We start from the raw sequence: 57,671 nt of genomic DNA, 5'->3' as shown, positions 1-57,671 counted from the left end.
CAGCGCCGAGGTCGCATTGGGGCTGGCGAAGTCCACCGTGCCCTCCACGTCCAGGCGCAGCAGCCCGTCGCCCACCCGCGGCGCACCCCCGTACCCGGTGAACTCCTGGTCGACGTCGGGCCACCGGCCCGAGGCGGCCATGGCCAGCAGATCCTCCGCGCACTGCTGATACACCAGCTCCAGCCGGGAGGGGGCACGCAGGGCGATGACCGAGTAGTGCAGCGTCATGACGCCCAGGGTCCGGCCGCCGCGCGTCAGGGGCATCGCCCGCACCCGCAGCCTCGCCGGAGCCGGACGGCCCTCGTCGGAGGAGTGGGTCTCCACCTGATAGCGCCAGGCCCGCTCCACCATGGGCCGCAGGTCCGCACGGATCCTGTCCCCCACGACGTCACGATGCACCACGGTCTGCGTCGTCGACGGACGCGCCTGGGCCAGGGCGCGGAAGGACCGCCCTTCGGGGGACACGAAGCCGTCATCGGTGTGCGGGAACCACAGCACCAGGTCCGAGAACGCGAGGTCGGCCACCATCTGCCAGTCGGCGACCAGCGCCCGCAGCCACTCCAGATCCGAGGCGTGCAGATGGGGATGGTCGGCGAGCGGCCCGTCGTCGATCGCCATGGGTCGGTCTAGACCCCGATCAGACCGCGCAGGTGCCGCATCAGCACCGTCAGCGAGGCGATGTTGTCGGTGGTGAGCTCATCGACCTCGGCCGCCAGCCGCTCCGTGCGGGTGATCTTGTCGGCGTTGGCCTCCCGCCACTGCGCCAGCCGGTCCTCCGCGGCACCGGACTCGGTGGAGACCAGGACCGACTCCGAGATCTCCCGGAGGGCGTGGTAGAGCTCGTCGCGCAGCGCCCCTCGGGCCAACGCCTGCCACTTGTCCTTCCTGGGCAGCATGGTGATCCGCTGCAGCATGGCGTCGGCGCTGAACTCCCGGTAGATCGCATAGTAGACGTCCGCGACGTCCTCGGAGTCCATCTCCAGGCTGCGCGCCAGATCGGCCACGTCCAGCAGGGTGAACGCCTCGAACATCTCCGACACCCAGGCGGCCAGGTCGTCGGGCATCCCGTCGGCGACGGCCTTCGACCGGGCGATCTCCACCCGCTCCTGGTCCGTGCCGACCAGGCGGTCGCTCAGCGTGCGGTACAGCGGTCGGACGTGCTGGGCCAGCTCTTCGACGTCCTCGGCGATGCTCTCCGCCGACATGCCGTGGTTGAGCACCCAACGCACGGCCCGGTCCAGCAGTCGGCGCATGTCCAGGTAGACCAGCGCCCACTTCTCCCGGGGGAAGCTCACCGGCAGCTCACGCATCCGCTGATCGAAGCGTTCCAGTCCGAAGATCTCCCTGACGATGAGGAACGCCCGGACGACCTGCGCCTCGGAGGCGAAGGTCTCCTCCATGGCGCGGAAGACGAACGTCGCCCCACCCATGTTGATGACGTCGTTCGCCGCGGCGTTGGCGATGATCTCCCGCTGCAGGGGGTGCCGTCCCAGCTCCTCGGCGAAGCGTTCCGAGAGCTGATCCGGGAAGTACGCCTCCAGGGTGCCGTGGAACCACGGGTCGTCGGGCAGGTCGGAGGACACCAGCTGTTGCTTCAGCTGGATCTTCGCGTAGGCGACGAGCACTGCGAGCTCGGGCGCGGTCAGCGGCTGTTCGGCCTCCCGGCGAGCCTCGAGGTCCGTATCGTCGGGGAGCACCTCGAGCCGGCGGTCGAGACCGGCGACCTCCTCGAGCCACACCATCAGGCGCTGGAACGACGGCGACCAGTCCCCCATCCGGTGCCTGTCGGTCAGCAGCAGCACGTTCTGGTCCCGGTTGTTCCGCAGGACCAGCTCGGCGACGTCGTCGGTCATGTCCCTGAGCAGCTGCGCCCGGTCGTCGGCGTCGAAGTGACCGGAGGCGATGAGCTGGTCGACCAGGATCTTGATGTTGACCTCATGGTCGGAGCAGTCGACGCCGGCGGAGTTGTCGATGGCGTCGGTGTTCAGCAGGGTTCCGGCCTGGGCGGCCTCGATGCGTCCGGCCTGGGTCATGCCGAGGTTTCCGCCCTCGCCGATCACCCGTGCCCGCACGTCGCGTCCGTCGACGCGCACGGCGTTGTTCGCTCGGTCGCCGACCGACTCATGGGTCTCGTCGGATCCCTTGACGTAGGTGCCGATCCCGCCGTTGTAGAGCAGGTCCGACGGAGCGCGGAGCATCGCATTGATGAGCTCCGGAGGAGTCATCGAGGAGACGGACCCGTCGATGTCGAACCGCTCCCGCATCTGAGGGGTCACCCTGACGGTCTTGTCCGAGCGGGAGAACACACCGCCGCCCTCGGAGATGAGCGAGGTGTCGTAGGCGTCCCAGCCGGACTGGTCAGCGGCGAACAGGCGGCTCCGCTCCTCGAAGGACGCGGCCGCGTCGGGATTCGGGTCGACGAAGATGTGCTGGTGGTTGAATGCGCCGACCAGCAGCGTGTGCTCGGAGCGCAGCATGCCGTTGCCGAAGACGTCTCCGGCCATGTCCCCGACGGCCACCGCGGTGAACTCCTCCGACTGGCAGTCGATCCCGAGCTCGGAGAAGTGCGACTTCACCGACTCCCAGGCTCCCCGTGCGGTGATGCCCATGGCCTTGTGGTCATAGCCCACCGAACCGCCTGAGGCGAAGGCGTCGCCCAGCCAGTGGCCGTACTCCAGGGAGAGCTCGTTGGCCGTGTCGGAGAAGGTGGCCGTGCCCTTGTCGGCGGCGACCACGAGGTACGGGTCGTCACCGTCGTGACGGATGACGTCGTCCGGAGGCGTCACGACCATCTCACCGTCACGCTCCTGCTGGTTGTCGGTGATGTCCAGCAGTGCGCGGATGAAGACCTTGTACGCCTCCCGGCCGGCCTCGAACCACGCCCCGCGGTCCGCGGCGGGGTCCGGCAGCTGCTTGGCGAAGAATCCGCCCTTCGCCCCGGAGGGCACGATGACGGAGTTCTTCACCATCTGGGCCTTCACCAGCCCCAGGACCTCGGTGCGGAAGTCCTCCGGACGGTCCGACCACCGGAGGCCGCCGCGGGCGACCTTGGCGAAGCGCAGGTGCACGCCCTCGACCTGCGGGGAGTACACGTAGATCTCATGGGCCGGGCGCGGCAGCGGTGCCGCGTCGATCGTGGGCGGTGTGAGCTTCAGCGCGAGCCACGGACGCCGGTGGTAGGCGTTGGTGCGCTGGGTGGAGTCGATGAGGTTCAGGTACAGGCTCAGCACACGGTCGGCGTCCAGGGTGCGCACCGACTCCATCGCCGACTCGACCGCATCCCGCGCCTCGGTCATCCGCCGGTCCCGGTCCTCCTCGTCGATGGGCTCGCCGTCGGGCTTGGGGTCGAAGCGGGCCTCGAAGTATTCCACGAGTGCGGACGCCACCGGTGCGTTCTGACGCAGCGCCTCCGCGATGAAGTCGTAGGAGTGGGTGATCCCGAGCTGTCGCATATACCCGGCGTAGGCGCGCAGCACGGTCACCTTCCGGCTATTCAGCCCCAGATGCAGGACCAGCGAGGAGAAGATGTCGGACTCGGCCCGGCCGGCGAGCACCGCGCCGTAGGCCTCCCCCAGCAGCGGGATCGTGGACTCGGCGTCGACCCCCTCCGGGTACCGCAGCCCCAGGTCGTAGAGGTGGAGGGAGCCCTCGGAGCCGCCGAGGGTGAGGGTGTAGGAGCGCTCGTCGAGGATCGACAGTCCGAACGCGTCGAGGACCGGCAGCGTGTCGGTCAGCGTCTTCGGCTCGGTGAGGTAGAGCTTCAGCCGCATGTCCGCGCCGTCGTCGGCGCCCGGTGAGCAGAACCGCATCCGCGGTCCGGCCTGCGGTTCGCCGAGGAGGGACTCGAACTCGGCGATGTCGTCCATCGCCTCGTCCAGCTCGTAGATGACCCGGTAGTCGGCCGGGAAGGCCTCCTGCCAGCGTGCGGCCACCTGCGGCGCCCGGCTCTCCTCGTAGCGGGCCTCGATCTGTCCGGCCACCGCGTCGGGCCAGGAGCGGATGGTGTCGGCCAGCCGACGCTCCAGCTCCTCATGGGTGATCTCGGGCTCGCCGGCACCCTCCTTCAGGCGCATCCGGAAGAAGACCCTGGCCAGGACCGACTCGGTGAGGCGGACGGTGAACTCGATGGACTCGGCGTCGATGTGACGCATCAGAGTGTCCTCGACCCGACGACGGACCGCGGTGTTGTACCTGTCCCTGGGCATGTAGAGCAGGGCGGTCATGAAGCGGCCGTAGGGGTCTCGGCGCAGGATCAGGCGGATGCGGCGGCGCTCCTGCAGCTGCAGCACCTGCCACGCGGCGGCCTCGATCTCGTCGATGCCCATCTGCAGCAGCTCGTCGCGCGGGTAGGTTTCCAGGATCTGCATCAGGTCCGAGCCCGAGTGGGAGTCCTGGGTGAATCCGGACCGGCGGAGCAGCTCGTGGGCGCGGGAGCGCAGCAGGGGGATGGTGGTGATCGACTGGGTGTAGGCCTGCTCGTTGAACAGGCCGACGAAGCGCCGCTCACCGCGGACCGAGCCGTCGGAGGAGTATGTCTTCACCGCCACATAGTCCATGTAGGTGCGCCGCCGCACCGTGGAGTGGGCATCGGCCTTGGTGATGGCCATCGGGCGGCGGTCGTCGTCGAGGGAGTCGGACCCGAGGTGGTCGCCGGGCAGGTCGTGCAGCCGCGTCAGGTGGTCGTCGCGGCCGGGGGCGAGGATCCCCAGCCCCCCGGCCGTCACCGGGCTGAGCTGACTCGTGGGGTCGCCCGGGACGTCGAACTGATACTCGCGGAAGCCCAGGAAGAGGAAGTGCTCGTCCGACATCCACTCCAGCAGATCGGCGGCCTCCGGACCCTCCACCAGGTCCTCGGTCTCGCGGAGGTTGCCGGCGGTGCCTCGGGCGCGGGACCGCATGCGGTCCTGGTCCCGATGGCTGACCGCCACATCGGCGAGGACGGCGTGGAGGCCCTCGACGAGGCTCCCGGCCTGCTCATCGTCGATGGGATGGTCGAGCTCGACGGCGATCCATGACTCCACGACCGTGCGGTGTTCGTCCTCGAGCAGCTCGGCGAGGTCCGGCATCGTCTGCGTGTCGCCCGAGGCCAGTCCCCGCTGGTCGGCGGCGACCCGGCGCACCGAGAGCAGGCGGCGCTCCTCCTCGGCGCTGCGGCCGATGAGGAAGATCGGGTGGACGACCATCGACATCGCATGGCCCTGTCGGGAGACCTCGCCGGACACGGAGTCGACCAGGTGGGGCATGTCCTCGGTGACCACCATGGCGATGCTGCGGCCGTCGACCTCGGCGACGCGCACAGCGGGCTGCTCGCCGGTGCGGTCGGAGGAGAGCTGCAGGTGGGCTTCGACGCGGGCGAGGCGCTCGTCGTCGTCGACGGTGCTGAGGTCCTCCGCCGCGATGTGCGAGAAGTAGGCCCGTGCCACCTCCCCCAGGTCCGAGTCTCCGCGGGTCCAGAGGGTCAGCTCTGATGACATGTCCATCCTCTTCTCGGGTGCACGTCCCGTCGCCTCGGGCGGACCACGTCGTCCGCCGCTCGATGACCTCAGCCTAACTGCTCGTCGTGCCGCTTCCCACTGTCCCGCGACGGTCGGCCCGTCCGGACCTGCGCCGACCCCCGGCCCGCGTGCCGGGCAGAGCTCCGGAGAGGGTTTCGGACAGGGTCCCGGGGAGGATTTCGGACAGGCGTCCCCAGAGTCCCTGCGGCCGCGGCGAGGGCAGCCCGGCCAGCTCGGCGATGCCGTCCCGCAGGGTCGAGTGGGGTGCGGCCTCGCTCAGGGCCCGTCCGTGGCGCAGGGCCCCGTCGCATGCTTCGCGGTCCCACGGCAGCAGCCGATCGATCGGACGGTCGGGACCGAAGCGTCGCCACGCCTGGTGCAGATGCTGCTCGGGGTCCCGCCCGACGACCTCCCGGCGGACCTGGTTGACGACGACCTGCGGGCGCGGTGCCTCCGGGACGCTGAGGCCGTAGTCCTCGAGCGCACGCACCAGACGTGTGAATCCGACCGGGTCGGCGGCTCCGACGGCGAGCACCCGGTCGGAGCACCGCAGGGCGGTGAGTCCGGCGGCGTGGCGCTGGGGCGCCTGGGTGTCGAAGGTGAGCTCCTCGTCCTGCTCCAGCGGTGAGGCGATGTCCACGACGGCGACGTCGTACTCCTGCCGCGCCGTCTGCAGCACCTCACGCAGTCCGTGTTCACGGAGCTCGCGCCAGCGCTCCGCCCGGGGGATGCCGGTGAGCAGGTGGAACCGTCCGCCGGCGACGTCGACGGCCGTCGCACAGCGCCTCAGCCGCCGGGGTGTGAGCCGGCCGAGCTCAGCCTGTCGGCACGCCTGTGCGAGTCCTGCGGACTCCTCGAGCAGACCCAGGTGCGCCGCGGCGGAGGAGGCGACGGTGTCGGCGTCGATGAGCAGGACGCGAGAGCCCTCTGCGGCGAGTTCGGCGGCGATGTTGACGGCCAGGGTCGTGCGTCCGGGACTTCCGTGGGCTCCCCAGACGGTCAGGACGCCCCGTGGTCGGGCATCCTGCGACCCACCCGGTTCCACGGCCTCATCGTCGGACGCCGGCTCATCGCCAGGCCCGTGTTCGTCGGCGGACCTGTGTTCTTCGTCGGACATGATCTCGTCGTCGGGCCCGCTGACGTCGTCCGGCGCGTCGGACGCGGCGTCGGTCCCGCCGTCGGCGGCGGTGTCCTCCTCATCGCGGGACGCCGCCTCCGCAGCGGCCTCGGCCTCCGTCTCTACGACGCGGCCATCGACGCGGACCTCGGCTCCGAGGTCGACGCCGGACTCGGCGGACTCCGCAGGGGGCTCGGGCAGCTCGAGGTCGCCGCGCAGCGCCGCGAGCAGAGTATCGGTGTCGACCTCGTCGGGCAGGGCGCAGACCCCGAGACGGAGGAGTCGGCCCCGTTCGCCGGCCACGTCCGAGACCACGACGATGGTCACCTCGGCCCGGCGCAGCTCCTCCACCAGAGACCCGGTCAGGTCCTCGGTGGAGCCGATCAGCAGGGCGGCGTCGGCCCAACCGGCGCGGGCCACGGCCACCACTTCGGCCAGGTCGGCGCAGCGGCGCTCCACGGTGACCGCACCCTGGCGCCCTTCGACGGCGGCGATGTGATCGGTGCGCAGACGCCCTGCGGTCACGACGGCGCAGCGGCTCACAGCTGGGTCTCCGGGTCGACGCCGGCCGGGACCACGGCGATCTGAGCCTCCCCGCGGGCTTCGAGGACCGTGGCCATGTCCTCGGGGTCGATGAGCACCTCCACGCTGGTGCGGCTCTGCGAGCCGAAGGCGGAGCTGTCCTCCGAGACCGAGGCGACCTTCGCCGCGTCGACCAGCTGCTCGGCGCGGGCGGGCGAGTCGGAGGTCGAGGTCGAGGGGTAGGTGGCCCAGACGTCGACGGCGCGGCCCGACTCCACCGCCGTCGCGAGCGTGTGGTCGACCTCGAGGATCACGGCCTGGCGGCCCTGCGGATCGGAGTCGTCGACCACGCGCTGGGGAAGCAGCTCCCCCTCCTCGACGGCGGCGACGATCTGCGTCCCCTCGTCCAGGTCGTCCTCGGTGGTCAGATAGCGGTCTTCGGCGCCGTCGAGGCGCACCTGCTCCACCCGCAGGTCGTCCGCGGTCACCGGTGAGCCGACGTCGAGGTCTTCGGCCGCCGCGTAGACCGACGTCGTCCGGTCCTGGGAGGCGACCAGGGCGACGACGCCGGCGACGGAGACCAGCACGATCATGATTCCGGCGAGCAGCCGCGGATCCCGCCACCCGGGACGACGCAGCCGTTCGGCGACGGCCGGCTCCTCATCGTGTCCGGCCTCGCCCCCGCCTGGACGGCGGCCCGTGTGCTTCCCGCTGTGCAGATCGCCGGTGTCCCGGTACGCCGACATTGCTGACCCCCCGGTGGTGTTCGTCGTCCCTCCCGACGGACCAGCCGTGGCGATCCGCCGGAGTCTCTCAGTTCAGTGCTGTCAGTTCAGTGCTGTCAGTTCAGTGCTCTCGTCTCGGTGCGCCAGGGTAGCCGAGACGCACCGAACGATGCGAAACGTCCTCCACAGCCCTGTGTATCCTCATCCGGCATCGAACGCGCTGTGGGACAATCACTGGTAGGCACCCACCACCTGACGCCACTCACGACGATGAGCAGGAGACCTCACGATGCGCCGCTTCCTCACGCTGTCCGACGTCGCCGAGAGCCTCAACATCTCGATGTCGGCGATCCGGGGACTCGTCCGCAGCGGCGAGCTGGAGGCCATCCAGGTGGGCGGACGCGGCCAGTGGCGCGTGGAGGAGGCCAAGCTCGACGAGTACATCGAGGCGCGCTACGCCGAGCAGGCGGCCGCCCGCGGCGAGGCCGATCGCTCCGAGGTCGGTGCCCCCGCGGCACGCGCAGCGCCTGCCGCACCGGCCGACCCGCACGACTGACGTCTGCCCCACATCTGACCTGCGTCCCGAGGCGGGGAGCTCAGATCCGAGCCGCCACATCGGCCCGGACCAGCCCCAGCGCGGAGAATGGGATCGCGCGGACCGCCTGCATGCTGCGGGACCTCGGCACCTCGCCCCCGTGGGTCGGGAGCACCTCGAGATGATCGCGTCCGACTCCGGCGCTCAGACCCTGCGCCAGCTGTGAGCCGTCCGCGCCCTGCACGGTGATCACTGCGCGGTCGCGGGAGAGCGCACGGAGCACGGTCCCGATGCCCAGGCCCCGACGGGCCCGGCTCGGCTCGGTGGACGCCCGTCGACCCAGGCCGTCCACGACGGCGATGGACGAGGCGGGCAGGACGATGCCCGCGCCGGCCTCCGTCCCGGCGACCCAGTCCTCGCCCACCAGCTGGGGCGCCATCGCCACGTGTCCGCCCGACAGCAGACGGAAGCCGAGCGTCACGTCCCGATGACCGCGGAGCCGGTCGATCAGGCGCACGGTGGACTGTTCGACCCTGACCGCCTCAGCGATCTCGCGGTCCAGCTCCGCCGAGGCCTCAGCCTCCCACTGCGCCTGGAGGTCGGCGAACAGCGCATCCCATCGCACGGCTGACTCCCCCTGCCCGATCGTGGCCGGCGTCCTCTCGGTCGGCCACAGCCTATCCAAACCCATGGTCATTGTGTACTATGCGAAGTGCTCTAAGATCATCAAACACCATCAAACAGCATGAAATGCTTGCAACGGGACCGGATAGGGAGGACCACGATGCGCAGGAGCACCCCCACCACCTCCGGAGCGCATCCGGGGCGCGGCACGAGGGAGGACTCCGGATCCCGGACGGACGCGGTGCTCACCGCGGCGACCGTCCTGGCCGGCCCGGTGCTCGTGCTCTGCGGACTCAGCCTCCTCGAATCGGGCCCCTGGGTCGGACGCGGCCTCACCGGGCTCAGCGCCGGGGATCTGCTCGGCACGTCGGTCGGCGGTCCCCGTGCGGCCGAGCTGCTGATCGGCCTCTCGGCCGCCCTCGTGGGGGCGGCCCTGAGCCTCGGCTCGGCCGTCGCCGGCGCCGCCTCCCTGGTCATGGTCCTGGTGCTGCGCCTCGGCCGTTCGGTCCCGGCCGGCGTGGAGGCGCTGTCACCGGCCTATATGCGCCGCGGCATCGCCCTCACCCTCGGTCTGCAGATGGCCGTGGGCGGCATCGCCGCTCCGAGTGCGCTTGCCGCCCCCGCGCAGCAGGCGCCTCTCACCCCCGTCGTGGCCGAAGAGTCGGAGGAGCCCGGGGCGACCGACCAGGACCAGGCTCCCGACACCGACCAGCACGATGCGTCCGACACCGACCAGCACATCTCCGATCAGCAGGAGGACCCTGTGGCTCCGCTCTTCATCCCCCAGTCGCCCGAACCGGCGGAGGACCGCCATCAGCAGGCCGAGACCAGACCCTCCCCCGACGGCGACTCGACCGTCACCGTCCGCCCGGGCGACACGCTCTGGGACATCGCCGCCGCCGGACTCGGCCCCGGGGCCTGCGACTGGGAGATCGCCGAGGAGTGGCCGCGCTGGCACGAGGCCAACGTCCATCTCATCGGCGAGGACCCCGCCCTGCTGAACCCCGGCACGGTGCTCGAGCGACCGGCGCCCCAGCACGGCTGACCCCCGACCCTCCCGACGACACGACCGCACAGCACACGACCGCACCGCACACGACCGCACCGCACACGACCGGCCCAGAGAGGACGCCCCGATGACAGCCCTGACCGTGGAGACCTCCGACGTGACCACTCGCACCTCTGACACGACCACCGCCCCCGCCGGTCGTCGTCCCGCCCGCGCCGCGGCATGGGAGCCGCTCGTCCGATGGGACGCCCGACTCACCGTGGAGGACGGTCCGGCATGGAACGCCGCGACCCCGCGGGAGCCGAGCGTCTTCGGTCTGCGTCGCGAGAAGGAGGTCCCTGCGCTGCTGCGGCGGCTCTGCCCCGAGTCCGAACTCGCCCCCGCCTCAGGCGAGGAGGACGGCGCGCCGCAGGGGCCGCCCGCCGACGGACGCCGACCCACCGCCCTGGCCTCCGACCGGGAGGAGCGCCGTCAGATCACCGCGATCTCCACGATCGTCTGCCAGGCCACCCTGGAGACCTTGGCCGGCGTGCGTCCGGCCTCCCAGCTGCAGCGCTGGCTCGAGCCGTCGGTCTGGGAGAAGGTCGCCGAACGGGCCGAGCTCGTCCGCCACGTGCGCGCACCGCTGCGGCGGTCGGCGCGGACGGCGGCGTCGTCGAGCTCCTCCCGAGGGGCCGAGGCCCTGCCGACGCCGCCGTCGCGCGCGGTCCGGAGGATCCGGTGCGACCGGGTGGGGACCGCCAGCTGGGAGGTCTCCGTCGTGCTCGACGACGGAGTGCGCACCCGGGCCTGCGCCATGCGGCTGCAGGCGCACGGCGGACGGTGGCGGGTCTGCGCCCTCGAGCTCGGCTGAGGCTCGAGCCGGCGGGACTCAGCCGACGCGGGTGTCGGTGGTGGTGCCGCCCGACTCCGAGGGCGCGGTGAACTGCAGCCGGGTCTTCTTCTCCCCGTCCTTGAGCCCGGGCACCTGGATCTGGGCCCCTGCGAGGGCGGCACGGCCGTCCCTCACGCCGGGCAGCGCCGGAGCCTGTGCGGCCGGAGCCGCGCGACGGATCTCGGCGCTGAAGAGGTAGCGCACGGAGTCCTCGCGGACGGCGTCGGCCATCGCCTGGAACATCATGAAGCCCTCGCGCTGGTACTCGACCAGCGGGTCGCGCTGGGCCATGGAGCGCAGGCCGATGCCGGACTTCAGGTAGTCCATCTCGTAGAGGTGCTCCTGCCACTTCTCGTCGATCACCGACAGCAGCACCCGACGCTCGAGCTGGCGCATCGCCTCGGAGCCCAGCTCCTCCTCCTTCTTCTCATAGGCGATGCGCGCATCGGAGATGACTTCCCGCTTGAGCATGGACGCGCTGAGCTGGTCGATGCCGCCGGCCTCCTCGACCACGTCCTCGACGGTGAGGCTGATCGGGTAGAGGTCCGCCAACTCCTCCCACAGGCTGTCGAGCTCCCAGTCCTCCGAGGAGTTCGCCCGGGTGCGCTCGTCGATGATGAGCGTGATCGCGTCCTCGACGAAGTGCTGGACCTTCTCGTGGACGTCGTCGCCCTCCAGGATCCGGCGGCGGTCGGAGTAGATCGCCTCGCGCTGACGGTTCATCACATCGTCGTACTTCAGCACGTTCTTGCGGGTCTCGGTGTTCTGGCCCTCACGCTGCTGCTGGGCGTTGGCGATGGCCGAGGAGACGAAACGGTGCTCCACGGGGATCTCATCGTCCATGGCCTTCGAGTTCATGATGCGGGTCGCCGCGGCCTGGTTGAACAGGCGCATGAGGTCGTCGGTCAGCGAGATGTAGAAGCGCGACTCCCCCGGGTCCCCCTGACGGCCGGAGCGGCCGCGCAGCTGGTTGTCGATGCGGCGGGACTGGTGCCGCTCGGTGCCCAGGACGTAGAGGCCGCCGACCTTCCGGACCTCTTCGCCCTCCTCCTTGGTGCGGCTCTTGGCCGCGGCGAAGACCTCGTCCCACTTCTCCTCGTAGGCCTCGGTGTCCTCCTCGGGGTCCAGCCCGAGCTTCTTCATCTCGGCGACCGCGTTGAACTCCGCGTTCCCGCCGAGCATGATGTCGGTCCCGCGTCCGGCCATATTGGTGGCCACGGTGACCGAGCCCTTGCGCCCGGCCTGGGCGACGATGGCGGCCTCGTGCTCATGGTTCTTCGCGTTGAGCACCTCGTGCCGCACCCCGGCCTTGGCCAGCTGGCGTGAGAGGTACTCGGACTTCTCCACCGACTCGGTGCCCACCAGCACCGGCTGGCCCTCCTTGTGCCGGGCCGCGATGTCCTTGACGACGGCGTCGAACTTCACGACCTCGTTGCGGTAGACCAGGTCGTTGTGGTCGGCCCGCTGCCGCGGTCGGTTCGGCGGGATCGGCACGACGCCGAGCTTGTAGGTGGACATGAACTCGGCCGCCTCGGTCTCGGCGGTGCCGGTCATCCCGGAGATCTTCTCGTAGCCGCGGAAGTAGTTCTGCAGCGTGACGGTCGCCCGGGTCTGGTTCTCCGCCTTGATGCGGACGCCCTCCTTGGCCTCGATGGCCTGGTGGAGCCCCTCGTTGTAGCGGCGTCCCTTGAGCATGCGCCCGGTGTGCTCGTCGACGATGTGCACCTCGTCCTTGATGACCACATAGTCCGAGTCGCGCTTGTAGAGCTCCTTGGCCTTGATCGCGTTGTTCAGGTACTGGATGAGGGTCGTGTTCTCGGTCTCGTAGAGGTTCTCGATCCCGAGGTAGTCCTCGACCTTGTCGATCCCGGCCTCCAGCACCCCGACGGTGCGCTTCTTCTCGTCGACCTCGTAGTCCTCGTCGCGGCGCAGCTTCGACACCAGGGTGGCGAAGTCTCCGTACCAGCGGGAGATGTCGCCGGAGGCGGCTCCCGAGATGATCAGGGGCGTGCGGGCCTCATCGATGAGGATGGAGTCGATCTCGTCGATGATCGCGAAGTGGTGCTCACGCTGTACCAGGTCGTCGAGGCTCTGGGCCATGTTGTCGCGGAGGAAGTCGAAGCCGAACTCGTTGTTGGTGCCGTAGGTGATGTCGGCGGCGTAGGCCTCCCGGCGCCCGTCGGGGCGCAGACCGTTGGTGATGGTGCCGACCTCAAGACCCAGGAACCGGTACACCCGTCCCATGAGTTCGGCCTGGTAGGAGGCGAGGTAGTCGTTGACCGTCACGACGTGGACGCCCCGTCCGGTGAGGGCGTTGAGGTAGGCCGGCGCGGTGGCGACCAGCGTCTTGCCCTCACCGGTGCCCATCTCCGCGATGTTGCCCAGGTGCAGGGCCGCCCCGCCCATGATCTGCACGTCGAAGTGGCGCAGCCCGAGGGTGCGGTCGGCGGCCTCGCGCACCGCGGCGAAGGACTCCGGGATCAGCGCGTCCAGCGACTCGCCGTCGGCGATGCGGTCCTTGTACCGCTGGGTCTCCTCCTTGAGCTCCGCGTCCGAGAGCCCGCGGAACTCCTCCTCGAGCACGTTGACCTGGTCCGCGTAGCCGCGGAGGGACTTCAGGATCTTCTTGTCCCCGGTCTTGAGGATGCGTTCGAGCAGATTCGCCACAGTCGGTTCTCCATCAGGTCGTCAGGACGTCGGGCGCTGGCGCCCCTCTCATCGAGGGCATGACGGAGCGACCCGGACGGTCCGGTCCAGAGATCCATACTACGCTCCGGCCCTGAGGGCGTCGAAGCGCGACGGTGCCCGTCCGAGGCCGCTGTGCGGCGGTCCTCGGACGGGCACCGGAGGCGCGGTCGTGCGGCCGCGGGAGCCGGTCAGGCGGCGCCGTTCTCCGCCCGGTAGGTCCGCTCCTCGGTGGTCGGCCCGTCCTCTGCGGCCTTGCCGGCGTCCAGGGAGATGACTCCGTAGGTCCACCCGCGGCGCCGGTAGACCGCCGAGGCCAGCTGGGTCTCGGCATCGATGTAGAGGAAGAAGTCGTGTCCGATGAGCTCCATCGCGTCGACGGCGGCGTCGACGGTCATCGGCTCGGCGGGGAACACCTTGCGCCGGATGCGGATGGGGGCGTCGTCGTCGTGCTCCTCTCCCGGCGGGACGTCGTGGGCGCGCTCGGCGTCGAGGACCTGTTCGTAGAGGGGACGGTCCGTGGCCACAGGCGGCAGACCGGCCAGCGCGGTGGCCACGTCCGGAGCTGCGCCTCCCTGGTGGGCGCGGGACTTCTTCTTGTCGCGGGCGCGGCGCAGACGCTCGGTCAGCTTGTTCAGCGACACCTCGAAGGCCTGGAACTTGTCCTCGGCCTGTGCCTCGGAGCGGACGACCTTCCCCCGGCCGATGACGGTGAGCTCGACGGTGAGCGAGGTGTCGGCGCGACGGTGGGAGTTCTCACTGGAGACCTTGACCTCGAGACGCTGCCCCTTGTCGGCGAGCTGGTCGATCTTGTCGACCTTCTCCTCGACGTGTTCCTTGAAGTCTGAGGGGATCTGGATGTTGCGTCCGGTGTAGCTGACCTGAAGGGTCATGGTGTCCTCCTCGGTTCTGACGTCGGCACAGCGGAGAGGACCGTCTCACGTCCCGTCACCGCTGTGATGGGACTCATCAGGTAAGTGCCCATACCCCACCATATGTCGAATCCCGGACCCCGTCATCCGTGCCCCGTCGCCCCGATCCGCGGGGTCCGTCGGACCCGTGCGGCCCCGTCTGCGGCGGGGTGGGACGTCCCGCACCTCAGAAGGCCCGCGCCTGTTCGGAGACCGGTCTCGGAGCCGCGGCGAGCACCGCCGCGCCGAGGACGTGGGCACCGGCGGAGTCTGCGGCCGAATACAGCGCCGCCAGGGTCGCACCGGTGGTGAGGACGTCGTCGACGAGCAGCACCTGACGGCCGGGAAGCTCCCGACGACCGCGGGCCGTCGGACGCAGCGACCCTCGGCCCGCCCGGCGTCGGGCGCGGAGGTCGCGGGTCTTCTGCGCGCCGCCGGAGGCTCGGCCGATCAGACCCGGCGCGGTGCGCCGACCGTCCGCCGCGAGGATCGCGTCGACCGGCTCGATGCTGCGGCGCAGCCTGCTGCGCAGCCGGGTCGGAGGTCGAAGCAGCAGCACCTCCGAGACCGACGCCGGAGCCGAACGGGCCAGCGCCGCGTCGACGGCTCGGCCCATGCCCGGGGCGAACAGCCGGCCCAGGCCGACCTGCTCCCGGTCCTTGTACCCGACGACGAGCCGGCTCAGCAGACCCGCATAGCGCCCGGCGGCGGTCACAGGCAGCACCTCGAGGCGCTCGTCCCCTCCCCCGTGCCCTCCTCCGTGCCCTCCTCCGTGCCCTCCTCCGTGCCCTCCTCCGTGCCCTCCTCCGTGACCTCCACTGTCCGCTTGGCCGCCGCGGGGCACGATCGGCAGGGCCAGCGCCGCGTCCTCCGCACCGAAGGGACGTCGCAGCGCACGGCGCAGCTCGGCGGCGCAGTCCTGACAGAGGACCACGTCCTCGGCCAGACACCCGGCGCACCAGACCGGGGAGACCAGGCCGGCGAGCGCGTCGCCGGCGATGCGGACCGCGCGACCGGCCTCCGAGGTCCAGAGACGGTCGGCCGCCGCGGAGAGCCGGTCGGTCGCTCGGTCGGGGGTCATGTCTCCATCCTGGATGCCGCACGGCTGGGGCATGCGGTGGATCCGGGGCGGCTGTGGACGACGGCCGCGCTCAGCGGTCCGGCCCGACGGTTGGGGAGGAGCCTCAGCCCGGGTAGGAGTAGTCGCGCATCTCGACGTCGTTCTCGGTGCTCCAGAGCTGACCGGGCAGCACCTGCACCGGCACCTCGACGGTCTCGGCGAACAGCTGCCGCTGCCCGCCGCCGACCGAGGTGCCTTCGCCCACGGAGACGTTCTGCAGGCCCAGCAGCACCGGGCCGACCGCCTGGGTCGTGCCCGAGAAGCTGACCCGTTCGATATTGCGCGAGTCGTCGTCTGAGGGCGCCCAGACCACCAGCTCGTCCGAGGCGATCCACCGGGCCTCCTCCAGGTCCACCGTCACCGGCAGCCGGATGGGCGAGCCCAGGCCGTAGGGCACTCCCGAGGAGTCACGGATGACCCCGGCCACGTACAGGGAGTGCTCGTCGCCCTCCTCCAGCACGATCGCGGCGCGCGCGCCGTCCTGGGAGATCCGCAGCGAACTGACCCCGACACCGTCGAGCCAGTCCACCGAGAGTTCGACCGCGGCGGCCTCGGTCTCGTCGTCGTGGGGCAGGGCGTGGACGGAGGCCGCGTCGTCTCCGTCGGAGGCCGTCCACGTCCATCCGAAGTTGTCCATCGACGGCCGGGTCAGCGACTCTCCCGCGAGCGCCTCCTGCGGTTCGCCCTCGGAGCGGACGTGGAAGAGCCGCTCCCCCTCCCCGTCGAGGAAGGCGAAGACGTCGTCCTCGGCCTCGGAGACCGCCGGCTGCTGGGGCTCCAGGTCCTCCAGGTCGGGCAGGTTGGGGATCGACAGCTCGTGGTAGCCGTCCAGGCGCCCGAGCTGGCCGTCCAGCACCCCGACCTGCGGGGCGGTGACCACGGGCTCGTCGATGACTTCGAGGGGATCGAGGTCGTCGTCCACCTCGAGTCCGCGCTGACCGGCCGAGACCTCCACGGAGGACACGTCGTTGAGCTGGGTCAGGGCCAGGTCCAGCTGGTGCTCCATCAGCCGGCGCTGTTCGTCGGAGGTGTCCTGCAGCGTGTCGGACTCCAGGTCCACCTCAGCCCGGCCGTCGTCGATCGGCACCGAGGCGTGCTCCAGGGCCGCGCCCTCGGGGAACGCCGAGGAGACCGCGGGATCCAGGTACGGGGCCGGGCCGTCCAGCAGGGCGGCGACCACCCGCGACGCCGTGCCTGCCCGACTGGCGAACCACCGCTGGTCCGGCACCGCGTACCGGTACTGCGGGTCGTAGAAGTACAGGGTGTGGGAGGCGTAGATCCTGTTGAAGTTGACTGAGTCGATCATGGTGAAGTCCGGTGCCTGTGAGATGCGGACCTCGTCGCCCCGCTCCTCGACCTCGATGTCGAAGGACTCGCTGCGGCCCTCCGGCAGCGGGGTCATGATGCCGTCGGCGTCGACCACCGCCTCGACCTCCATCTGCACGGTGTAGGAGTCCTCACCGTCGGGGAAGAACACCGGATCCGCGGAGTACACCCAGGTCCGCTGGGCGGGGCGCCAGGAGTCCGCCAGCTCCGGGGTCAGGTACTCCCGGGCCACGGAGAATTCGTCCTGCGGACCGACGCCGGCCTGGATGAAACCTTCGATGATGCTGTCGGCGTCGGCCCCCTCCCCCGGGGACTGCGGCTGGATCTGCGGCTCGGCGTCGTCGCCGGTGTCGGGTTCGGTGGTGCCGACCGGCCCGTCGGTGGGGATGACCGGGGCGCAGGCCGAGAGCACCAGTGCGGCGGCGGCGAGCAGCGCCGGCAGCAGCCGACGCATCGGTGCGGCGGTGGGGTCGGTGCTCAGGCGGGCGCTCATGAGTCGCCCCCGTGCTGGTGGAGGGACTGCTCGCTGACCCTGTCATGGTCGACCTCGCCGCTGATGACCTCGGCGACGATCTGCTCCGCCGGGCTCCTGTCCAGAGGGTCGTAGGTCGGCGGCAGCGCCAACGGCGATGCCCTGTAGGGGGCGTCCTGCCGCCGCGGCAGCACCAGTCGGAAGCAGGACCCTCGGCCCTTCTCCCCCCAGGCGTCGAGGGCTCCCTGGTGCAGCCGGGTGTCCTCGGTGGCGATGGCCAGTCCCAGGCCCGAGCCGCCGGTGGTGCGGGCGCGGGCCGGATCCGCACGCCAGAAGCGGTCGAAGACGTGGGCCATCTCGGAGGGGCTCATGCCGATGCCGTGGTCCCGCACCGCGAATCCGACCGCCGTGGGCGAGGAGCCGATGACCAGGTCGACCGGTCGGCCCTCCGAATGCTCGACGGCGTTGTTGACCAGGTTCCGCAGGATGCGGTCGACGCGCCGGGCGTCCGCCTCGGCGCGGAAGTCCTCGCCCTGCACCACCAGCGACAGCGGGGCCCCGGCGTTCTGCGCCAGGGGCTGTGCGGTGGTCAGCACCTGTTCGGCGACCTGCCGCAGGTCCACCTCGGCCAGCGCCAGTTCGGCCGCGCCGGCGTCGAAGCGGGACATCTCCAGCAGGTCCGCCAGCAGCGCCTGGAACCGTTCGACCTGGTGGTACAGCAGTTCGGCGGAGCGCTGGTTGATGGGGTCGAACTCCTCCCTCGACTCGTGGAGCACCTCGGCCGCCATCCGGACGGTGGTCAGCGGCGTGCGCAGCTCGTGGGAGACGTCGGAGACGAAGCGCTGCTGCATCTTCGACAGGTTCGCCAGCTGGGTGATCTGGTCCTGCAGGTTGGAGGCCATCCGGTTGAAGGAGACCCCCAGGCGGGCGATCTCGTCCTCCCCGCGGACGGCCAGGCGCTGATCGAGCTGGCCGGCGGCGATGCGCTCCGAGACCTCGGCGGCCTGGGAGATCGGGGCCACCACTGAGCGGGTGACCCAGGCGGCGATGGTCATGTTCATCACCAGCAGGGCCGCACCGGCGAGGAAGAGGATCCGCAGGACGAACGCGAGGGACTCCTGGACGGACTCGAAGTCGTAGACGAAGTAGAGCGCCCAGGCGTGGCCCGGCGGGATGGTCACCTGCGTGCCGAAGGCCACCCCGGGGACCGTGGCGCCGTCGCGCTCCAGGGCCACCGACTGCCAGTACTGACCGCTGCCCGAGGCCACGGCCTCGGCGAGCTCGTCGGAGATGATGTCGGCGTCGACGCCCTGCGAGGACCGGGGTGAGACGTAGACGGACTGCGACTCGTCCAGCGGCTCCAGGATGTAGTAGCGGCGGGCCTCGGTGCCGGAGCCCTCGAGCATGGCGTCCGAACCCGCCAGCAGCTCCTCGGTCTGCGTCCGGTCGGCGGTGGAGGCGTTGGCGAAGAAGTTCCGCAGGTCGTCGAGGCCGTTGGTCGCCTCGGTCTCCACCTGGTCGAACCGCTCCTGGAACAGGCCGCTGGTCACCTGGTGGGTCAGGAACACGGCCACGAGCAGAGTGCCCACCATGGTCAGCAGACCGGTGAACGCCACCGCGCGGAACAGCAGGGAACGGCTCCACAGACGGGGAAGACGTCCGACGACGCGCAGTCCCGCCCGCAGCCGATCCCGCGGGGACGCCGGCGTCGGCGTCGCGGCACCCTCGGTTCCGCGGTCGGCCCGTGCCCCGCCGACGGGCTCGTCCGGAGAGGCGGCGCCCTCGGCGGGGTCGGTGGTGGGATCGGCGGTGGAATCGGCGGTGTCGACGGCCTCGGCATGGTCGGTGGCCCCGGCCGCGTCGTCGTCGGGGTGCTCCCCCGGGCTCCGGCCCACCGCAGCGCGGTCGGCCGTCGCCATGCCGGCCCGCTGCGCGCCGGAGGGGACCTCCGACGGGGACGAGGCGGAGACGACGGGGATGGATCCCGTCGTCTGGGCGACCTGTCGGTGGCCGGCGGCGGGCCTGCGGTCGTCCGCGCTCTCCTCGTCCTCACGTGCGGCGATGGGTCAGCCCTGCCCGCCCGCCTTGTACCCCACTCCGCGCACGGTCTGCACGAGCTCGGGGTGCTCGGGGTCGCGCTCGATCTTCGACCGCAGCCTCTGCACGTGCACGTTGACCAGACGGGTGTCGGCCTGGTGGCGGTATCCCCAGACCTCCTCCAGCAGCATCTCCCGGTTCCAGACCTGCCAGGGCTTCTTCGCCAGGGCGGTGAGCAGGTCGAACTCCAGCGGGGTCAGTGAGATCTTCGTGTCTCCGCGGCGGACCTCATGGCCGGCCACGTCGATGGTCAGATCACCGATGGTCAGCTGCTCGGCCTCCTGACGGTGGCTGCCCTCGGATGGCCGCAGCCGGGCCCGCACCCGGGCGACGAGCTCGGCAGGCTTGAAGGGCTTGGGCACGTAGTCGTCCGCGCCGGCCTCGAGCCCCCGGACCACGTCGGCGGTGTCCGACTTCGCGGTCAGCATCACGATGGGGGTGTCGGCCTCCTCACGGATCTCCCGACACACCTCGATGCCGTCCTTGCCCGGGAGCATCAGGTCCAGCAGCACCACGTCCGGCTTGGTCGAGCGGAAGGCCTCCAGTGCGCCGTGTCCGGTGGCGCAGAAGGTGGGCTCGAATCCGTCGTTGCGAAGCACGATGCCGATCATCTCGGACAGCGCCTCGTCGTCGTCGACGACCAGAATGCTGGCTCTCATCTGCTCTCCCTCTCCCCCGTCGACGGTCGGCGGCCCGCGGCCCGGACCGGGGTGACGGGCGGCGGCTCCGTGGCCCAGGATATCCGACGAGGCCGTGTCCCCCGTGTGTGATGCTTCCCCCTCGGCGCGCGCAGGTGACAGACTGTGAGCCGGGGAGCGCCGGCCGGACGGACCGGCGAGGGCGACGCCGCAGAGGCGTCGCAGAGGATCATCAGCAGGAGGGGTCGAGTGAGCAGCGCATCGTGGCAGCAGCAGGGACCTGGGGGGACGGCCGGCGAGCCGGCCCGGCCCGGAGCGGTCTTTCCGCTGAGACGCATGACCCTGGGCGAGGTCTTCGGCGCCGGGTTCGCGATGCTGCGCCACTCACCGCGTACGGTCATCGGCGTCCCGCTCGCCGCCTCCGCCGTCGGCACGGTCCTGACCAGCCTGATCCTGCTGTACCCGCCGAGCCGGGACTTCCTCAGCGCGGCGTACAGCCCGACCACCGACCCGGACCTCATGCTCAACACCGCCGTCGACGGTACGGCGGTCGTCCTGTTCCTCGCCGCCAGCATCATCCAGTACCTGCTGGTCTACCTCGCGTTCGCCACGCTCGCCGTGCCGGTGTTCCGCGCCGTCTACGGCTACCGCACGAGCTTCGGCCAGGCGGTGGGCCTCTCGACCGGACGGTTCCCCGCCCTGGCACTGCAGATGCTGGTGCTCGTCGTCGCCGCGGTCGTGGTGATGCTCCTGGCCCTGCTGGTCGCCGGTGTGCTGACCGTCGTGACCCTCGGCATCGGACTGATCGTCGTCATCCCCGGGCTGATCCTGCTGTCCGCCTGGCTCACCTCCGGTGTGATGTTCGGCCCCTACGCCGTCGTGGTGGAGGGGCGCTCGGCCCTGGCCGCCGTCGGGCGATCCTGGAGCCTGAACCGCGGACGGTGGTGGCGCCACATCGGCACCCTGCTGCTGCTGATGCTGATGGGCATCGCAGCCAGCGTGGCCCTCATGATCCCCAGCATGCTCATCACCGGCCTCAGCATGGATCCCACCGGTGAGCCGGGGGCCGCGCCGACCGCCGGACTGATCGTGCAGTCCGTGATCGGCATGGTCGTCAACGTCCTGCTCACGGCCGTGTTCGGAGCCTGCGTCGCCGTGATGATGCTCAATGCGCGGTTCGAGCAGGAGGGGCTCGACGTGGCCCTGCTCAGCGCGGCCGAGGGCGCCCACGACGACGGTCGTGTCATCCCCGCATCGGCCGAGCACCTGCCGACCGCACACCACGGCGGGCCGCGGCATCCCGGCGGCGGGTACGGTCCGCCTCCGGGCTACGGGCCGCCCCCGGGGTACGGGCCCCCTCCCGGCCAGGGGCAGTACCCCTACGGCCAGAACCCGTACCAGCAGAACCCGTACCAGCAGAACCCGTACCAGCAGAACCCGTACCAGCAGAACCCGTACCAGCAGAACCCGTACCAGCAGAACCCGTACCAGCAGAACCCGTACCAGCAGAACCCGTACGGCCAGGGTCCCTACGGCCAGGGTCCCTACGGCCAGGGTCCCTACGGGCAGGGTCCCTACGGGCAGAACCCTCCTCAGGGGGGCTACGGCGCACCTCAGTGGGGGCGGCGGCCCGACGACGGCTCCGAGGGCCCCGGCGGGCCCGCCCGACCGCACTGACGCCCCGCAGATGTCCGTCCCCGCCAGCGCCACGCCGCTCAGCGCCGCGCCCAGCACCGTCGGAGCCGCGGCGTCCCCGTCGCCCGACCGCGATGAGGCGCGCCGGCTGCTCGAGGAGGAGCTCGAGGACGGCAGGTACCACCGTGAGGGCATCGGCGTCACGATCCGCGATTTCGTGGAGTCGCTCATGGACCGACTCGGAGACGGCATCCACTCCACCACCGGCATCCAGGTCTCCTGGGGCCCGGTGGTCCTTCTGCTGCTCATCGTCGCGGCGGTGACGGTGACGCTGCTGATCGTGCGGCCGCGCCTGCAGCGCGGTCGCGCCGAGGCGCCCCTCGACGCCGAGCCGGGCATCAGCGCCGATCAGCTGCGGGCGCGCGCCGCGGCGCACCTCGAGACCGGGGCCGTGGACGAGGCCTACCGCGACCTGTTCCGCGCGCTGGTGCGGGCGGCCGAGGAGCGTGAGCTGCTGCCCGAGCTGCCCGGCCGCACCGCCACCGAGGCCGCCGCCGAGCTCGGCGGCGCCTTCTCCGAGGACCAGAGCCGCATCCGGCGGGCCGCGGACCTGTTCAACCTCTCCCGCTATGGGGGACGGCACCTGCGCCGCGACGACGTCGAGGACCTCCGGGAACTGGATCGCGCCCTGGGGGCCGCCGAGCCGACGACCGGGGCCGCCGGATGGAGCGCACCGCAGGTGGTGGCGCCCCGATGAGCTCCCCGACCGCGACCGCGACGGCCGCACCTGCCGCGCTGCGCCGCTGGCTCTCCCGTCGGCGCTTCTGGCTGGTCCTCGGCCTCGCGGCCATCCTCGCCGGCGTCGTGTACGTCGTGCTGCAGGACGACGCCCCGGAGCGCTATGCCACCGACTCCCCCCGGCTCGACGGCTACGGGGCGATGGTCGAGGTGTTGGAGGACCGCGGCACCGACGTGGTGACCGTGCGCTCCGGCGTCGCGGCGCTGCAGGCCCTGGAGGACGACCCGGACGCCATGCTCGTGGTCCACGAGGGCAACCGCCCGGCGAACCCCGAAACCCTGGACGACCTGGTCTCCGAGGACCGTCCGACGGTGTGGATCTCACCGAACAGCGCTCTGGGGCTGCCCGAGCTGGACGGTGTGTCGCGGTACGCCGTCGGTGCGGACCTCGCGGTGGGTGCTCCCCTGTCCGCCGGGTCCCGGTGCGCGCACCCCGCCGCCGAGGCTGCGGAGTCGGTCCCGCCGCCGGTGGAGCTGTTCAGCCTGGAGGGCTCGTCGGCGGAGGCGCTGTGCTTCGAGACCGAGGACGCCTCGGAGGCCTACGCGATGATCGAGACCGACCACGGCATCGTCCTGGGCACCCCTGCGGCCTTCACGAACCGAGAGATCGTCGAGGAGGGCGGCGCGGCGCTGGCCCTGCACCTCTTCGGCGCGGAGGACCGGGTCGTCTGGTACTCCCCGGCCCAGTGGGACGTGGGCCCGACCGGGGACCAGGGCGTGGAGGACCCCACGGACCTGCTTCCGGAGTGGTTCGGACTCCTCGCGGTCTGGCTGCTGGTCTGCACCGGCCTGTTCATCGTCGTGGCCGGACGACGGCACGGTCCGGTGGTCTCGGAATCCCTGCCCGTGCTGGTCCCGGCCTCGGAGTCCGCCGAAGGGCGCGGAAGGATGTATCAGCAGTCCGACGCGATCGTGCCCTCAGCGCGGACCCTGCGCGCCGCGGCCCTGGTCCGCAGCGCCCGCCTGCTGCGTCTGGGCGCCGCCGACGAGCAGGTGGTCGTCGAGGCCGCCGCGCGGCAGACCGGCCGTCCCGCCCAGCAGGTGCGGCGGCTGCTCGACGTCGACGGGCTGCGGTCGAACCGCGACCTGGTCGCCTTCGCCCGGCGGATCGCCGACTTCGAGGACGAGCTGCGCGTCCGTGCAGGTCTGACCAGGCGGTCGGAGCAGATCCTGGGCGAGGACGCGTCCACAGACCACGGGGCCCCGCCCCGAGACCGACGATCCGGCACGAGCCCGGAGGACGGAGCATCACGTGACTGAGAATCCCCCCGCACCGCAGCCGGACCGAGGACCGGAGCAGACGCCCGGACAGGGTCCTTCGCCGTCGGCCCCCGGAGCCGGCGGTGACCTGCGTGAGCGGTTCCATCAGGTGCGCCGGGAGGTGGCCAAGGCGGTGGTCGGTCAGGACGGAGCGGTCACCGGCGTGCTCATCGGCCTGCTGGTGCGCGGCCACGTCCTCCTCGAAGGTGTGCCCGGGGTGGCGAAGACCCTGCTGGTCCGCTCGATCTCGGCCTCGCTGTCCCTGGACACGGCCCGCGTGCAGTTCACCCCGGACCTCATGCCCGGAGACGTCACCGGCTCCCTGGTCTACGACTCCACCACCGGGGACTTCACCTTCCGCGAGGGGCCGGTGTTCACCCACCTGATGCTCGCCGATGAGATCAACCGCACCCCGCCGAAGACCCAGGCGTCGCTGTTGGAGGCCATGGAGGAGCGGCAGGTGTCGGTCGACGGCATCGGACGCCCCCTCCCCGACCCCTTCCTCGTCGCCGCGACCCAGAACCCGGTGGAGTACGAGGGCACCTATCCGCTGCCGGAGGCCCAGCTGGACCGTTTCCTGCTGAAGGTGAGCCTGGATCTGCCCCAGCGCGGCGAGGAGATCGAAGTGATCCGCCGCCACTCCGCAGGATTCAACCCCTCCGACCTCGCCGACGCCGGGGTCCGCGCGGTGGCCGGCGCCGAGGAGGTCCTCGCCGCCCGACGCGCGGTGTGGCAGGTGACCGTCTCGCCGGAGGTCATCGCCTACATCGTCGACGTCGCCCGGGCCACCCGGCAGTCGCCGAGCTTCCAGCTCGGCGTCTCGCCCCGCGGGGCGACCGCCCTGATGAACTCGGCCAAGGCCTGGGCCTGGCTATCCGGCCGCGACTTCGTCACCCCCGACGACGTCAAGGCGCTGGCCCTCCCCTGTCTGCGGCACCGCGTCTCCCTGCGCCCGGAGGCCTCCATGGACGGCGTGGCCGCCGACGACGTGCTGCAGGGGATCCTCGCCACGGTGCCGGTGCCGCGCTGATGGTCCTCACCCGCCGTCTGCTGATCGTCGCCCTGGGGCTCAGCATCGTGGTCGTCGCCCTGCCGGCGCAGGCCACCGTGTGGCTGTGCCTGGCGGCGGTGGTGCTGCTGGCCGCCGCGGACATGCTGCTGGCCGGCTCACCGCGGACGGTGCGCGTCGAGCGGGTCCCCACCGATGCGGTGCGCCTGGATCAGCGCACGACCGCGGAGACCGTGCTGCACCACACGGGGCGACGTCGGCTGACAGGTTCGGCGAAGGACGGCTGGCAGCCCTCGGCCGGAGCCGTCCGACAAATCGCAGAAGTCCGACTGGCGCCCGGCGGCAGCCACACGCTGCGCACGGTGCTGGTCCCGCGGCGTCGCGGCGACCTGCGCTCCGAGACGGTGGCGGTGCGTTCCCTCGGGCCGCTGGGAATGGCCGGACGACAGGTCACCCACCGGGTGCCGCACCTGCAGCGGGTGCTGCCCCCGTTCCGCGCCCGTCGGCATCTGCCCTCGAAGCGGCATCGGCTGCGGGAGCTCGACGGCCAGACCGCGGTGCAGATCCGCGGGGCCGGCACCGAGTTCGACTCGCTGCGCGACTACGTCCGCGGCGACGACGTCCGGTCCATCGACTGGCGCGCCACCGCCCGACGCCAGCACCTGGTCGTACGGACCTGGCGGCCGGAGCGCGACCGCCGTGTGGTGCTGTGCCTCGACTCCTCCCGCACCTCGGCGGCCCGGATCGAGGACGAGCCGCGGCTGGACACGGGGATGGAGGCCGCCCTGCTGCTCGGAGTGCTCGCCGCAGGGGCCGGAGACCGCGTCGACCTGCTGGGCTTCGACCGCCGTCTGGTGGCCCGTGCCAGGTCCACCACGGGCACCGACTTCCTGCACTCGATGGTCACGGCCATGGCACCGATCACCCCTGAGCTGGTCGAGGCCGACTTCTCCCGACTGCCGGGGTACGTGGAGTCGGTGACCTCCCAGCGGTCACTGGTCGTCATCCTCACCTCCCTGGACTCGGCGTCGTTCGAGGAGGGGCTGCTGCCGACGCTGCCGACGCTGACCCGCCGACACCTGGTCCTCATCGCCTCGGTCCGGGATCCGGAGCTCGATCGGCGCACCCTCGCCCGGGAGACCGTGGGCGAGGTGTATCGCGCCGCGGCGGCGGAGCGCTCCCTGATCGAACGTCGGGCGCTGCGGGCCCAGCTGACCTCCCTGGGCGTCGAGGTCGTGGAGGCCCCGCCCCACGAGCTGCCGCCGGAGCTCGCCGACGCCTACATCCGTCTCAAGGCCGCCGGACGGCTCTGATCCCGCACGGGGAAGGACCCCGGACTGAGCCCGCGGGCCGGACCGGAGCCGTTGAAGCATCCGTACTCGTTCCGTATCGTTGAGCAGTCATCCCGGCCGATCTCGGCCGTCGTCCCGCATCCCGTCCGAGGAGGAGACCGGTGAAGGTTCTGGCCGCCATGTCCGGAGGAGTGGACTCCGCGGTGGCCGCCGCGCGCGCCGTGGAGGCCGGCCACGACGTCGTCGGGGTCCACCTGGCGCTGTCACGGATGCCCGGAACCCTGCGCACCGGGTCCCGGGGCTGCTGCACCATCGAGGACTCCTCCGATGCGTGGCGGGCCTGCGAGACCCTGGGCATCCCCTTCTACGTGTGGGACTTCTCCTCCCGGTTCAAGGAGGACGTGGTCGACGACTTCATCGCCGAGTACGCCGCCGGCCGGACGCCGAACCCGTGCATGCGCTGCAACGAGAAGATCAAGTTCGAGGCCCTGCTGGAGAAGGCGATCGCCCTGGGGTTCGACGCGGTGTGCACCGGCCACTACGCCGAGCTGGTCCACGACGACGACGGCGTGCCCGAGCTGCACCGCGCCGCCGACTGGGCCAAGGACCAGTCCTATGTGCTGGGCGTGCTCACCGAGGACCAGCTGCGCCACTCCATGTTCCCGCTGGGCCGCACCCCCTCCAAGGAGGCGGTGCGCGCGGAGGCCGCCGAGCGCGGACTCTCCGTGGCGAAGAAGCCCGATTCGCACGACATCTGCTTCATCCCCGACGGGGACACCCGCGGCTGGCTGGCCGAGCAGATCGATATGACCTCCGGACCCATCGTGGATCCCGAGGGCCGGAGGATCGGCGAGCACGAAGGCTCCCAGGCGTACACGGTCGGGCAGCGGCGCGGGCTGAAGCTCGGGCACCCGGCGCCGGACGGGAAGCCGAGGTTCGTCCTGGAGATCCGGCCGAAGGACAACACCGTCGTCGCCGGACCCCGTGAGCTGCTCGAGATCGACCGGATCACCGGAATCCGCCTCTCCTGGGCCGGGGCCCCGGTGGCCGAGGCCGACTCGGGAGGGACCTTCGACATCGAGCTGCAGATCCGTGCCCACGCCGACCCGGTGCCGGCACGGGCACGGGTGCCGCAGGAGGGGGCGGCCGAGTCAGAAGGCCCCGAGGATCGAAGGGCCGAACTCGTCGTCGAGCTTCTCGAACCGCTGCGCGGGGTCGCCCCCGGTCAGACTGCGGTGATGTACCAGGGCACCCGGGTGCTCGGACAGGCGACGATCGACACCGCGCGCTCGCGCGACTACACCCCAGCCGGATCAGTAGACTGACGGCCATGTGCCCCTCCGACGCCCCCGGGACCCCTGCGGCCGGGCCTTCCGCCGCCGCACTCGTCGGCACCGAGGTCATGGAGGAGCTCACCGCGATGCGTGCCAGCATCGACAACATCGATGCGACTCTGGTGTATCTGCTGGCCGAGCGCTTCAAGGCGACCCAGCGCGTCGGCCACCTCAAGGCGGCCCACCGCCTCCCCCCGGGCGACCCGCAGCGCGAGCGCCGTCAGATCGAGCGGCTGAAGCGCCTGGCCGCCGACGCCCACCTGGATCCGGAGTTCGCCGAGAAGTTCCTCAACTTCATCATCGACGAGGTCATCCGCCACCATCAGGCGATCTCCGCCACCAGCGGCGAGGCACAGGACCCCGCGACCGACGACCGCGACCGCTGATGGCGATCGTCTCCTTCGCCCCGGGCGTGATGCCCGGGACCGACCCCTCCGAGTCCGCCCGCGCGCTCGAGGCCGAGCTTCCCGCCCCGCACTCTCCCGCCCTGCCGGAGCTTCCCGCCCGTGGTCATGCGGCGGGCCTGATGGGGCGTGCGGCGGCGATGCTGCCCGAGATGCCCACCGATCTGACCTCCTACGGCTGGCGTCTGGCCTCCGGGCCGGGCTCAGACGCGCGTCGAGCGAGCACGCTGCTGCGCGCCGACGTCGACGCCCTGGCCGACGTCCGCGGCGAGCGCCTCGAATCCGGCGCGGCCGAGGCCTCCCCGCCGCTGACCGTCTTCGTGCTGGGCCCGGTGAGCCTGTGCGCCGCGCTGGCCCTGCCCGACGGAGAGAAGACGCTCATCGACCACGGCGCCCGGCGTGATGTGACCGAGTCGCTCGCCGACGGCGTCTCCGAGCTGCTGGCCCGGCTGCGGAGGACGGCGTCGCCGTCCCAGCTGCGCCTGGTGCTCCTGGAGCCGGACCACCACCGGGTGCGCACCGGCGGCGTCCCCACGGTCAGCGGCTACCGGAGCATCAGGGCGCTGCCCAGGGATGATGCCCGGGCGATGCTGGGCACGGTGCTCGCCGCCGTACGTGCCGAGGGGGCCGCCGCCGACGAGGTGCTCATCGATCTCGGCCGGGCGCCGGAGGATGAGGCGGTGCAGGATCTCCTCGCCCGGTCCGAGGCCCGCGCCGACGGCTTCGTGCTGCCGACGACGACGATGCGTCCCCCGGATTGGGAGCGGGCGGCCGAGCTGACCGAGGCCGGAGCACGCTGCGCCTTCTCCGTGCTCGGCGCCGAGGACCTCGGCGCCCAGCTCCTCCCGGAGGTGAGCACGCTGGCCGAACGGGTCGCCGGTCCCTGGCAGGCGATGGGCATGCCCCTGAGCAGCCTGGACGATCTCACCCTCACCGCCGTCGGGGCGGAGGTCGTCGGCCGCGGCGGGCCGGTGAGAGGTGGTCTGACGAGGGACGGTCTGGCCCGGCTGAGCCTCGTCTCTGCGCTGCGCACGGTGACTCGGGTCAGGGACGCCGCGGAAGCCCTGGAGGATCGGCGGCGGCAGGCCTCCTGACGACCCTCAGCGGCTGCGGGAGGCGGCCATCCCGGCGGTGCGGGCACGGGCGACGACGTCGGGCAGCGCCGCGATGAGCGCGTCGACGTCGTCCTCGGTGGTCGTGTGTCCCACTGTGAAGCGCTGAGCGCCGCGGGCCTGCTCCTCCGTCAGGCCCATCGCCAGCAGCACCCGTGAGGGGCGCGGCACCCCGGCCGAGCAGGCGGAGCCTGTGGCGGTGGCGAAGCCGGCCATGTCCAGCATGAAGAGCAGCGAGTCCCCCTCGGCGCCGTCGACGGTGATGTGCAGGTTCTGCGGCAGTCGCCGCTCCGGGGCGGTGCGCGGGTCGGGGCCGCGCAGGGTGACTCCGGGGATCCCGACCGCGGCCTCGAGCAGTCGGTCCCGCAGTGCGCCCAGCCGACGGGCCTCGTCCTCCCGTGCGGCGACGACCTCCTCGGCCACGGCGGCGAACGCGCAGATCCCGGCGACGTCGAGGGTGCCGGAGCGGATGTCGCGCTCCTGGCCGCCGCCGTGGAGGACCGGGGTCAGGGCCACGTCTCTGCGGACGAGCAGCGCGCCGACGCCGACCGGGCCGCCCAGCTTATGGGCGGTGATCGCCATGGTGGCCGCCCCGCAGGCGGCGAAGTCCACAGCGGTGGAGGTCATGCCCTGGACGGCGTCGGTGTGGACGGGCACGGACCATCGGGCGCAGAGGCGCACGAACTCGGCCACCGGCTGCAGCGCTCCGACCTCGCTGTTGGCCCACATGAGGGTGGCCAGGGCCACCGACTCCGGATCCTCGGAGAGCAGATCGACCATCAGAGCCTCCGCCGCGTCGAGGTCGAGCCGACCCTCCCCGTCCACGGGCAGCAGCCGGACCTCGGCGCCCTGGTGGGTCTCGAGCCATTCGGCGGTCTCGAACACCGCGGAGTGCTCGATCCCCGGCAGCAGGATGGTGCGACGCCGATCGTCCTGGCCGCGGCGTGTCCAGTAGAGACCTTTGACGGCCTGGTTGTCGGCCTCGGTGCCGCCGGAGGTGAAGATCACCTCGGAGGGGTGCGCGCCGACGGCGGCGGCCAGCTGCGCCCGGGAGGCGTCGACGGCGGCGCGGGCCCTGCGTCCGGCGGCGTGCAGGGCTGAGGGGTTCGACAGCGCCATCGCCTCGGTGAGCACCCGCACGGCCGTCGGACGTGCGGGGGAGGTCGCGGCATGGTCGAAGTAGCGCGGCTGCTCGTCCGCTCCGCCGCCGGTCGGACTCGGCATGGTCTCCATCACCGACGATCCTACCGGCGTCCGCGAGGCGCCCGAGGTGCTCGGGCCGCCCTCGCGAAGCGATATCCTGGACGGTCGATGGACACACAGCCTCCCGGATCCTCCGGCCGTGCCGACGACGGCCCCGAGGCCGACCTCTACAGCGTGCTCGGCGTGCCGGCCGAAGCGGACCTCCAGCAGATCCGCCGCGCCTACCGCCGCCGCGTCCGGGACTCCCATCCCGACCGGGGCGGTTCCGCCGCCCAGTTCCAGAGGGTGCGTCATGCCTTCGAGGTCCTCGGCGACGACGAGTCCCGCAGCGCCTACGACCGGTCGCTGCGACGACGTTCGGCCGGCGGCGGCGGGGACGACGATGAGGACGACCGCACCGGCTGGGGCGGCTACGGCCGCGGCACCTTCACCGCCGGCACCCGCGGCTCCTCGGCGGGCGCCGAGCGCACCGGCGGCCACCGGCCAAGCGGCGCCGCCCATCTGCCTCCGGTGTACGTGCCGGACCTCTCCGAGCCGGAGCCGCTGTCGCTGACCCTGACCAGCCAGCGCGTCCACGGAGACCTCTCCCCCGCCGGGCTGGGCGGCCTGTTCTCGGGCGGGCCGTCCCGTCGGGCGCAGCGGTCGGTGGAGATGGTCGACCGGCTGGTCCTGAGCGAGCTGCCCGCCGCCCGCCTGTTCCACGACGTCTCGCTGGCCGCACCGGAGGTCGACCGACGGGGTCGGCCCCGGGTCTCACGGTCGGCTCCGCGTGCGGAGCTCGTCCTGGTGTGCGGCGATGCGATCGTGGTCGCCGCCGTCGTCGAGGTCCCCGCCGCGACGGCCTCATGGGACGGCCGCACCCTGCGGGCCGCCGGGCGGGCGATGACAGTTCCCGACGTCGTCGACCAGGCCAGGACCCTGCGGGCGACGCTGACCCGTCGACTCGCCGAGGCCGGCCGGGAGGTGGCGCTGTCGATCCATGGTCAGGTCTTCCTGGTCTCCCCCGACGGCAGTCCGATGAGCCCTGTGGTGGAGACCCTCGGGTCCGGGACGGCCACCCCTCAGGCGACCGCGCGTGCGGCGAAGTCCGTGGTCGCCGCGCTGGCGGCCTCGGAGCGGGCCAACCACATCGATCGGCATCTGCTGGCCGCCCTGCGTGATCAGCTGGTCCGGCCCGACGACGCCTGAGCACACCCGACGACGCCTGAGGCAGTAGACTCCCCGCGTGCCTGCTCCCCTGCGCGTCCTCGTCGACCAGCCCGAGATCCCCGGCAACACGGGGAACCTGATCCGTCTCGCGGCCGTCACCGGGATGGAGCTGCACCTGGCCGAGCCTGTGGGATTCGACTTCGACGACGCCAAGCTGCGCCGCGCCGGGCTCGACTACCATGACCTCGCCGTCCTCACGGTGCACCCGAGCCTGGACGAGGCCTACCGGGTGCTGCGGCCGCAGAGGGTCCTCGCCTACACCGGCGGCGGCGAGTCCGCGTACACCGACGTCGAGCACCGCGAGGGCGACGTGCTGCTCTTCGGACGGGAGTCGATCGGCCTGGACGAGCACGTCCTGGAGGATCCGCGCGTCGCCGCGCGGGTGCGCATCCCGATGCTGCCCTCCCGCCGGTCGCTGAACCTGGCCAACGCCGTCTCCGTGGTGGTCTACGATGCGTGGCGCCGTCAGGGGTTCCCCGGAGCGGTCTGAGACCCGGATCCGTGGCGCCACACGGAGCGTCCCTGCCGGTCGGAGGGGCTCCGCTTCACTAAGCTGGGGCCTATGACCGACGCTTCCCCGCGCCCTGACGACGATGCCGCACGCCCCGAGGACCTCGACGGGGGCAGTCCGACGACCGACGGCACCGAGCAGGCGGGCGACGGCGCGGCCGGCACGACCGACGAAGCCCCGGTCGGCACGCAGGATGAGACACCGGACGAGGCACCGGACGAGGCCCCGGACCAGGCGCCCGACGGCCCGGCTCCGCAGCCTGCCACCGAGTCGGCCACCGAGTCGGCCACCGAGTCGGCCGAAGACTCCCAGCCCACGCTGGCACGCCTGCTGACCCGCACCGCGCGCGGCGACCAGGCCGCCTTCGCCCAGTTCTACGAGGCCACCGCCGACGTCGTCTACGGGCTGGCGCTGCTGATGCACGAGGACGTCGACGGCGCGCAGACGGCCATGGTCGCCGTCTACCACCACCTGTGGGACCAGGCCGACGAGCGGGCCCGCGACCTGCGGCTGCAGTCGGCCGCGGCGGAGTCCCTGGCCGACCACGTGGCCGCCCAGGAGGAGGGGCCCGATTCCGACGAGCCGGCCTACCGCCCCGAGGAGCACGAGCTCGTCCTGGAGTGGCTGATCCCGCTGGCCCACCGGATCATGGTCGAGCGGTTCCGCGAGGGTGCGGTCCGGCCCATCGAACTCACCGTCGTGGACTCCGGCGGCGTCGCCGGTCTGCCCGAAGAGGTGCTCGAGGACTTCGCCCCGCTCTCGGATTCGCAGATCCAGGTGCTGGCGCTGTGCTACCTCAGCGGCATGAACCACCACGAGGCGGCCGCCCAGGTGAACTCGGCGCTGCCCGCGGTGAAGTCCCGGCTGCGCGATGCCATGACCCGCCTGCACACCGTCCGTTCGGGGCGGGTCGATGTGGACGACCCCATCCTGCGTGCCGCAGTGACCCGTCGGGACCTGGAGCGGGGCGCCGGAGTGAACCGCAACTTCTCCGACCGCATCGACACCGACCTGCGGCGTGAGCTGCTCGTGGAGCTCTCCGAGGTCTACGCGATGGACGCCGTCGACGACCGCGAGCGCTCCCTGCTCGACGAGGAGGCCCTCAACGCCTCCGAATCCGTGGCCCAGCGCTGGGACACCCGTGTGCTGGCGGCCCGCCGCACCCTGGCCGAGATCTTCACCTCGCACCCGGTGGACCCGCCGCGACACCTGCTCGAGGAGATGATGCTCGACCTCTCCGACCAGGAGGTCGGGATGACGATGGTCGAGGAGGTCTCCACCCACACCGAGGAGGGGCCGAAGCGGCAGCCGGTGGTCAAGCGGTGGATGGTGGTCACAGGGCTGATCGTGGTGGTCGTGCTCGCCGCGGTGATGATCTGGCGGCTCACCATCGGCCAGGACGTCCAGGAGCGGGTGGACGAGGCCGATGACGTGGCCTCCTCGGACGAGGTCGAGATGGCCGAGGGCGGCACCGCGCAGCTGGTGGTCTCCGAGGAGGAGGACCTCGGCTACGCCGAGTTCGACGAGGTGGCGCCGGTCGACGGCATGACGTACCAGGTCTGGCTGCTCCCCGACGGAGAGGGCCAGCCGAGCTCCCTGGGCAGCTTCTCCGCCGAGGAGCTGAGCGAGGAGACTGTGGAGCTGCGCGGCATCGGGACCTACGACAGGCTCTCGGTGACGGCCGAGGAGATCGCCGGGGCGGAGCGTCCCACGGGCGAGGTGGTCGTCGAGATCCCGCTGAGCACGGAGGCCTCCTCCGGACCCACCTACGGCGGTCCGACCGGCGGCTGAGGTTCGCCGGGCTCAGAACCCGGCGAACGTCCCCTGCCCGTTGACGGTGACCAGGTGGAACGCTTCGGCGGGAGCGTCGTCGGGGACGTGCGGAGACCGCTGTGCCCCGCGGCGGTCCGCGTCGGCGGCCGAGGCGCGCATCTGCTCCAGGACGAAGCGCTCCATCTGCCCCGGATCGGGGTGCTGGCTGAGGTGCCGCCGCAGGGCGTCGACCTTCGTGCTCTCGTACCCGGCCACCGAGACCCAGGTGTTGTGCCGCTCCTGCGGGGCCGTCATCAGCAGCAGGTGCGGGACCCGGTAGGCCTCGAGTCCCTCCTCCGAGAGCAGCTCGGGGTAGGCGAAGGGGTTCTCGACCGCCGGATAGCACGCCCGGACCACAGCCTCTCCGCAGGCGAGGTGATCGGGATGCGCCTTCTGCAGCCGCTCCCAGGCCCGTTCGGGGTGGGTGGAGACGACCACATCGGGGCGGCACCGGCGCATCAGTCGGACGATGCTGCGGATCAGGTCATGGGTGGGTTCGACGAACCCGTCCCGCTCGTCCAGCAGGACCACCTCGGGGATGCCGAGCAGCTCGGCGGCCTCCCGCTGCTCGGCGGCGCGCCGGGCCGGGACCCCCTCCCTGTCCTCGTCGGGAGAGAAGCCCCCGGCGTCGCCGGCGGTGAGCAGGCACAGGGTGATCTCCGCACCCCGTTCGGCCAGGGCCGCCATGGTGGCGGCCGCACCGAAGTCGAGGTCGTCGGGGTGGGCGGCGAAGGCCAGCACTCGGCGGACGCCGAGCCCGGAGAGGAGCTCATCTGGGGTGAGGTGTCGCAGCGTGTCCATCGCTGAACCACACTAGCCCCCTCTGCACCGCCGGTCGCCCGGCGTGCCGATCCGTCACATGCCGGTGAGCGTGACCTCGGCGGTCTGCTCCTCGTCGTCGCGCAGGTAGGTCAGGGTGACCTCGGACCCGGCCGGGTGCTCCCGCACCAGGGCGGTGAGCGACACCGTGTCGTGCACCGGGCGGTCGTCGACGGCGGTGATGACGTCGCCCTCCTCGATGCCGGCATCGGCGGCCGGTGAGCCGTCCGCGACATCAGCCACGTGCGCTCCGGCGGTCAGCTCCTCGGCCGACTGCGCCTGGCCGGCCTCGACGGTCACACCGAGCAGACCGTGGCTGGCTTCGCCGTCGGCGATGAGGTCGTCGGCGACGCGCTGGGCATAGTCGATCGGGATCGAGAACCCGACACCGATGTTGCCCGCCCCTTCGCCGGCGGAGGTGCCGCCGGCCGAGGCGATGGCCACGTTGACTCCGATGACGCGTCCCTCGGCGTCGACGAGTGCGCCGCCGGAGTTGCCCTGATTGATGGCCGCGTCGGTCTGGATGACGTTGAGGTAGATGGATTCCTGCGCCTGCTGGGAGCCCTGGTCGGGGAAGTAGAACTCGAAGCCGTCCTCCTCGCCCGGACCTTGCTCCTCGCCCGGACCTTGCTCCTCGGGAGCCCCCTCGGGCGGCTCCTCCGGGGCGTCGTCCTCCGAGCCCTGTCCCTCGGCGGCGGCCGAGGCCACGGAGATCGTGCGGTCCAGGGTGGAGACGATGCCGTCGGTGACCGTGCCGGAGAGGCCCAGCGGTGCTCCGATGGCGATGGCGGTGTCTCCGACGTTGAGCTCGGAGGACTCCCCCAGCTCGGCCGGGGTGATGTCGGAGGTGTCGTCGAGCTGGACCACGGCGAGGTCCGAGAGCGGGTCGGTGCCCACCACCTCGGCGGTGCGCGCCGATCCGTCGTTCATCTGCACGGTCACCTCCGGGTCGGCGGTGGCTCCTCCGAGGGTGACGACGTGGGTGTTGGTGAGGATGTGGCCGTCGTCGTCCAGGATGATCCCCGATCCGCTTCCGGCGTCGGCTCCGTCCTGCACGCTGAGGGTCACCACCGACGGCGAGGCCTTGGCCGCCGCCGCGCTGACCTCTGTGGCGCTCTCCGGGTTGTTCAGCTCGATGCCCGGAGCCACGTCGCCGGAGCCGATGAGTCCCACCGCGCCGGCTCCGATCCCCCCTCCGATGAGTCCGGCCGCGGCCACGCAGGCGACGAGTGCGCCGAGGCCGACGCGACGGCGGAGCCTCTCATGACCGGGCGGCGCCGCATCGTGGCCGTGCCCGGGCGGTGGGCCGTAGTAGGGGGCGGGTGTTCCGAAGGCCGGCTGGACGTGTCCCGGTGGGACGTGTCCGGGCTGAGCGGGCTGTGAGGGACGGCCGGACTGTGGATGAGGACCAGGGTGTCCGGGATATCCCGGCTGCTGGGTGGGCGGCTGGTGCAAGGGCGCCTGCTGCGGAGGCGCGGGCTGTCGCCGAGGCGGCTGGTGGGCCGAAGGGGGCTGTGTCGGGGCACCGCCGTAGTCAGGACGCCGCGCGGGCATCGGCCGGGTGACGTCATGGTCCGGCCCCTCTGATCTCGGCCCCTCTGACCTCGGGCCGTCAGGGCGCGGTCCGTCGCGGTGCGGGTCGTGCTGGTCTGACGCCATGGGATCACTCTGCCTGTCTGTCCCGTCGTTGCTGAAGCGGCTCCGGCCTCGGGTCGGAGTGTCTGTCCCTCAGTGTGCCAGTCTCGGCTGACACTCCGGCGACAGTCTCCTGACCGGTCCCTGGAAGCTTCCGGGACCCGCTCCGGAGGCCGGCCGGAGGCCCCAGGCTGGCCCGCCGGACCGGTCGACTCCGGTCAGCTCCGGTCGTCCAGGCGGTCCTCGTGGACCGTGTCGGGGGTCGATCCTAGACTTGGACCATGCTCTTGGCCTCCTCCTCCCCTCCGGTGGCCGCGGTCATCGTCGGTCCGCTGATGATCGGCGCCGCCGTGCTCGTGCTCATCGGGCTCGGGGCCCTCTATCTCTCGCGCGGCTCCGGACGCCGCAGCCTGCCCTCCGGCTCCCGGCCGAGCCTGTCCGGTCGGCCCGGGGCCGACGACGAGCAGCATGATCCGCGCCGGGACCGCGGCGTGGATGAGCTGCGCCGGGAGGCCGGTTCGCTGCTGATGGAGGCGGACCAGGCGATCCGCAGCTCGGAGCAGGAGGTGCTGTTCGCCGAGGCCTCCTACGGGTCCGAGGAGGTGGAGGTGTTCCGCCGGGACATCGAGGAGTCCAAGGAGCATCTCTCCGCGGCGTTCAGGTCTCAGCACAGCGTCGATCGTGACCCTCCGGAGGACGAGGAGCGTGCCAAGGACCTGTTCATCGAGATCCTGGACAGCTGTCGGCGCATCCACGAGACCCTCGAGTCCCACCGGGAGGAGTTCGAGTCTCTGCGGGACCTGGAGAACCGCCCGGAGCCCGCCATCGAGCAGCTCGCCTCCACGGTCGCCGACGTCCGAGATCGTCTGAAGAGCGCCCAGGCCCGCATCCCGGTCCTCGAGCAGGACTTCAGCGCCTCGGCCCTCCAGCCGCTCCAGGAGAACCTGCGTGAGGCCCGCCGGCTGGTGGAGATCGCCGACTCCGCACTGGGCGAGGCGCGCACCTCCGCCGAATCTTCGGACGCCAGCGCCGCCGTGGTCGCCATCCACCGCGGTGAGGAGAGCATCGACGACGCCGGCGAGCAGCTCAGCTCCGCCGAATCGACCGACGAGCGGCTGATCCAGGCCCACCGGAGCCTGGAGCGCGAGCTCGGACAGACTGAGCAGGACATCGCCCAGGCCGAGGCCACGCTGGAGGCCGGCCAGGCGCCCGAGCTGGCGGGTCCCGTCGCCGCGGCCCGCAGCGCGGTCGCCAGGATCCGACGCACCGTCGAGGAGTCCGAACGCACGGATCCCCTGGACCTGCTCTCCCAGCTCGAGGAGGCGCACCGGGAGCTCGACGAACCGCTGAACTCCGTCCGAGACATGCACGCCCGGGACCGCCGGGCCCGAGAATCGCTGGAGACCGAGCTCCTCACCGCACGGAACCAGGTCCAGTCGTCGATGGACTTCCTCCGGTCGAAGCGGATGCGCGTCAGTCCTGAGGCGCAGGCGCGGATGTCGGAGGCCGAGCGGTGCCTGCGCGAAGCCGTCGACCTGCGGGAGAGCCATCCGGCGCGCGCCCTGGACCACGCCCAGCAGGCCAAGGTCCTGGCCGTCCAGGCCGCCCAGATCGCCGAGACCGTGGACCGCGAGCGCTCCGAGGAGAACCTCATGGGGATGGGCATGGGCCCCGGCGGGAGGGACCACGGGGGCCGGTACTACGGCCGGGGCTCCGGCGACGCGTTCGGGCGCGGCTACGGCGGCGGCTTCGGCGGCGGATTCGGCGGGCCGATGGGCGGCGGATTCGGCGGTGCCGGCGGAGGCGTCGGCGGCGGCTTCCGCATCGGAGGCGGTCGAGGACCCGGACGACGTCGTCGTCGCGGCCCCCTGTTCTGAGGTCGGCGCCGATTCCGAGCGGACCCGCTCTGTGTCCGGGCCCCGGCACTGACTAGACTGACCCCGTGCGTCGGCTTCGAGTCGGCGACGCACGGACAGACCATTGTCCCCGTCTGCGAGAGGTGACCACCGTGTCCAAGCAGTCCATCTTCGGCCGGATGTCCCAGCTGATCCGCGCCAACGTCAACGCCATGCTGGACCGGGCCGAGGATCCGGAGAAAATGCTCGACCAGATGGTGAGGGACTTCACCAACAACATCGCAGAGGCCGAGGAGGCCGCGGCCCAGACAGTGGGCAATCTGCGCATGATGGAGGACGACTACAAGGAGGACATGGAGGCTGCGCGCTCCTGGGGTCAGAAGGCCCTGGCCGCCTCCCGCAAGGCCGACGAGTTCCGCGACTCCGGAGACGGCGAGAACTCGACGAAGTTCGACAACCTGGCCAAGGTCGCCATCCAGCGTCAGATGGACGCCGAGAGCTCCGCCAAGGCCACCGAGCCGACGATCCAGTCCCAGCGGGAGATCGTCGAGAAGCTCAAGACCGGTCTCGATCAGATGAAGCAGAAGCGTCAGCAGCTGGTCTCCAAGCGTGACGAGCTGGTGGCCCGCTCCAAGGCCGCCCATGCTCAGGCACAGGTCCACGACGCGGTGAAGTCCATCGACGTGATGGACCCGACCACCGAGGTCGGACGCTTCGAGGAGAAGATCCGCCGCGAGGAGGCCCGTGTGCGCGGTCAGGCCGAGATCCAGGCCTCCAGCCTGGACTCGCAGTTCGAGGCCCTGGAGGACCTCGGTGAGCAGACCGAGATCGACGCCCGGCTGGCGGCGCTGAAGTCCGGGGGCGAATCCCGCTCCCGGGGCGCCATCGAGTCCGGCCAGGGCACAGGTGAGGACTCGATGGACGAGGACTTCGCCCAGCTGCAGGCCGAGCTCGACCAGCAGCGCTGACCTGGGCGGCGCGGCGGGCCCCGTCGCGCCGCCGCACTGCCGAGACCCCTGCGCACCCGACCCGGCACCGGGCCGGGCCGCCATCACTCACCCGAAGGACGCCACGTGACCGTTGCCGCCGATGCCCGAACCGATGATTCCGCCTCCGAGGACCGCCCCGACGTCGCCGCCGACGTGAACGCCGGGCTGGCCCACATGCTCAAGGGCGGGGTGATCATGGACGTCGTCACCCCGGAGCAGGCGCAGATCGCAGAGCAGGCCGGGGCCGTGGCGGTCATGGCGCTGGAGCGGGTTCCCGCCGACATCCGGTCCACCGGCGGAGTGGCACGGATGTCGGACCCGGACCTCATCGCGGGCATCATCGACACCGTCTCGATCCCGGTGATGGCCAAGGCCCGCATCGGTCACTTCGTCGAGGCGCAGGTGCTGGAGCACCTGAGGGTGGACTACATCGACGAGTCGGAGGTCCTCTCCCCCGCCGACTACGTCCACCACATTGACAAGTCGCAGTTCTCGGTGCCGTTCGTCTGCGGGGCGACCGATCTGGGTGAGGCGCTGCGTCGGATCACCGAGGGCGCCTCGATGATCCGCTCGAAGGGCGAGGCCGGCACCGGTGACGTCTCCGAGGCGATGAAGCACATCCGCACCATCACCGGGGAGATCGCCCGTCTGAGCGCGCTGGCCGAGGACGAGCTGTACGTGGCGGCCAAGGAGCTGCAGGCGCCGTACGAGCTGGTGCGCCAGGTGGCGCGCGACGGCCGACTGCCCGTGGTGCTCTTCGTCGCCGGCGGCGTGGCCACACCGGCCGATGCGGCGATGATGATGCAGATGGGCGCCGACGGCGTCTTCGTCGGCTCCGGCATCTTCAAGTCCGGGAACCCGGCCGCCCGCGCCGAGGCGATCGTCAAGGCGACCACGTACTACGACGACCCCGCGGTGATCGCCGAGGTCTCCCGCGGACTCGGTGAGGCGATGGTGGGACTCAACGTCTCCGACCTGCCTGCGCCGCACCGGCTGGCCGAGCGGGGCTGGTGAGCGCCCCGCAGCTCGGCGTGCTGGCCCTGCAGGGGGCGGTCGCCGAGCACGTGCGCGCGCTGCGCGACTGCGGCGCCCAGGTCCGGACCGTGCGTCGCCCGGCGGAGCTCGCAGGCCTCGACGGCCTGGTGGTGCCCGGGGGCGAGTCGACCACGATGGCCCGCCTGGCGGACCCGGTCGGCCTGTTTCCGGCAGTGTGTGCCGCTCACGAGGACGGGATGGCGGTGTTCGGCACCTGCGCGGGCCTGATCCTGCTGGCCGAGGATGTCGCCGACGCCGCGGCGCTGACCGGCTATGACCGCATCGGGGGGTTGGACGTCACGGTGCGACGCAACGGATACGGCAGCCAGCTGGACTCCTTCTCCGCCGCACTGCCGGTCACCGGGCTGCGGGAGCCGCTGCCGGCGGTGTTCATCCGCGCCCCGGTGATCGAGAGGGCCGGCGTCGACGTCGAGGTGCTGGCTGAGCACCGTGGCGCGCCGGTCGCCGTGCGGCAGGGGCGTCTGCTGGGCGCGAGCTTCCATCCGGAGCTCACCGCCGACCGACGCCTGCACGGGCTCTTCGCCGAGATCGCCGAGGCCGGTGACCGTCCGAGGGCGATGGAGCCGGCCGGCGCCTGAGCCCTCCGCACGCCGGCGGGGCGTCCGCGTAGAGTCTGCGCGCATCAGCTTGTACCCTTTCTCAAGAGCAGAAGTGTCCGAGGACGGCACGCGACGAGGAATCGATGGATCAGAGTTACGAGGCACTTCGACGGGCCGCTGCGGACCCTTCGACCGACTGGGAGACCCTGCACCGCATCGCAGAGGACTACCCTGAGTTCCGCCCTGAGGTCGCATCGAACCCCGCCACCTACCCGGAGCTGATCGAGGCCCTGGCCGAGCTGGGTGATCCGGACATCGACGACGCCCTGGCCCGCCGCTTCTCCCCGGAGATCTTCGCCGACGACGAGCCCGAGGACCTCCCCGACGACTCCCCCGCCGAGGATGAGCTCGACGGAGCTTCCGCCGACCCCGACGAGACGGACCCTGCGGAGGGGACCGAGCCCCGGGACGAGGCCGCGCCGGCCGCCGCCGAGGACGAGGACGCTGCGATCAGCGCGGCGGCTCCGACGACGCCCGGGCCCCCCGCCTCCGATCCCGAGTCGACCGGCCCTGAGTCGACCGGCCCTGAGTCCGCCGAGCCGGAGTCGACCAGCACCATCGGCTCCATCATGGGCGACGACTCGCCCCGCGGGTCCGAGGCGGCCGCAGCGGCGGCGGCCTCACGCGGACGACGCCGCGCCGAGAGGCGCGCCGAGAAGAAGGCGGAGAAGCAGGCCGCGAAGGACGCGGAGGCGGCCCCGGCCGCCGTGGGCCCCATCGCCGTCGCCGATCCGCACGCCGACCCCGGGCACGGCGTCGAGGGCCGCGGCGGCTCTCGACTGGTGACGATCATGCTCATGGTGGTCATGCCTCTGGCCGTGCTGGTGGTCATCGCCGCCGTGGTCATCAACACCCTGGCCCGCGACCTGCTCACCGACGACGCCCAGATCGCCGAGGGCGGGGTGACCGTCGAAGAGGACGAGGAGCCGGAGGAGGAGGACGACGACCTGCCGGGGGACCTTGACGAGGCGCGCACGGCGATGGAGGACCTCAGCTCGTCTGCCGAATGCGGGGAGCCGGAGCAGGACGCCCGCACCTTCGCGGCGTTCGCATCCTTCTCCGACGAGGAGGACGCCTGGGAGGAGGACTCCCCCACGGTGCGCCAGACCCTCGAGGGCATCCAGGAGGAGTGCGGAGGCGTCTACGCCGCGCAGGTCCACCAGCATCTGGGCACCGAGGACACCGAGGCTCCCGAGAACCTCACCTCGACCGTCGACTGGCTGGGGACCGACTGGCTGACCATGGACTACGACGCCCCGGGTGCGCAGGAGCTGACCCTGTTCTCCTCGCCGACGGGCAACGTGCTGTGCGAGATGGGCGACGAGCTGACCTGTACGGTCCTGGAGCACACCTTCGAGGCGCCGGACGGCTGCGAGGACGGCGCCACCTACGCGATCCGGCTGGACGAGTCGGCCTCACCGGACTGCGACAACCCGGTCTCCACCGACGAGCAGAGCCAGGTGCTGGCATACGGCGAGACCGCGGGCAATGAGTACTTCGCCTGCACGTCCTACCAGAGCCAGATGTCGTGCTGGAACAAGCTCACCGGAGAGGGCATCAACCTCTCCTCCTCCCGCAACAGCACCTGGTGACGCCGCACCTGCTCATTCCCATCGAGTCCCCGGTTTCCGGCACATTCTGGGCCGATTTCGGCCCGAGATGTACCGGAATCCAGGGACTCGATTCGGTGGGCGGTGGGCGTCCCCGGAGTGGTCTATCCTGCCGTGGTGAGGAACCGTAACGCCGTACCGCCGTGGATGATGGCGGTCTCCGCCATGATGATGATCCAGCTGAGCGCGGCCCTGTCCGTGGGTCTCATCGAGAAGGTCGGTTCGGGCGGCACCGCGTGGCTGCGTCTGACCATGGGCGCCCTGCTGTTCATGCTCCTGGCTCGTCCTCCCCTGCGGTGGATCCGGCGGCGAGACCTCGCACCGCTGCTCGCCCTCGGTGCGGCCTCCGGGCTGATGACCGTGGCCTTCCTGGCCGCCATCGAGAGGATCCCGCTGGGCACCGCGGTGGCGATCGAGTTCCTGGGGCCGCTGACCGTCGCCGGTCTGCGCAGCGGCAGCCGTCGCATGCTCGTCTGGCCGGTCCTCGCGCTCGGGGGTGTGGCGATGCTGACCGAACCGTGGCAGGGCGAGGTGGATCCCGTCGGCGTGGGCTTCGCCGCGCTCGCGGGGCTGGGGTGGGGGCTCTACATCCTGCTGACCCAGCAGGTCGGCGACCGGTTCTCCGGGATCAGCGCGCTGTCCCTGACCATCCCGATCGCCGCGGTGGTCGCCGCCGTCGTGGGTGTGCCTCAGGCGGCCGGCAGCATCGACCTGAAGGTGCTGCTGATCGCCGCGGGGCTGGCTCTGCTGGCACCGGTGATCCCCTTCGGCCTGGAGATGCTCGCCCTGCGTCGGATGACGCACACGGCCTTCGGGACGCTGATGGCACTGGAGCCGGCGTTCGGCCTGCTGCTGGGACTGCTGGTGCTCCACCAGGTGCCCTCAGCGGTGCAGGTCGTCGGCATCGTGCTGGTGGTCCTGGCCGGTGCCGGGGCGCAGCGCCGGGGTCTCAGGGCCGCACCCGACCCGCCCGAGCCCGACGGCCCAGCCGGTGTGCAGACCACATAGCACTCCGGAGTGATGCGTAGGGCTTTGATCGACGAGCGTCCCCTCATACTGCACAAAGTGGGATCACCGTCCGGGTGCACCTGTCGTAGAGGTGTCAGACGCCCGTGCCTCGTGCACGGCCGGACCGCTGGTTATCCTGAGTACATGACCGAGACTGCGGCGACTCCGGAGACGATCGCCCTGCGTGAGGTCCTCGACTCGCGGAGGGCGGACTTCTTCGCGCTGTTGGCGAAGTACGGCGCTACCCGCCCGCAGCTGTTCGGTTCGGTGGCCCGCGGCGATGCTCGAAGCGACAGCGACATTGACATCGTGGTCGAGATGGACCCTGCCGAGGGCAACGTGCTGATGCGGGCCTCAGGTCTCATGGAGGAGACTCGCGAGCTGTTCGGCCGCGACGACATCGACATCTTCCCGGCCCAGCTGCTTAAGGCTCAGGTGTCTCGGTCGGCACTCGATGACGCTCTTGCCATATGACGCGACACGTGGAACAGCGCATCAGCGATGTCCTGGAGGCGATCGAGAGGTGCAGATGGTACGTCGGTCTGATCGAGGCCGCTGACGAAAGCGACCTGGTCGACATGGCCGAGGACGCCATCGAGCGCAACCTCCAGATCATCGGAGAAACGTGGAACCATCTGCCCCCGGCCATCACCGATGCTCACCCTGAGACCGCCTGGGCTCAGATCCGCGGCTTCCGGAGCATCCTCAACCACAAGTACTTCGATGTCGACATCGAGATCATCCGGAAAGACGTCGAGGTCCACCTGCCTCCGCTGGCCGAGGGGCTGGCCCAGCACCTGCAGCCGCCGCCTTCCGACACGACTGCGTGAAGTAGCGCAGGCGTCGCCACCGAGCGGGCGTGCACTTGGCTACTTCTTGAGCTGCTGCTCCAGGAGGTACCGGATCTGTCGCTGCACGGAGAGCAACTGTTCCAGGAAGTAGACGATAATGCCGGTGATGGTCAGACCTACCCCAAGGTATACAAACACGCTGGCGAGAGCGACGTCTTCGAAGTAAGAAGCCTGAATGTGCAGCACCGTGCCGATGATCAGACTAAGGACACCTCCGGCGCTGATCCACATACCGACGCTGCCTGGCCAGTGGTAGTGCTCCGGGTACCTGATGGGGAAGTTGTCCCGACGACGTTCTTGATGACGGGGCTGGTCGACCACTGGGCCCACCTCTCGTTCGGTGTTCGATTGTTCGGGTCTCGCACAATGGCTGGAAGCTGCCTCAATGGATTCATCGTACAGACTGACTGAACTCAGCAAGACGATGCAGTGGAGACGATGCTGTGCGCACCACGACGCTCGTCATCGACCCGAGCCGCTCAACCATCTCAACCCGACCTGGGGTCTGCCGCACCGATAGGTGACAGTTGTAGTCACGCCGCGAGAGCGACGTCGGTGTTCATAATTGCTTCGTACTCCACAGGGGCCAACCCCGACAGTCGCTTCTGCCCCCGGGGGCGGTGATAGGTCCGTTCGATCCAGGTGACGATCGCGATCCGCAGCTCCTGCCGGGTCTGCCAGGAACGACGATCCAGGACGTTCTTCTGAAGCAGCGAGAAGAAGCTCTCCATCACGGCGTTGTCACCGGCGGCGCCGACTCGGCCCATCGATCCGACCAGGTCATGACGGTTCAGAGCACGCACTTGTTTCCGTGCTCGAAATTGCGATCCGCGGTCGGTGTGGAACACACACCCAGCCACATCGCCGCGCTGGGCTGCAGCGTTGTTGACCGCGTTCACGGCTAGTCGGGCCTTCACCCGGTCGCTGATCGAGTAGTCCACGATCCGGTTGGACAAGACGTCCTTTACCGCGCAGAGGTACAGCTTTCCTTCAGCGGTTCTGTGTTCGGTGATATCGCTGAGCCAGAGCTGATTGGGAGCCTGCGCGGCGAGGTCGCGCAGGACCCGATCATCGTGAACCGGCGGGCCGGGCCGGCGACCCTTGCCGCCCTTTTTCTTCCCGAATTCGCTCCACCAGCCGTTGTCTCGACAGATCCGCCACGCCATACGATCTGCCATCGCCTGGCCAACATCGCGGGCCTCGTCCAGGGGGAACCGGTAGCCGAGTTCAGGGTCATCGCGGTGAGCATCGAATAGAGCGTTCGCACGGCGGGCCTGGACCTGCTCAGCGTCAGTGATTGGGTCGGCCAGCCACCGGTAGTAGGGCTGACGAGCGAGCTTCAGGACCCGGCACGCCACCGCGATGGGGATCCCATCGACGGCGAGCTCACTCACGAGCGGGTAGAGCCTTTTCCCGGCAGGTTGGCCTGCGAGAGATACGCCGCGGCGCAGGACTTCGACTTCTTGTTCCAGGAGCCGGATCCGTTTGCGGGCTTCGCGCAGCTCGGCTGCCTCGGTGCGGGTCTGACCGGGCTTGGCGCCGTCGTCGATCTCGGCCCGGCTGAGCCATTTCTGCAGTGTCATGGGGTGGACGCCGAAGTCTTTGGCGATCTGTTCGATCGTGACTCCGGGTTCACGCTTCCTGGCCACGCGGACAACATCGTCGCGGAACTCAGCGGGATAGGGCTTGGCACAGGGACATCCTTCCAGGCCGCCGGCAGGCAAGCCAGATCAGATGTCACCTATCGGTGCGGCAGCCCCTTCCTCTCTAAGTGGAACGTCACCCAATCGACTCGTCGCGCTGCGTCTCGACCTCTCGCTTGACGTCTTCGCGGAGTTGGACGGCGTCGAAGACGATTCCGTTGCGTATCACGTGGTCCACTCCGCCGACTCGGCGGAGACCGTCCTCCGTCAGGCGCAGGTGTCCGTTGCCGTAGAGCACCTTCAGATTCTCCAGGGGGTTCTCTGACAGGATCTGCAGGTCAGCGCGCTTGCCCGCTTCTACTGAACCGACTTGGTCGTCGATCCCCATCAGGGCAGCTCCATGCAGTGTGGCGGCGCGGATGACCTCCAAGGGGTGGAATCCCGCTTCACGCAGTAGTTCCAGCTCTTCGATGAAGCCGAACCCATAGATCTTGTAGATGAACCCGGAGTCTGACCCGGCAGTCACCCGTCCGCCGAGGTTCTTGTAGTCACTGACGAATGCCATCCATTTCTGGTAGGCGTGTCGCCAGGAGACTTCCTGCTCGGTACCCCAGTTCCCCATGTAGGAGCCGTGGTTCTCCGGAGAGGGCTGGAAGAAGTCCCAGAGCTGCGGTGCGGTGAAGTCTTGGTGCCATTCGGCGTTACGGACTCGAGCTGCGTCTCGGGATCCGATGTAGATGTTGAACGTGGGACTCAGCGTCGTTCCGAGTTGGAGGAACTCGTCCAGGGTCTCCTGCCACGCGGGCGATCCACGTTCTGCCGTCTGTAGCCATAGGTGTGCGCCTTGCTCGAAGCGCTGGGGTTCGTCGTTGTGGTTATAGCCGGGACCTACGTGCTGGACTGTGCGATCCCTGAACATGGCTTCGGGCATGCCGTACCAGTGTTCGATGCTGGAGAGTCCCCACCTGGCCGACTGCAGGGCATGAACTTGGGAAGCTCGTCGCTGATCGTGGTGGCAGGCGCTGCCAAGTCCGAGACGGTTGACCTCTGCAAGCCCAGTTTTGAAGGCCTCCGGAGTGGGAGCGAAGAACTTCACGCCGGCGGCCCCACGCTCTGCGACATCATAGACCCAGGCCCTGGCATCCTCAGCGTCGACGATGGGACTGGGGCCGGCAGGACCGGGTTGAAATGCCGGATACGGGTGGATCCGCGGCGCTGCGATCTCCCCCCGCTCAGACCGTTCAGCTTCTCTGACCGACCAGTCGAGACCGTTGAAGCATCCCAACTCCCGGATGCTGGTGACCCCGTGCCCCAGCCACAGGTTGTAGACGTACTGTGCCGAGGGGGCTTGGTTCCAATTGGCGATATGAGCGTGCGAATCGCAGAAACCCGGCATCAGATAGTGCCCGGCGAGTTCCATCTCCACAGCACCGTCTCCTGAGGGTTTCTCCGTCAGGGTTCGGGCATGGCCATCTTCCCAGATACCTGCGATGGTGTCGCCTTCGATCACCACGTCTGCGGGACCATAGGGTGCCGAACCTGTGCCATCGATAACCATGACGTCGCGGAGTATCAACCGCTCATGGGGCCCCTGCCCAGTTTCGCGGTTCGAAGCCGCGATCTGGGGTGTCGACAAGTAAGGCATCCGAACTCCATTCCGACGGCAGGAAGGTCAGTTCCTCACAGTCCGCGCCTGCCCTCACCCATCGCCTGCTCGATTGGTTCTCCACTATGGTGTCTATCACTTCGAACTCATGTGATCGTTCACACTACCTAGCGAGGTTCGACATGGAAACAACGCATGTAGTGATCCTGGTCCTCTACCTCATCGGAATGGTGGGGACGGGGATCTGGTTCAGCCGATCGAAGAAGATCGCCACAGGGGACGACTTCATCTTCGCTGGCCGCCAACTCCCCATCGTGGTGATGGTCGGCACCCTCATCGCTACCTGGGTTGGCTCTGGGACGATCATCGGCGGTGCCAGCTTCGTCTACGCCTACGGACCGATCGCCGGGCTCATCTACTTCTCTTCGGCTCCGGTGGGGATGGTGCTGCTGTACTTCTTGGCCGCCCGGATCAGGCAAGCCAGCTCATATACCGTTCCCCAACTGCTCGAGGTTCGGTTCGGCATGTCCGTCCGCATGCTGGCCGCACTCATCACGGTGCTGGCATACGTCGGAATCACGGCGTATCAGTTCACCGGCGGCGGCAACATCATCGGCATGGTGACAGGCCTGGACGCCGGAACCGGCGCGATAATCGCTGCAGTCATCATCACGTTCCTCGCCCTGGGCGGCGGCCTCAAGTCAGTGGCATGGTCCGACTTCTTCTCAGCGATCATCATCATCGTCGGTCTCATCGTCGCCATTCCGATCGTGCTCGGAGAGACCGACGGATTCACCGGCTGGTGGGAAGGCTTAGCCCCCGAACAGACCACCGCCACCGGAGGACTCTCCTGGCTCGCCATGATCGGGTACCTCCTGCCGACCTTCCTGCTCATCCTGGCCGATCAAAACATGTATCAGCGACTCTCCGCATCGAAGGACCCCGCGTCCGCCAGGAAATCGATGGCGGGAATGCTCTTCGCCTCCTTCCTGATCTACCTGCCGGTCACACTGCTGGCGACCGCGGCGATCTCAATCCTCCCCGACCTTGAGACCCCGGACAACGCCGTGCTCGGGCTCGCGGGCCACGGCGTGCTCCCCGTCGTGATAGGTGGAATCATTCTGGCCAGCGCCTTGGCCTTCATCATCACCACCGGTTCTTCGTTCCTGCTGTCCGTCGGCGGCAACATCGTCTACGACGGCTTCGACCGATTCGGCAAGGGCCTCGGGGACAAAGCACGACTGGTGACCCACCGACTGACCATCCTGGTCATCGGCGTACTCGCCTACATCCTGGGAACCTTCTTCCCCACAGTCCTGGAACTCCAGATGTACTCCTACACCGTCTACGGGGTCGCGCTGGTTCCAGCAGTGTTCTCCGCCTTCTTCTGGCGCAGAGCGACCACCCCAGGAGTGCTCAGCTCCATGGCGCTGGGCGTCATCGTCACCATCGGGTGGGAACAGACGACAGACAGCGAACTCAACGCCGTCGTCATCTCCCTGCCAGCAGCCCTGGTGGCACTGGTCGTCGTCAGCCTTCTGACCAAACCAAAGAGCCGAGACCTTCCCCAGGAGGTGACGTCGGCGGGTACATCACGGAACGACGCGGATGGTAACTGAGCGGCAGATTCAACACCCCGTCGCCCATCCACCCTGTTCACGCATTCGTGCCGCTGCGTAAGCTACTCGAGCGCTCGTCAAAGGGGATCGCTCGTAGCCGCCGAGCGCAGTGAGGTCGTTCGTGGGAGCTGTCGATCTGGAGTGGTCAGCCTCATGTTGTCTCGAACCATTGGCACCAGGCCGAAGTTGTCGGTCCGTGGGGTCAGCGTTGCGCTCCGCTCAAGGCGCATTTAGAGATCCTCATAGAGGGCTAGAACCAGATTGGTGACGTCATGAGGATCGGCAAGAGAGATATCCATGAGATCTTCGACCTGCTTGACCCGGTATCGCACAGTGTTGGGGTGAACGTGAAGTTGCCCAGCCGTCCGCGCGACATCGAAGCTATTCGAGAAGTGCGTCAGGAGAGTTTCCAGTAATTGAGGTTGTCCCCTGAGAGGCTCTGCGTACCGGGTTCGGCGCTGATCATCTCGTAGGGACGACGTTCGCGCGAGTAACCAGTCGATGGGTCTCATCTCCTCCACCCGCACTACAACCGATTCGATTGCGTCCTGAAATGCCATCCGGCGCTGCGCGCTCGTTCTGGCCATCTCCGCCGCCCTAGTCTGGCTGGGCGTATCAGCAAGAGCTGTAAACGGCTCTGACACTCCAATCGCACACGGGTTGATACCACAGTCCATCAGTACCGAAAGTGCGGCGAGGTCTTGGGTCAGAACGCGGAACACCCCTTCCCCGGGATACTCCGAGTCGCGTTCGTGGACCACCACCGCGGCATCCGAATATGAGAGTGCTTCACCTACTGGGGTCAGCCCTCGAGATGGTCGCTCCCCCATCCTCATGGGCGCGCCGGTGAGGAGGTACAGCGGCTCGAATGGCACGAACCCGAACTCGCGAAGCCTTTCCCACATGTGCGACTCACGCGCCGCCGGGATCCCGAGCTCCAGTTCGCTGAGCAGTTGGGCAGAAATCTGGATCTGTTGGAGCCGGGCAAAGCTGTCCAGCGATTGGAACGATCTCAGGAGTTGGGCGACTGTCTCCAAGGCATAGCTCAACAGATCGTCGGGACCCTCGACGTCACGTTGCCCGACGACCAACGTATAGTTCTGGGTGCGGATTGACAGTTCATGCCGTTGGAGGTTCCAGCGCCCCACCTCGAAGGTAGGTTCCTGAGCGACACTTGCTACTGCCTGCCGGATGAGGTTCACGGGGGCACCGCCCGAGGCCTGCACTACCTCGCCTGCTGTGTCATAGAGCAGAGCAGCTCCCTCAAAGAGTGTTGCCAGCCCCACGACGACACTCTGGACCGGGTCTGGTGAAGCCATAGACGTGATCAACGATTCGACGATGTGCAGCTTCCGCTGTTCATGAGCCACTGCCCTGCGACAGGCGAGTTCGAGACCTTCGAAGACTCGAGAGTGGTTATGGCCGCTTAGCGCCACCCCCACCCCACTCCTCTGTAACTGCTCGACCCAGGACGGCATCGTCGCCTCGGGTTCGACCTCGCAAACCACCACCCCTGCAGGTCTGGTTTCGTGCCCGTCGGGCTCTGTCAGCGGTAAGGAGAGTCCTTCTTCCCCTGGCGCTCCGACGACGACCAGGATCAGCCCCTGAAGGTCTTCTGCACCACTCGGTGGCCACCCTGACTGGACACTTGTGACCGGCACAGAGTTCGACCCGGTGGTGAGCACCTTGATATCCAGCTCCGCGTCCTGGACGAGCGCTCTCCATGGTGCCGACACGCACTGACTCCTCTGCTGTTGCTCGCCCCACCCGGGTTTGTAGTTCTCACAATAGCTCTCCAGTGTTCTTTCGTCTGCTCCATTGAGTGGCAGCGACGAAACGCCGCAGACTGTGAGTGCGCTCACAATTCAGGAGGAGTCATGGGAGACCTGCGAGTCGCCGTCGATGCCGGCGGCACCTTTACCGATGTCTGCATCTACGACGCAAAGACCCAGGACATCCGCGTCACGAAAGTCCCCTCGACCCCTGATAATCCAAGGGAGGCAGTGGTCAACGGCGTCGAACGCGGTGAGATCGACCTGAAAGACGTGGAGCTGTTCTTCCACGGCACGACTGTGGCGACCAACGCGCTGATCACCCGACGATTTCCGAAGGCGTCCCTGGTCACCACCGAGGGTTTTCGCGACGTCATCGAAATCAGGGATGGGACTAAGGACAATCTTTGGGACGCCTACAAGGACGTCACCGGGCCCTACATCCGACGCCGGGACCGCTTCGAGGTTCCCGAGCGTGTCGACTATGCCGGACGTGTGGTGACTCCATTGGACGAGTCGGCCGCACGGGCCCTCGCGCAGAAGCTCAAGCGCCGTGAGACCACCACTATCGCCGTATGTTTCCTCAACTCCTTCGCCAATGCCGATAACGAACGGCGTATGAAGGAAATTCTCGAAGAGGAGATTCCGGACGCCTCGGTGACTACCTCGGCCGAGGTCCTCCCCGAGATCTTCGAGCACGACCGCTTTCACACCGCTGTGGCCAACACAGTGCTTGGCCCATTGGTCTCCAAGTACGTCGAAGACCTGGACGGGCGTCTGACCGACGACGGATACACCAGCGACCTACTCCTGCTGCACTCAGGCGGTGGTTCGATGACCCCACCCTTGGCGAAGCAGTTCCCGGTGCGTCTGGCCGCCTCCGGCATCGCAGCCGGGGCTATCGCCGCCAAACATATCGCCGAGCAGTGTGGATTAAACAATGCTGTGGGGCTGGATATGGGCGGCACCTCCACCGACATCTCTATGGTCAATGACGGGGAGCTACGCATCACCAACCAATGGGAGGTCGAGTACGGTCACCCCATCACCTTCCCCAGCATTGAGGTTCTCACCATCGGAGCTGGAGGCGGGTCGCTCGCCCATGTCGACGTCGCCGGAGCACTGCGCAATGGGCCGGAGTCAGCTGGTGCGGTCCCAGGGCCGGTCTGTTACGAACGTGGTGGCGATCAGCCGACGAACACCGACGCGAATCTCATTCTCCGACGTCTGGGCGAGGATCTCGCCGACGGCGCTCTCCAACTGAACAGAGACGACGCGGAGAAGGCGATCACCGAGGTCATAGGCGAACCGCTGGGCCTCTCAAGCGAACAGGCGGCTCAGGCCATTCTTCGGGTCGCCAATGCCAACATGGCCGATGCGGTGCGGCTCGTCTCCATCCGGCGGGGACTCGACCCTCGAGACTTCGCCTTGATCGCGTTTGGAGGAGCCGGTGCGCTTCACGGCGCGGAAGTCGCCAAAGAACTGGGAATCCCAACAGTGGTGGTGCCGCCGAACCCCGGAGTGACCTCAGCGATGGGATGCCTGCTCGTCGACATCCAGCACGATCTTTCAAGGATGTACTCGGCACCGGCCTCCGAGGTCGATGTCGAAGACCTCGAGAGGCAGTACCGCGAAATGGAGGCTGAGGCCGCCGATCGTCTGCGGCAGGAGAAGGTCGCTGACGACGACATCATCCTCCAACGCGGTATCTCTATGAGGTACTTCGGCCAGTGGCGTTCGCTGCAGGTGACCATGGGTCATGGGCAGGAGGCCTTGCAACAGGCGGTGGAGACCTTTCACGAAGAGCACGAACGGCAGTTCGCCTTCCGGCAGGATGACAACCCTGTCGAGGTGTACCAGGTCCACCTTCGTGCCGTGGGTAAGACTCCCCGTCCCACATTCACTCCCGCCACAGCCTCCGACGCGCCTCTCCCCGAGGCCAAACACGTCCGAGAGGTGTACTTCGATGGGACGTGGCACTCGACCCCGATATTCGACCGGGCCCAGCTCCACTGCGGAGTGGAGTTCGACGGTCCCGCAGTCGTCGAGCAGCTGGACGCCACCACCCTGGTACCTCCTGGAGCGAGGGCGACGGTGGACGAATGGATGAACATCAGAATGCAGGTCGCACGTAAGGGAGATGACTCGTGATGGCACCGCGACAGGACAATACCCTGGACCCCGTGACTTTCGAGGTCCTGAAGAACGCTTTCGCGACCAGCGTCGATCTGATGAGCGAGCAAATCCTCCGAACCTGCTACTCCTTCGTCATCTATTCGCGGGACTTCTCCTCGGCACTGTGTGACGCCGAAGGCAACACCGTCATGCAGGGAAGCGCCGATATCGCTGTCCATGTCGGCACTCTGCACTTCCAATGCAAAGCGGTCATCGAGGAGTTCGAGGACGACATCAACCCCGGCGATGTCTTCGCCGTCAACGATCCCTATCGGGGCGGTACACACCTTAACGACGTGAGCTTCATCCGCCCTATCTTCTCCGAAGGCGAGATCATCGGCTTCGCCCAGAACAAAGGCCACTGGGCCGACATCGGCGGCAACGTGCCCGGTTCCTTCGACGTCAACGCCACGACGCACTTCAGCGAAGGCTTAAGGATCACCCCGGTCCGCGTGTGGCACCACGGCCGCTTCGTCCACGATGTCGCCCAGCTGCTGGTGTCCAACACCCGTGCACCCGACCAAGCGATGGGCGACCTCTATGCCCAATCCGAGGCCACCGCAGTCTGCGAACGAGAGGTACTGCGGTTGGTGGACAAATACTCGAAGGACACGGTCGTGAAGGCCATGCAGGAGACACAGGACTACGTCGAACGCACGGTGCTCAAGAGTCTGGAGGGTCTCCCCCACGGCGAGTGGGAAACAGTCGATTATATTGACTTCGACCCAGCGGTCGGTGAGGGTCTGGTCCCCATCCGCATCAAGCTGACTCTCGACGGACAAGGGATCCACTACGACCTCACCGGCTCGGCCGCCGCCGTGGCCACGTTTCTGAACTCCGGATACGGCACCACCCACTCGGCCATCTACGCAGGCACCAAGACGTTCTTTCCCGATGTGCCGCTGAACTCCGGCTTCTACCGGGCCGTCACCGCAGAGATCGGCGACGAAGGCACAGTGGTCAACGCCGGATGGCCCCACGCCGTCACCGGGTTCTGCTCCGGCCCCTATGAGAAGGTCATGAACGGGATCTTCGAGCTGTGGAGCGCCATCATGCCTGAACGGGCCATGGCCTGCGCGTTCAACCTCGAATACCTGCTCATCGGAGGCAATGACGAACGCCAACGAGAAGCCCCCTACTTCATGTGGTACGACTGGATGGCAGGAGGCTGGGGAGGCCGTCGCACCAAGGACGGCTCCTCAGCAACGTCTCCGGTCTTCGGCACCGGCCTGGCCGTCCAGCCCGTCGAAGGCCAGGAACGCCTTAACCCCGTACTGACGAGTCGTCACCAGATCAGCATCGACTCCGGTGGCCCGGGCCGCTATCGCGGAGGTTGCGGAGTGGAGAAGGGCGGCGTCCTCACCGACGTGGACAAGTCGGTCATGAGCTACTGCTGCGACCGAGGACGCTCCGTCACCTGGGGAGTTGACGGCGGCTTGCCTTCCGTTCCGCACGGGGTGTGGCTGAACAAGGGCACCTCCCACGAGCGGTACCTTGGGGCGACCTTCTCGAACGTTGAGGTCAAGGCTGGCGATTCCTTCACTCGTCCCTCCGCCGGAGGCGGCGGCTTCGGTGATCCCCTCGACCGCCCCACCGAAGAAGTCCTGGAAGACGTCATCGATGAGTACGTCTCCGTGGAACGCGCCGAGCTTGATTACGGTGTCGTCATCATCGTTAACGATCCAGACGTCGACGACTACGACGTCGACGAGGACGCTACCCAACGGACCAGGGAGTCGATCCGTCGCCAACGCCACGCCTGGCTGGATGCCTCTCCCCAAGAGGTCGCCCAGCAGTATCGGGACGGTAGCATTGCTCTGCATGACGTCCTTCGGCGTTACGGAGTAATCCTCGATTGGGGAACCGGGGAGCTGTTCGAGAAATCCACGCAGCAGTACCGAGAGTCACTGCGGCAACGCTCGTCATCGCATTGGTCGTAGTGGCGAGATCGACCCCCGGGTGCGGTCCTGCCTGTGACCACTCGAGTCAAGGTCCGAGACTGGGCCCGCATTGGGGAGGAGGTGGATCGAGTGCAGGTACGACACCCTGTGACCTCGCCCTGAGGTGACTACTCAGGAATGCCGGAGGGTCGAGATTGCGAAGAAGTGGCCTGCCCCAGTAATCCGGGGGCGCACGGCTGAGACCTCCTAAGCCGACAGCCGCTGGGGCGACGACATCTGTTTTCCAGCTATTCGTAGTCCACAACCGCGGCGCTCTCCTTCCGAGTCGGGAAACCCTGGGAAATCCACTGTGCGGTGGGGGCATGTGGGGATTCCCGGCGCGCCCTACACTCAAGGCATGTGCGGACGTTACGTGATGGCCCTGAGAGGCGGTGACCTCGCCGGCATCCTCGATGCCGAGGTCACTGAGCCTGAGCGGATCAGGACCTCCTACAACATCGCCCCGACCACCACAGTACCGATCCTGGTCGACCACGGCGACCGCCGGGAACTCCATGCCTCCCGCTGGGGACTGCTGCCCATCTGGGCCAAAGAGAAGTCCTTCAGCTCCAGGACCTTCAACGCACGCAGCGAGACGGTGACCGAGAAGGCCAGCTTCCGCTCCGCCGTCCGGTCCAAGCGGTGCGCAGTCCCGGCCCAGGCCTACTACGAATGGCTCAACGAAGGCTCCACCAAGCGCCCCTTCGCCGTGGCCCCGGCCGACGATTCCTTGATCACCTTCGCCGGGCTCTACGAATGGTGGAAGGCCCGGACGCGCCGGAGGACGAACAGTGGCTGCTCTCCTGCACGATCCTCACCGGCCCCTCCCCCGACCCGGACTCGGACAGTGTCCTTGGTCAGTTGTCCGGACTCCACGACCAGATGCCGCTGCCTCTCGGCTCCGAGATGCTCACCGACTGGGTGAGCCCGGAGAAGCTCAGCAAGGACCAGGCCGGCGAACTGGTCAAGGCGGTCCGCTCACTGGCCGAACACGTCGCCTCGGGGTGGACTATGTGGGAAGTCGACAAGGCCGTAGGCAACATACGGAACAACTCCGCGGAGCTGCTGGATCCAGTTTGAGTCAGCACACCCTAGTATTGAAGTGAACAGAAGCTGGACATAAGCTCATTGCCATGAGTCACGTCCGCAATGCCTTTCCGGCCACAGGCACCACAGTTCTCCTCGTAGGGCTGGCTTTCCTGGTCTCCGGATGCGTAGCCCTGGGAGATCCGGATCCCGCATCGGACACTCAGGCCGCGTCAGCATCTCCGTCAACCATGTCTTCCTCCGCGACACCTGAGCCGACAGGCCCGACTTCATCGGACGACGACACGACGGCGACTCCGGACGACGAAGAGGATCCTGATTTCCCAGGCATGTCCGAAGAGGAAGTGGCGGGAGCAGTCGAGTGGATCCTGAAACACGAACTCGCACCACCCGACATGCCCGAGAGCGAAGCATACGACATCGTTGGCCTGGAAGCCCGCCATGACTTGGGGGCTTCGCATTGCGAGACATTGAACGCTCTTGATGGAGGCGAGGAGGTCGACGGCACTCACTCGATCAGCGAGTACTGGCATGGTCAGCTTATAGAGACCAAGACTGACGAGGCGCTCGAAAAGATCTGGGGCAACCCCGAAGGGAGCCGGGGTCTGGTGAGCTCGGTATACGACATTGAGGTCGCGTGTCCTGAGCGCTCCGAGGAGTTCATCGACTGGGCTACTGACATTCTCGACGACGGGTGGGAAGTTCTCGCTGCCAGTGACGACGCTCAGTGGCTCATGGACCGTCCCACATGGCCCGACGACCTTACGCTGGCTGACGCCGAATCTATGGTGGCTTTCTGGGACGGATCGGCCAACACAGTGACCACTACCTGTGCGCTGGTTCCCGACACGGGCAGCGAGAGCACCAAACAGGAAGCCTTCGAATTGGTCCTGGGATACGCCGCCGACAGCAGCGAGAACGGTGACACCTTCCTCATCGGGGCCACCCTGGCCGTCCGCGACGAGTGCCCCGAGCATCTGGACACCTATGAGTCGTGGCTCCAGGACCGCAGCTAACCCTAACCATCCCACCGGCACGCTGGATCTCCCACGCCTCTAGACGTCGCAGCCCCGTTAGCTTCTAAGGGCACCAGTTCTCTGGGAAGATGAGTGGTGTCGTCTGGTCCGGCTCCTGGGCGTGATCGTTTGCCCCCAGTCACTTGATGGTCCTGGGGGTCTAGGTTCAATCCAAGAAACGCCAAAGAAGCCGATCAGTAAACGATAGCCTTGAAGTCACAAGCGGAACTCGCATGTTGCACTTGGGAGGGGCAGTGGCTCTCATGGGGTTCACGCGCGTTACCGTCGCAGGACAGGAGACGCAGAGGCTAAGTGACGCGCTTAACCCCGTCGGTCAGTGGCAGTCTCACAGTCGACTACCGCCCCGTCCTCAAGGATGTCGTCGACTTCACGCGCGTCTGCGCCGAGAGCGCGGCATGTCCATCGAACGACTGGCAGAGGCCGCAGCCATGCATCGCAGGTCGATCATCCAGATCGAGGCCGGCCGCGTGGCAGCGAGGATCTCCACCCTGCACAGCATCGCCCACGCCCCGGGAGTCCCCCCAGTTGGTAAGACCCGTGTGCGGTAGACACCCGAAGTCGGTGGGGGCCTCGGATACGGCCAAACGCGACCAGCCGGCAGACTCCGATCCGACGGACGAGCAGAGCACGCACTGATCCGGGGGTAACCGGACCCGTCTGCCTCTCAGGCCCGCGCTAGG

General features: G+C 69.2%; 46 protein-coding genes and 1 pseudogene (1 of these 47 running past the window's edge). 29 read left to right on the top strand and 18 right to left on the bottom strand.

The features are described 5' to 3' along the window. The 4 genes from N7E59_RS08425 to N7E59_RS08410 form a co-directional block, all read right to left on the bottom strand. Positions 1-618, bottom strand: the start of a protein-coding gene (locus tag N7E59_RS08425) for a sensor histidine kinase (protein ID WP_261624483.1). 969 nt of this gene lie to the left of the window's left edge; 618 of the gene's 1,587 nt are visible here — the first part of the coding sequence; it begins with the start codon at positions 616-618; its stop codon lies off the left edge, out of view. Between the two features lie 8 nt (positions 619-626). Then, complete coding sequence (locus N7E59_RS08420; RefSeq protein ID WP_261624482.1) at positions 627-5,474, bottom strand: NAD-glutamate dehydrogenase; 4,848 nt, start codon at positions 5,472-5,474, stop codon at positions 627-629. 73 nt (positions 5,475-5,547) lie between these two features. Further along, the gene (locus N7E59_RS08415) at positions 5,548-7,155 is read right to left on the bottom strand and encodes an AAA family ATPase (RefSeq protein WP_261624481.1); all 1,608 of its coding nucleotides are present in this window, start codon (positions 7,153-7,155) and stop codon (positions 5,548-5,550) included. After that, entirely contained in the window at positions 7,152-7,880 is a 729-nt protein-coding gene (locus N7E59_RS08410) for an SAF domain-containing protein (protein ID WP_261624480.1), read from the bottom strand. The genes N7E59_RS08415 and N7E59_RS08410 overlap by 4 nt, the downstream gene beginning before the upstream one ends. A 268-nt stretch (positions 7,881-8,148) precedes the next feature. On the opposite strand from N7E59_RS08410, the gene N7E59_RS08405 reads away from it, so the two are divergent. Beyond that, a complete protein-coding gene (locus tag N7E59_RS08405) occupies positions 8,149-8,415 on the top strand; it encodes a helix-turn-helix domain-containing protein (protein ID WP_261624479.1) in 267 nt (88 codons plus the stop codon). Between the two features lie 40 nt (positions 8,416-8,455). Here the strand turns inward: N7E59_RS08405 and N7E59_RS08400 are convergent, their stop codons facing one another. Beyond that, entirely contained in the window at positions 8,456-9,085 is a 630-nt protein-coding gene (locus tag N7E59_RS08400; protein WP_261624478.1) for a hypothetical protein, read from the bottom strand. Positions 9,086-9,178: 93 nt separating this feature from the next. On the opposite strand from N7E59_RS08400, the gene N7E59_RS08395 reads away from it, so the two are divergent. Both N7E59_RS08395 and N7E59_RS08390 read left to right on the top strand, forming a co-directional pair. Continuing rightward, entirely contained in the window at positions 9,179-10,063 is an 885-nt protein-coding gene (locus N7E59_RS08395; RefSeq protein WP_261624477.1) for a LysM peptidoglycan-binding domain-containing protein, read from the top strand. A 91-nt stretch (positions 10,064-10,154) separates the two neighbouring features. Next, positions 10,155-10,880 (top strand): Rv3235 family protein, encoded by a 726-nt coding sequence (locus N7E59_RS08390; protein WP_261624476.1) that lies wholly within the window; start codon positions 10,155-10,157, stop codon positions 10,878-10,880. 18 nt (positions 10,881-10,898) lie between these two features. On the opposite strand, the gene secA is transcribed toward N7E59_RS08390, so the two are convergent. The 6 genes from secA to mtrA all read right to left on the bottom strand — a co-directional run bounded on the left by secA (position 10,899) and on the right by mtrA (position 20,171). Then, positions 10,899-13,568 (bottom strand): preprotein translocase subunit SecA, encoded by a 2,670-nt coding sequence (gene secA / locus N7E59_RS08385; protein WP_261624475.1) that lies wholly within the window; start codon positions 13,566-13,568, stop codon positions 10,899-10,901. Positions 13,569-13,777: 209 nt separating this feature from the next. After that, on the bottom strand, positions 13,778-14,479 hold the full coding sequence (gene hpf, locus N7E59_RS08380) for a ribosome hibernation-promoting factor, HPF/YfiA family (protein ID WP_261624474.1): 702 nt from the start codon (positions 14,477-14,479) through the stop codon (positions 13,778-13,780). 205 nt (positions 14,480-14,684) lie between these two features. Further along, positions 14,685-15,578: a phosphoribosyltransferase family protein gene (locus tag N7E59_RS08375; RefSeq protein ID WP_261624473.1), complete on the bottom strand. Its 894-nt coding sequence runs from the start codon at positions 15,576-15,578 to the stop codon at positions 14,685-14,687. Between the two features lie 103 nt (positions 15,579-15,681). Next, positions 15,682-17,436, bottom strand: a complete 1,755-nt coding sequence (locus N7E59_RS08370) for an LpqB family beta-propeller domain-containing protein (RefSeq protein ID WP_261624472.1) — start codon at positions 17,434-17,436, stop codon at positions 15,682-15,684. Continuing rightward, positions 17,433-19,334 carry an MtrAB system histidine kinase MtrB gene (gene mtrB / locus N7E59_RS08365; protein ID WP_261624471.1) on the bottom strand — a complete coding sequence of 634 codons (1,902 nt, stop codon included), beginning with the start codon at positions 19,332-19,334 and terminating at the stop codon, positions 17,433-17,435. The genes N7E59_RS08370 and mtrB overlap by 4 nt, the downstream gene beginning before the upstream one ends. A gap of 147 nt (positions 19,335-19,481) precedes the next feature. Then, positions 19,482-20,171 (bottom strand): MtrAB system response regulator MtrA, encoded by a 690-nt coding sequence (gene mtrA / locus N7E59_RS08360; RefSeq protein WP_261624470.1) that lies wholly within the window; start codon positions 20,169-20,171, stop codon positions 19,482-19,484. Positions 20,172-20,399: 228 nt separating this feature from the next. Here mtrA and N7E59_RS08355 point away from each other — a divergent pair, with 228 nt between their 5' ends. The 8 genes from N7E59_RS08355 (at position 20,400) to N7E59_RS08320 (ending at position 28,976) form a co-directional block, all read left to right on the top strand. Then, positions 20,400-21,827 (top strand): hypothetical protein, encoded by a 1,428-nt coding sequence (locus N7E59_RS08355; protein ID WP_261624469.1) that lies wholly within the window; start codon positions 20,400-20,402, stop codon positions 21,825-21,827. Positions 21,828-21,837: 10 nt separating this feature from the next. Then, entirely contained in the window at positions 21,838-22,542 is a 705-nt protein-coding gene (locus N7E59_RS08350) for a DUF4129 domain-containing protein (RefSeq protein WP_261624468.1), read from the top strand. Continuing rightward, on the top strand, positions 22,539-23,843 hold the full coding sequence (locus tag N7E59_RS08345; protein ID WP_261624467.1) for a DUF4350 domain-containing protein: 1,305 nt from the start codon (positions 22,539-22,541) through the stop codon (positions 23,841-23,843). The genes N7E59_RS08350 and N7E59_RS08345 overlap by 4 nt, the downstream gene beginning before the upstream one ends. Before the next feature lie 88 nt (positions 23,844-23,931). After that, positions 23,932-24,873: an AAA family ATPase gene (locus N7E59_RS08340; protein WP_261624539.1), complete on the top strand. Its 942-nt coding sequence runs from the start codon at positions 23,932-23,934 to the stop codon at positions 24,871-24,873. Continuing rightward, positions 24,873-26,165 (top strand): DUF58 domain-containing protein, encoded by a 1,293-nt coding sequence (locus tag N7E59_RS08335; protein WP_261624466.1) that lies wholly within the window; start codon positions 24,873-24,875, stop codon positions 26,163-26,165. Before N7E59_RS08340 ends, N7E59_RS08335 begins: the two co-directional genes overlap by 1 nt. 140 nt (positions 26,166-26,305) lie before the next feature. Continuing rightward, entirely contained in the window at positions 26,306-27,469 is a 1,164-nt protein-coding gene (gene mnmA, locus N7E59_RS08330) for a tRNA 2-thiouridine(34) synthase MnmA (protein WP_261624465.1), read from the top strand. A 5-nt stretch (positions 27,470-27,474) separates the two neighbouring features. Further along, positions 27,475-27,864: a chorismate mutase gene (locus N7E59_RS08325; protein ID WP_261624464.1), complete on the top strand. Its 390-nt coding sequence runs from the start codon at positions 27,475-27,477 to the stop codon at positions 27,862-27,864. Then, positions 27,864-28,976 carry a hypothetical protein gene (locus N7E59_RS08320; RefSeq protein ID WP_261624463.1) on the top strand — a complete coding sequence of 371 codons (1,113 nt, stop codon included), beginning with the start codon at positions 27,864-27,866 and terminating at the stop codon, positions 28,974-28,976. Before N7E59_RS08325 ends, N7E59_RS08320 begins: the two co-directional genes overlap by 1 nt. Positions 28,977-28,982: 6 nt before the next feature. Here the strand turns inward: N7E59_RS08320 and N7E59_RS08315 are convergent, their stop codons facing one another. Further along, positions 28,983-30,227, bottom strand: a complete 1,245-nt coding sequence (locus tag N7E59_RS08315) for a cysteine desulfurase family protein (RefSeq protein ID WP_261624462.1) — start codon at positions 30,225-30,227, stop codon at positions 28,983-28,985. A 78-nt stretch (positions 30,228-30,305) separates the two neighbouring features. Here N7E59_RS08315 and N7E59_RS08310 point away from each other — a divergent pair, with 78 nt between their 5' ends. From N7E59_RS08310 to N7E59_RS08300, 3 genes are all read left to right on the top strand, one after another. After that, positions 30,306-31,385 (top strand): DnaJ domain-containing protein, encoded by a 1,080-nt coding sequence (locus N7E59_RS08310; protein ID WP_261624461.1) that lies wholly within the window; start codon positions 30,306-30,308, stop codon positions 31,383-31,385. Positions 31,386-31,422: 37 nt separating this feature from the next. Then, a complete protein-coding gene (locus tag N7E59_RS08305) occupies positions 31,423-31,896 on the top strand; it encodes a tRNA (cytidine(34)-2'-O)-methyltransferase (RefSeq protein WP_261624460.1) in 474 nt (157 codons plus the stop codon). Between the two features lie 72 nt (positions 31,897-31,968). Continuing rightward, the gene (locus tag N7E59_RS08300) at positions 31,969-33,708 is read left to right on the top strand and encodes an anti-sigma factor domain-containing protein (protein WP_261624459.1); all 1,740 of its coding nucleotides are present in this window, start codon (positions 31,969-31,971) and stop codon (positions 33,706-33,708) included. 12 nt (positions 33,709-33,720) lie between these two features. Here N7E59_RS08300 and N7E59_RS08295 read toward each other — a convergent pair whose 3' ends face one another. Both N7E59_RS08295 and N7E59_RS08290 read right to left on the bottom strand, forming a co-directional pair. Then, positions 33,721-34,530, bottom strand: a complete 810-nt coding sequence (locus tag N7E59_RS08295; RefSeq protein ID WP_261624458.1) for a PIG-L deacetylase family protein — start codon at positions 34,528-34,530, stop codon at positions 33,721-33,723. A gap of 54 nt (positions 34,531-34,584) precedes the next feature. Beyond that, positions 34,585-35,766 (bottom strand): S1C family serine protease, encoded by a 1,182-nt coding sequence (locus N7E59_RS08290; protein ID WP_315943007.1) that lies wholly within the window; start codon positions 35,764-35,766, stop codon positions 34,585-34,587. Positions 35,767-36,464: 698 nt separating this feature from the next. Here N7E59_RS08290 and N7E59_RS08285 point away from each other — a divergent pair. From N7E59_RS08285 to N7E59_RS08250, 8 genes are all read left to right on the top strand, one after another. Then, on the top strand, positions 36,465-38,060 hold the full coding sequence (locus tag N7E59_RS08285) for a hypothetical protein (protein WP_261624456.1): 1,596 nt from the start codon (positions 36,465-36,467) through the stop codon (positions 38,058-38,060). 131 nt (positions 38,061-38,191) lie between these two features. Continuing rightward, the gene (locus tag N7E59_RS08280) at positions 38,192-39,007 is read left to right on the top strand and encodes a PspA/IM30 family protein (protein ID WP_261624455.1); all 816 of its coding nucleotides are present in this window, start codon (positions 38,192-38,194) and stop codon (positions 39,005-39,007) included. A 174-nt stretch (positions 39,008-39,181) separates the two neighbouring features. Next, positions 39,182-40,042 carry a pyridoxal 5'-phosphate synthase lyase subunit PdxS gene (gene pdxS / locus N7E59_RS08275; protein WP_261624538.1) on the top strand — a complete coding sequence of 287 codons (861 nt, stop codon included), beginning with the start codon at positions 39,182-39,184 and terminating at the stop codon, positions 40,040-40,042. After that, the gene (pdxT, locus tag N7E59_RS08270; RefSeq protein ID WP_390905033.1) at positions 40,039-40,662 is read left to right on the top strand and encodes a pyridoxal 5'-phosphate synthase glutaminase subunit PdxT; all 624 of its coding nucleotides are present in this window, start codon (positions 40,039-40,041) and stop codon (positions 40,660-40,662) included. The genes pdxS and pdxT overlap by 4 nt, the downstream gene beginning before the upstream one ends. A gap of 104 nt (positions 40,663-40,766) precedes the next feature. After that, a complete protein-coding gene (locus N7E59_RS08265; RefSeq protein WP_261624454.1) occupies positions 40,767-42,275 on the top strand; it encodes a variant leucine-rich repeat-containing protein in 1,509 nt (502 codons plus the stop codon). A gap of 168 nt (positions 42,276-42,443) precedes the next feature. Then, a complete protein-coding gene (locus N7E59_RS08260; RefSeq protein ID WP_261624536.1) occupies positions 42,444-43,301 on the top strand; it encodes an EamA family transporter in 858 nt (285 codons plus the stop codon). 144 nt (positions 43,302-43,445) lie between these two features. Then, positions 43,446-43,775 carry a nucleotidyltransferase family protein gene (locus N7E59_RS08255; RefSeq protein WP_261624453.1) on the top strand — a complete coding sequence of 110 codons (330 nt, stop codon included), beginning with the start codon at positions 43,446-43,448 and terminating at the stop codon, positions 43,773-43,775. Then, positions 43,772-44,131, top strand: coding sequence for a HepT-like ribonuclease domain-containing protein (locus N7E59_RS08250; protein ID WP_261624452.1), 360 nt, complete (start codon positions 43,772-43,774; stop codon positions 44,129-44,131). Before N7E59_RS08255 ends, N7E59_RS08250 begins: the two co-directional genes overlap by 4 nt. Before the next feature lie 39 nt (positions 44,132-44,170). Here N7E59_RS08250 and N7E59_RS08245 read toward each other — a convergent pair whose 3' ends face one another. The 3 genes from N7E59_RS08245 to N7E59_RS08235 form a co-directional block, all read right to left on the bottom strand. Continuing rightward, positions 44,171-44,473 (bottom strand): hypothetical protein, encoded by a 303-nt coding sequence (locus N7E59_RS08245; protein WP_261624451.1) that lies wholly within the window; start codon positions 44,471-44,473, stop codon positions 44,171-44,173. A gap of 212 nt (positions 44,474-44,685) precedes the next feature. Then, on the bottom strand, positions 44,686-45,861 hold the full coding sequence (locus N7E59_RS08240) for an IS3 family transposase (RefSeq protein WP_261624535.1): 1,176 nt from the start codon (positions 45,859-45,861) through the stop codon (positions 44,686-44,688). Positions 45,862-45,931: 70 nt separating this feature from the next. Beyond that, positions 45,932-47,353 carry an amidohydrolase family protein gene (locus tag N7E59_RS08235; protein ID WP_261624450.1) on the bottom strand — a complete coding sequence of 474 codons (1,422 nt, stop codon included), beginning with the start codon at positions 47,351-47,353 and terminating at the stop codon, positions 45,932-45,934. Between the two features lie 230 nt (positions 47,354-47,583). On the opposite strand from N7E59_RS08235, the gene N7E59_RS08230 reads away from it, so the two are divergent. After that, positions 47,584-49,020 carry a sodium:solute symporter family protein gene (locus N7E59_RS08230; protein WP_261624449.1) on the top strand — a complete coding sequence of 479 codons (1,437 nt, stop codon included), beginning with the start codon at positions 47,584-47,586 and terminating at the stop codon, positions 49,018-49,020. A gap of 230 nt (positions 49,021-49,250) precedes the next feature. Here N7E59_RS08230 and N7E59_RS08225 read toward each other — a convergent pair whose 3' ends face one another. Then, complete coding sequence (locus N7E59_RS08225) at positions 49,251-50,756, bottom strand: PucR family transcriptional regulator (protein ID WP_261624448.1); 1,506 nt, start codon at positions 50,754-50,756, stop codon at positions 49,251-49,253. 141 nt (positions 50,757-50,897) lie between these two features. On the opposite strand from N7E59_RS08225, the gene N7E59_RS08220 reads away from it, so the two are divergent. The 6 genes and pseudogenes from N7E59_RS08220 (at position 50,898) to N7E59_RS08200 (ending at position 57,539) form a co-directional block, all read left to right on the top strand. Then, a complete protein-coding gene (locus N7E59_RS08220; protein WP_261624447.1) occupies positions 50,898-52,943 on the top strand; it encodes a hydantoinase/oxoprolinase family protein in 2,046 nt (681 codons plus the stop codon). Next, positions 52,943-54,907 carry a hydantoinase B/oxoprolinase family protein gene (locus N7E59_RS08215; protein WP_261624446.1) on the top strand — a complete coding sequence of 655 codons (1,965 nt, stop codon included), beginning with the start codon at positions 52,943-52,945 and terminating at the stop codon, positions 54,905-54,907. Before N7E59_RS08220 ends, N7E59_RS08215 begins: the two co-directional genes overlap by 1 nt. Before the next feature lie 358 nt (positions 54,908-55,265). Further along, a pseudogene (locus tag N7E59_RS11840) lies at positions 55,266-55,625 on the top strand (SOS response-associated peptidase); the annotation flags it as partial. A 38-nt stretch (positions 55,626-55,663) separates the two neighbouring features. Next, positions 55,664-55,987: an SOS response-associated peptidase family protein gene (locus N7E59_RS11835; protein ID WP_315943006.1), complete on the top strand. Its 324-nt coding sequence runs from the start codon at positions 55,664-55,666 to the stop codon at positions 55,985-55,987. A gap of 53 nt (positions 55,988-56,040) precedes the next feature. After that, positions 56,041-56,970: a hypothetical protein gene (locus N7E59_RS08205; protein ID WP_261624445.1), complete on the top strand. Its 930-nt coding sequence runs from the start codon at positions 56,041-56,043 to the stop codon at positions 56,968-56,970. A 233-nt stretch (positions 56,971-57,203) separates the two neighbouring features. Then, positions 57,204-57,539, top strand: coding sequence for a helix-turn-helix domain-containing protein (locus tag N7E59_RS08200; protein ID WP_315943005.1), 336 nt, complete (start codon positions 57,204-57,206; stop codon positions 57,537-57,539). Positions 57,540-57,671: the final 132 nt, after the last annotated feature.

The organism is Nesterenkonia marinintestina (genome assembly GCF_025420485.1).
In the GTDB taxonomy this organism is placed as follows: domain Bacteria; phylum Actinomycetota; class Actinomycetes; order Actinomycetales; family Micrococcaceae; genus Nesterenkonia; species Nesterenkonia marinintestina.
Note: the sequence above shows the minus strand (reverse complement) of the source record. Positions and strands in the feature narration are given on the sequence as shown.

Coding starts and splice junctions, on each gene's coding strand:
- N7E59_RS08230 (WP_261624449.1), top strand. CDS start 47,584: ATGGAAACAACGCATGTAGTGATCCTGGTCCTCTACCTCATCGGAATG.
- N7E59_RS08255 (WP_261624453.1), top strand. CDS start 43,446: ATGACCGAGACTGCGGCGACTCCGGAGACGATCGCCCTGCGTGAGGTC.
- N7E59_RS11835 (WP_315943006.1), top strand. CDS start 55,664: ATGGTGGAAGGCCCGGACGCGCCGGAGGACGAACAGTGGCTGCTCTCC.
- N7E59_RS08420 (WP_261624482.1), bottom strand. CDS start 5,474: ATGTCATCAGAGCTGACCCTCTGGACCCGCGGAGACTCGGACCTGGGG.
- N7E59_RS08285 (WP_261624456.1), top strand. CDS start 36,465: ATGCTCTTGGCCTCCTCCTCCCCTCCGGTGGCCGCGGTCATCGTCGGT.
- N7E59_RS08345 (WP_261624467.1), top strand. CDS start 22,539: ATGAGCTCCCCGACCGCGACCGCGACGGCCGCACCTGCCGCGCTGCGC.
- N7E59_RS08325 (WP_261624464.1), top strand. CDS start 27,475: ATGTGCCCCTCCGACGCCCCCGGGACCCCTGCGGCCGGGCCTTCCGCC.
- N7E59_RS08200 (WP_315943005.1), top strand. CDS start 57,204: ATGTTGCACTTGGGAGGGGCAGTGGCTCTCATGGGGTTCACGCGCGTT.
- N7E59_RS08390 (WP_261624476.1), top strand. CDS start 10,155: ATGACAGCCCTGACCGTGGAGACCTCCGACGTGACCACTCGCACCTCT.
- N7E59_RS08315 (WP_261624462.1), bottom strand. CDS start 30,227: ATGGAGACCATGCCGAGTCCGACCGGCGGCGGAGCGGACGAGCAGCCG.
- N7E59_RS08410 (WP_261624480.1), bottom strand. CDS start 7,880: ATGTCGGCGTACCGGGACACCGGCGATCTGCACAGCGGGAAGCACACG.
- N7E59_RS08310 (WP_261624461.1), top strand. CDS start 30,306: ATGGACACACAGCCTCCCGGATCCTCCGGCCGTGCCGACGACGGCCCC.
- hpf (WP_261624474.1), bottom strand. CDS start 14,479: ATGACCCTTCAGGTCAGCTACACCGGACGCAACATCCAGATCCCCTCA.
- mtrB (WP_261624471.1), bottom strand. CDS start 19,334: ATGGCGACGGCCGACCGCGCTGCGGTGGGCCGGAGCCCGGGGGAGCAC.
- N7E59_RS08265 (WP_261624454.1), top strand. CDS start 40,767: ATGGATCAGAGTTACGAGGCACTTCGACGGGCCGCTGCGGACCCTTCG.
- N7E59_RS08375 (WP_261624473.1), bottom strand. CDS start 15,578: ATGACCCCCGACCGAGCGACCGACCGGCTCTCCGCGGCGGCCGACCGT.
- N7E59_RS08260 (WP_261624536.1), top strand. CDS start 42,444: ATGGCGGTCTCCGCCATGATGATGATCCAGCTGAGCGCGGCCCTGTCC.
- N7E59_RS08350 (WP_261624468.1), top strand. CDS start 21,838: ATGTCCGTCCCCGCCAGCGCCACGCCGCTCAGCGCCGCGCCCAGCACC.
- N7E59_RS08400 (WP_261624478.1), bottom strand. CDS start 9,085: ATGGGTTTGGATAGGCTGTGGCCGACCGAGAGGACGCCGGCCACGATC.
- N7E59_RS08370 (WP_261624472.1), bottom strand. CDS start 17,436: ATGAGCGCCCGCCTGAGCACCGACCCCACCGCCGCACCGATGCGTCGG.
- N7E59_RS08300 (WP_261624459.1), top strand. CDS start 31,969: ATGACCGACGCTTCCCCGCGCCCTGACGACGATGCCGCACGCCCCGAG.
- mtrA (WP_261624470.1), bottom strand. CDS start 20,171: ATGAGAGCCAGCATTCTGGTCGTCGACGACGACGAGGCGCTGTCCGAG.
- N7E59_RS08395 (WP_261624477.1), top strand. CDS start 9,179: ATGCGCAGGAGCACCCCCACCACCTCCGGAGCGCATCCGGGGCGCGGC.
- N7E59_RS08405 (WP_261624479.1), top strand. CDS start 8,149: ATGCGCCGCTTCCTCACGCTGTCCGACGTCGCCGAGAGCCTCAACATC.
- N7E59_RS08295 (WP_261624458.1), bottom strand. CDS start 34,530: ATGGACACGCTGCGACACCTCACCCCAGATGAGCTCCTCTCCGGGCTC.
- N7E59_RS08215 (WP_261624446.1), top strand. CDS start 52,943: ATGGCACCGCGACAGGACAATACCCTGGACCCCGTGACTTTCGAGGTC.
- N7E59_RS08205 (WP_261624445.1), top strand. CDS start 56,041: ATGAGTCACGTCCGCAATGCCTTTCCGGCCACAGGCACCACAGTTCTC.
- N7E59_RS08220 (WP_261624447.1), top strand. CDS start 50,898: ATGGGAGACCTGCGAGTCGCCGTCGATGCCGGCGGCACCTTTACCGAT.
- N7E59_RS08320 (WP_261624463.1), top strand. CDS start 27,864: ATGGCGATCGTCTCCTTCGCCCCGGGCGTGATGCCCGGGACCGACCCC.
- N7E59_RS08335 (WP_261624466.1), top strand. CDS start 24,873: ATGGTCCTCACCCGCCGTCTGCTGATCGTCGCCCTGGGGCTCAGCATC.
- N7E59_RS08250 (WP_261624452.1), top strand. CDS start 43,772: ATGACGCGACACGTGGAACAGCGCATCAGCGATGTCCTGGAGGCGATC.
- N7E59_RS08235 (WP_261624450.1), bottom strand. CDS start 47,353: ATGGTTATCGATGGCACAGGTTCGGCACCCTATGGTCCCGCAGACGTG.